The 54,986-nt window shown below is 72.4% G+C and carries 58 protein-coding genes, 2 tRNA genes, 1 other RNA gene and 2 pseudogenes (1 of these 63 only partly in view); 20 read left to right on the forward strand and 43 right to left on the reverse strand.

The window, feature by feature from the left end; all coding sequences use genetic code 11:
• Positions 1-379: 379 nt before the first annotated feature.
• The gene (locus ACL02T_RS21925) at positions 380-574 is read left to right on the forward strand and encodes a hypothetical protein (RefSeq protein WP_412832606.1); all 195 of its coding nucleotides are present in this window, start codon (positions 380-382) and stop codon (positions 572-574) included.
• 160 nt (positions 575-734) lie between these two features.
• Positions 735-1,580 (forward strand): alpha/beta fold hydrolase, encoded by an 846-nt coding sequence (locus tag ACL02T_RS21930; protein ID WP_412832607.1) that lies wholly within the window; start codon positions 735-737, stop codon positions 1,578-1,580.
• Here the strand turns inward: ACL02T_RS21930 and recR are convergent, their stop codons facing one another.
• Positions 1,581-2,201: a recombination mediator RecR gene (recR, locus tag ACL02T_RS21935; protein ID WP_412832608.1), complete on the reverse strand. Its 621-nt coding sequence runs from the start codon at positions 2,199-2,201 to the stop codon at positions 1,581-1,583.
• A 1-nt stretch (position 2,202) separates the two neighbouring features.
• A complete protein-coding gene (locus ACL02T_RS21940; RefSeq protein WP_412832609.1) occupies positions 2,203-2,544 on the reverse strand; it encodes a YbaB/EbfC family nucleoid-associated protein in 342 nt (113 codons plus the stop codon).
• 72 nt (positions 2,545-2,616) lie between these two features.
• Here ACL02T_RS21940 and ACL02T_RS21945 point away from each other — a divergent pair, with 72 nt between their 5' ends.
• Together ACL02T_RS21945 and ACL02T_RS21950 are read left to right on the forward strand one after the other, a co-directional pair.
• The gene (locus ACL02T_RS21945) at positions 2,617-3,432 is read left to right on the forward strand and encodes an N-acetylmuramoyl-L-alanine amidase (RefSeq protein ID WP_412832610.1); all 816 of its coding nucleotides are present in this window, start codon (positions 2,617-2,619) and stop codon (positions 3,430-3,432) included.
• A 60-nt stretch (positions 3,433-3,492) separates the two neighbouring features.
• The gene (locus ACL02T_RS21950) at positions 3,493-3,984 is read left to right on the forward strand and encodes a DinB family protein (protein ID WP_412832611.1); all 492 of its coding nucleotides are present in this window, start codon (positions 3,493-3,495) and stop codon (positions 3,982-3,984) included.
• A 353-nt stretch (positions 3,985-4,337) separates the two neighbouring features.
• Here the strand turns inward: ACL02T_RS21950 and ACL02T_RS21955 are convergent, their stop codons facing one another.
• The gene (locus ACL02T_RS21955; protein ID WP_412832612.1) at positions 4,338-6,890 is read right to left on the reverse strand and encodes a DNA polymerase III subunit gamma and tau; all 2,553 of its coding nucleotides are present in this window, start codon (positions 6,888-6,890) and stop codon (positions 4,338-4,340) included.
• Positions 6,891-6,951: 61 nt separating this feature from the next.
• Positions 6,952-7,048, reverse strand: an RNA gene (gene ffs / locus ACL02T_RS21960) — signal recognition particle sRNA small type.
• A 73-nt stretch (positions 7,049-7,121) separates the two neighbouring features.
• Between ffs and ACL02T_RS21965 the strand changes: the two genes are divergently transcribed.
• A tRNA-Ser gene (locus tag ACL02T_RS21965) sits at positions 7,122-7,206 on the forward strand.
• Positions 7,207-7,284: 78 nt separating this feature from the next.
• Here the strand turns inward: ACL02T_RS21965 and ACL02T_RS21970 are convergent.
• The 9 genes from ACL02T_RS21970 to ACL02T_RS22010 form a co-directional block, all read right to left on the reverse strand.
• Positions 7,285-8,505 carry a tyrosine-type recombinase/integrase gene (locus ACL02T_RS21970; RefSeq protein ID WP_412832613.1) on the reverse strand — a complete coding sequence of 407 codons (1,221 nt, stop codon included), beginning with the start codon at positions 8,503-8,505 and terminating at the stop codon, positions 7,285-7,287.
• On the reverse strand, positions 8,502-8,702 hold the full coding sequence (locus ACL02T_RS21975; RefSeq protein WP_412832614.1) for an excisionase family DNA-binding protein: 201 nt from the start codon (positions 8,700-8,702) through the stop codon (positions 8,502-8,504). The genes ACL02T_RS21970 and ACL02T_RS21975 overlap by 4 nt, the downstream gene beginning before the upstream one ends.
• Complete coding sequence (locus ACL02T_RS21980) at positions 8,699-10,372, reverse strand: replication initiator (protein ID WP_412832615.1); 1,674 nt, start codon at positions 10,370-10,372, stop codon at positions 8,699-8,701. The genes ACL02T_RS21975 and ACL02T_RS21980 overlap by 4 nt, the downstream gene beginning before the upstream one ends.
• On the reverse strand, positions 10,369-10,665 hold the full coding sequence (locus ACL02T_RS21985; protein ID WP_412832616.1) for a hypothetical protein: 297 nt from the start codon (positions 10,663-10,665) through the stop codon (positions 10,369-10,371). The genes ACL02T_RS21980 and ACL02T_RS21985 overlap by 4 nt, the downstream gene beginning before the upstream one ends.
• A 37-nt stretch (positions 10,666-10,702) precedes the next feature.
• The gene (locus tag ACL02T_RS21990) at positions 10,703-12,175 is read right to left on the reverse strand and encodes an FtsK/SpoIIIE domain-containing protein (protein ID WP_412832617.1); all 1,473 of its coding nucleotides are present in this window, start codon (positions 12,173-12,175) and stop codon (positions 10,703-10,705) included.
• Positions 12,172-12,336, reverse strand: a complete 165-nt coding sequence (locus ACL02T_RS21995) for a hypothetical protein (RefSeq protein ID WP_412832618.1) — start codon at positions 12,334-12,336, stop codon at positions 12,172-12,174. Before ACL02T_RS21995 ends, ACL02T_RS21990 begins: the two co-directional genes overlap by 4 nt.
• Entirely contained in the window at positions 12,333-12,608 is a 276-nt protein-coding gene (locus ACL02T_RS22000) for a WhiB family transcriptional regulator (protein ID WP_412832619.1), read from the reverse strand. The genes ACL02T_RS21995 and ACL02T_RS22000 overlap by 4 nt, the downstream gene beginning before the upstream one ends.
• Before the next feature lies 1 nt (position 12,609).
• Entirely contained in the window at positions 12,610-13,017 is a 408-nt protein-coding gene (locus ACL02T_RS22005) for a hypothetical protein (RefSeq protein WP_232871902.1), read from the reverse strand.
• Positions 13,018-13,135: 118 nt separating this feature from the next.
• Positions 13,136-13,576, reverse strand: a complete 441-nt coding sequence (locus ACL02T_RS22010; protein ID WP_412832620.1) for a plasmid replication, integration and excision activator — start codon at positions 13,574-13,576, stop codon at positions 13,136-13,138.
• A 173-nt stretch (positions 13,577-13,749) separates the two neighbouring features.
• Here ACL02T_RS22010 and ACL02T_RS22015 point away from each other — a divergent pair, with 173 nt between their 5' ends.
• The gene (locus ACL02T_RS22015; protein WP_412832672.1) at positions 13,750-14,511 is read left to right on the forward strand and encodes a GntR family transcriptional regulator; all 762 of its coding nucleotides are present in this window, start codon (positions 13,750-13,752) and stop codon (positions 14,509-14,511) included.
• Between the two features lie 12 nt (positions 14,512-14,523).
• A complete protein-coding gene (locus ACL02T_RS22020) occupies positions 14,524-15,186 on the forward strand; it encodes a YdcF family protein (protein WP_412832621.1) in 663 nt (220 codons plus the stop codon).
• A 34-nt stretch (positions 15,187-15,220) separates the two neighbouring features.
• Here the strand turns inward: ACL02T_RS22020 and ACL02T_RS22025 are convergent, their stop codons facing one another.
• The 7 genes from ACL02T_RS22025 to ACL02T_RS22055 form a co-directional block, all read right to left on the reverse strand.
• Positions 15,221-16,195 (reverse strand): restriction endonuclease subunit S domain-containing protein, encoded by a 975-nt coding sequence (locus ACL02T_RS22025; RefSeq protein ID WP_412832622.1) that lies wholly within the window; start codon positions 16,193-16,195, stop codon positions 15,221-15,223.
• 428 nt (positions 16,196-16,623) lie between these two features.
• On the reverse strand, positions 16,624-18,630 hold the full coding sequence (locus tag ACL02T_RS22030; RefSeq protein ID WP_412832623.1) for a type I restriction-modification system subunit M: 2,007 nt from the start codon (positions 18,628-18,630) through the stop codon (positions 16,624-16,626).
• A 281-nt stretch (positions 18,631-18,911) separates the two neighbouring features.
• On the reverse strand, positions 18,912-19,841 hold the full coding sequence (locus ACL02T_RS22035; RefSeq protein WP_412832624.1) for an aminoglycoside phosphotransferase family protein: 930 nt from the start codon (positions 19,839-19,841) through the stop codon (positions 18,912-18,914).
• Between the two features lie 551 nt (positions 19,842-20,392).
• Positions 20,393-21,367 (reverse strand): ornithine cyclodeaminase family protein, encoded by a 975-nt coding sequence (locus ACL02T_RS22040; RefSeq protein WP_412832625.1) that lies wholly within the window; start codon positions 21,365-21,367, stop codon positions 20,393-20,395.
• 154 nt (positions 21,368-21,521) lie between these two features.
• Positions 21,522-21,609: transfer RNA gene (locus ACL02T_RS22045), tRNA-Ser, on the reverse strand.
• 60 nt (positions 21,610-21,669) lie between these two features.
• Positions 21,670-22,137: a nucleoside deaminase gene (locus tag ACL02T_RS22050; protein ID WP_412832626.1), complete on the reverse strand. Its 468-nt coding sequence runs from the start codon at positions 22,135-22,137 to the stop codon at positions 21,670-21,672.
• Positions 22,138-22,216: 79 nt separating this feature from the next.
• Positions 22,217-22,735, reverse strand: a complete 519-nt coding sequence (locus tag ACL02T_RS22055; RefSeq protein ID WP_412832627.1) for a tRNA adenosine deaminase-associated protein — start codon at positions 22,733-22,735, stop codon at positions 22,217-22,219.
• A gap of 79 nt (positions 22,736-22,814) precedes the next feature.
• Between ACL02T_RS22055 and ACL02T_RS22060 the strand changes: the two genes are divergently transcribed.
• The 3 genes from ACL02T_RS22060 to ACL02T_RS22070 are packed head-to-tail and all read left to right on the forward strand — an operon-like array spanning position 22,815 to position 26,336.
• Positions 22,815-24,020 (forward strand): M20 metallopeptidase family protein, encoded by a 1,206-nt coding sequence (locus tag ACL02T_RS22060; protein ID WP_412832628.1) that lies wholly within the window; start codon positions 22,815-22,817, stop codon positions 24,018-24,020.
• Positions 24,021-24,040: 20 nt separating this feature from the next.
• Entirely contained in the window at positions 24,041-25,354 is a 1,314-nt protein-coding gene (locus tag ACL02T_RS22065; RefSeq protein ID WP_412832629.1) for an amidase, read from the forward strand.
• A gap of 40 nt (positions 25,355-25,394) precedes the next feature.
• Positions 25,395-26,336: a prephenate dehydrogenase gene (locus ACL02T_RS22070; protein ID WP_412832630.1), complete on the forward strand. Its 942-nt coding sequence runs from the start codon at positions 25,395-25,397 to the stop codon at positions 26,334-26,336.
• 79 nt (positions 26,337-26,415) lie between these two features.
• On the opposite strand, the gene ACL02T_RS22075 is transcribed toward ACL02T_RS22070, so the two are convergent.
• Together ACL02T_RS22075 and ligD are read right to left on the reverse strand one after the other, a co-directional pair.
• Complete coding sequence (locus ACL02T_RS22075) at positions 26,416-27,027, reverse strand: putative glycolipid-binding domain-containing protein (protein ID WP_412832631.1); 612 nt, start codon at positions 27,025-27,027, stop codon at positions 26,416-26,418.
• Between the two features lie 246 nt (positions 27,028-27,273).
• Complete coding sequence (gene ligD / locus ACL02T_RS22080) at positions 27,274-28,194, reverse strand: non-homologous end-joining DNA ligase (protein ID WP_412832673.1); 921 nt, start codon at positions 28,192-28,194, stop codon at positions 27,274-27,276.
• A gap of 73 nt (positions 28,195-28,267) precedes the next feature.
• On the opposite strand from ligD, the gene ku reads away from it, so the two are divergent.
• Positions 28,268-29,221, forward strand: coding sequence for a non-homologous end joining protein Ku (gene ku, locus ACL02T_RS22085; RefSeq protein WP_412832632.1), 954 nt, complete (start codon positions 28,268-28,270; stop codon positions 29,219-29,221).
• A gap of 52 nt (positions 29,222-29,273) precedes the next feature.
• On the opposite strand, the gene ACL02T_RS22090 is transcribed toward ku, so the two are convergent.
• Together ACL02T_RS22090 and ACL02T_RS22095 are read right to left on the reverse strand one after the other, a co-directional pair.
• Entirely contained in the window at positions 29,274-30,293 is a 1,020-nt protein-coding gene (locus ACL02T_RS22090; RefSeq protein WP_412832633.1) for an LCP family protein, read from the reverse strand.
• A gap of 533 nt (positions 30,294-30,826) precedes the next feature.
• The gene (locus tag ACL02T_RS22095; RefSeq protein ID WP_412832634.1) at positions 30,827-31,345 is read right to left on the reverse strand and encodes a VOC family protein; all 519 of its coding nucleotides are present in this window, start codon (positions 31,343-31,345) and stop codon (positions 30,827-30,829) included.
• Between the two features lie 37 nt (positions 31,346-31,382).
• Here ACL02T_RS22095 and ACL02T_RS22100 point away from each other — a divergent pair, with 37 nt between their 5' ends.
• On the forward strand, positions 31,383-31,970 hold the full coding sequence (locus tag ACL02T_RS22100) for a phosphorylase family protein (protein WP_412832635.1): 588 nt from the start codon (positions 31,383-31,385) through the stop codon (positions 31,968-31,970).
• Here the strand turns inward: ACL02T_RS22100 and ACL02T_RS22105 are convergent.
• From ACL02T_RS22105 to ACL02T_RS22125, 5 genes and pseudogenes are all read right to left on the reverse strand, one after another.
• Positions 31,927-32,274, reverse strand: a pseudogene (locus ACL02T_RS22105) (bifunctional DNA primase/polymerase); the annotation flags it as partial. The gene ACL02T_RS22100 and the pseudogene ACL02T_RS22105 sit on opposite strands and share 44 nt — an antisense overlap.
• Entirely contained in the window at positions 32,271-32,453 is a 183-nt protein-coding gene (locus ACL02T_RS22110; RefSeq protein ID WP_412832636.1) for a hypothetical protein, read from the reverse strand. The gene ACL02T_RS22110 and the pseudogene ACL02T_RS22105, both read right to left, overlap by 4 nt.
• 259 nt (positions 32,454-32,712) lie before the next feature.
• Positions 32,713-32,937 (reverse strand): annotated as a pseudogene (locus ACL02T_RS22115) (ParB N-terminal domain-containing protein); the annotation flags it as partial.
• A gap of 187 nt (positions 32,938-33,124) precedes the next feature.
• Positions 33,125-33,379 carry a WhiB family transcriptional regulator gene (locus ACL02T_RS22120; protein ID WP_412832637.1) on the reverse strand — a complete coding sequence of 85 codons (255 nt, stop codon included), beginning with the start codon at positions 33,377-33,379 and terminating at the stop codon, positions 33,125-33,127.
• A 49-nt stretch (positions 33,380-33,428) separates the two neighbouring features.
• Positions 33,429-33,605, reverse strand: a complete 177-nt coding sequence (locus ACL02T_RS22125; protein WP_412832638.1) for a hypothetical protein — start codon at positions 33,603-33,605, stop codon at positions 33,429-33,431.
• A 432-nt stretch (positions 33,606-34,037) separates the two neighbouring features.
• Between ACL02T_RS22125 and ACL02T_RS22130 the strand changes: the two genes are divergently transcribed.
• Positions 34,038-34,829 carry a hypothetical protein gene (locus ACL02T_RS22130; protein WP_412832639.1) on the forward strand — a complete coding sequence of 264 codons (792 nt, stop codon included), beginning with the start codon at positions 34,038-34,040 and terminating at the stop codon, positions 34,827-34,829.
• Between the two features lie 114 nt (positions 34,830-34,943).
• Here ACL02T_RS22130 and ACL02T_RS22135 read toward each other — a convergent pair whose 3' ends face one another.
• The gene (locus tag ACL02T_RS22135) at positions 34,944-35,222 is read right to left on the reverse strand and encodes a single stranded DNA-binding domain-containing protein (protein WP_412832640.1); all 279 of its coding nucleotides are present in this window, start codon (positions 35,220-35,222) and stop codon (positions 34,944-34,946) included.
• A complete protein-coding gene (locus tag ACL02T_RS22140) occupies positions 35,152-35,391 on the reverse strand; it encodes a single-stranded DNA-binding protein (protein ID WP_412832641.1) in 240 nt (79 codons plus the stop codon). The genes ACL02T_RS22135 and ACL02T_RS22140 overlap by 71 nt, the downstream gene beginning before the upstream one ends.
• Before the next feature lie 797 nt (positions 35,392-36,188).
• Here ACL02T_RS22140 and ACL02T_RS22145 point away from each other — a divergent pair.
• The gene (locus tag ACL02T_RS22145; RefSeq protein WP_412832642.1) at positions 36,189-37,106 is read left to right on the forward strand and encodes a phosphotransferase; all 918 of its coding nucleotides are present in this window, start codon (positions 36,189-36,191) and stop codon (positions 37,104-37,106) included.
• 193 nt (positions 37,107-37,299) lie between these two features.
• Here the strand turns inward: ACL02T_RS22145 and ACL02T_RS22150 are convergent, their stop codons facing one another.
• Positions 37,300-37,554, reverse strand: a complete 255-nt coding sequence (locus ACL02T_RS22150; protein WP_412832674.1) for a DUF4192 family protein — start codon at positions 37,552-37,554, stop codon at positions 37,300-37,302.
• A gap of 41 nt (positions 37,555-37,595) precedes the next feature.
• Here ACL02T_RS22150 and ACL02T_RS22155 point away from each other — a divergent pair, with 41 nt between their 5' ends.
• Positions 37,596-37,844, forward strand: a complete 249-nt coding sequence (locus tag ACL02T_RS22155) for a hypothetical protein (RefSeq protein WP_412832643.1) — start codon at positions 37,596-37,598, stop codon at positions 37,842-37,844.
• 88 nt (positions 37,845-37,932) lie between these two features.
• Here the strand turns inward: ACL02T_RS22155 and ACL02T_RS22160 are convergent, their stop codons facing one another.
• From ACL02T_RS22160 to ACL02T_RS22185, 6 genes are all read right to left on the reverse strand, one after another.
• Positions 37,933-38,250 (reverse strand): Rieske (2Fe-2S) protein, encoded by a 318-nt coding sequence (locus ACL02T_RS22160; RefSeq protein WP_412832644.1) that lies wholly within the window; start codon positions 38,248-38,250, stop codon positions 37,933-37,935.
• Positions 38,247-40,775, reverse strand: coding sequence for a nitrite reductase large subunit NirB (gene nirB, locus ACL02T_RS22165; protein WP_412832645.1), 2,529 nt, complete (start codon positions 40,773-40,775; stop codon positions 38,247-38,249). Before nirB ends, ACL02T_RS22160 begins: the two co-directional genes overlap by 4 nt.
• Before the next feature lies 1 nt (position 40,776).
• Positions 40,777-41,124 (reverse strand): molybdopterin oxidoreductase, encoded by a 348-nt coding sequence (locus ACL02T_RS22170; protein ID WP_412832646.1) that lies wholly within the window; start codon positions 41,122-41,124, stop codon positions 40,777-40,779.
• 26 nt (positions 41,125-41,150) lie between these two features.
• Positions 41,151-43,271: a molybdopterin oxidoreductase family protein gene (locus ACL02T_RS22175; protein WP_412832647.1), complete on the reverse strand. Its 2,121-nt coding sequence runs from the start codon at positions 43,269-43,271 to the stop codon at positions 41,151-41,153.
• Positions 43,268-44,443, reverse strand: a complete 1,176-nt coding sequence (locus ACL02T_RS22180) for a uroporphyrinogen-III synthase (RefSeq protein WP_412832648.1) — start codon at positions 44,441-44,443, stop codon at positions 43,268-43,270. The genes ACL02T_RS22175 and ACL02T_RS22180 overlap by 4 nt, the downstream gene beginning before the upstream one ends.
• 91 nt (positions 44,444-44,534) lie before the next feature.
• On the reverse strand, positions 44,535-45,029 hold the full coding sequence (locus ACL02T_RS22185; protein ID WP_412832649.1) for a hypothetical protein: 495 nt from the start codon (positions 45,027-45,029) through the stop codon (positions 44,535-44,537).
• Positions 45,030-46,463: 1,434 nt separating this feature from the next.
• Here ACL02T_RS22185 and ACL02T_RS22190 point away from each other — a divergent pair.
• Together ACL02T_RS22190 and ACL02T_RS22195 are read left to right on the forward strand one after the other, a co-directional pair.
• The gene (locus ACL02T_RS22190; protein ID WP_412832650.1) at positions 46,464-46,871 is read left to right on the forward strand and encodes a phosphorylase family protein; all 408 of its coding nucleotides are present in this window, start codon (positions 46,464-46,466) and stop codon (positions 46,869-46,871) included.
• A gap of 264 nt (positions 46,872-47,135) precedes the next feature.
• Positions 47,136-47,411 (forward strand): hypothetical protein, encoded by a 276-nt coding sequence (locus ACL02T_RS22195; RefSeq protein WP_412832651.1) that lies wholly within the window; start codon positions 47,136-47,138, stop codon positions 47,409-47,411.
• Positions 47,412-47,564: 153 nt separating this feature from the next.
• Here ACL02T_RS22195 and ACL02T_RS22200 read toward each other — a convergent pair whose 3' ends face one another.
• From ACL02T_RS22200 to ACL02T_RS22210, 3 genes are all read right to left on the reverse strand, one after another.
• Positions 47,565-48,557 (reverse strand): Gfo/Idh/MocA family protein, encoded by a 993-nt coding sequence (locus ACL02T_RS22200; RefSeq protein ID WP_412832652.1) that lies wholly within the window; start codon positions 48,555-48,557, stop codon positions 47,565-47,567.
• Positions 48,554-50,020 carry a peptide MFS transporter gene (locus ACL02T_RS22205; RefSeq protein WP_412832653.1) on the reverse strand — a complete coding sequence of 489 codons (1,467 nt, stop codon included), beginning with the start codon at positions 50,018-50,020 and terminating at the stop codon, positions 48,554-48,556. The genes ACL02T_RS22200 and ACL02T_RS22205 overlap by 4 nt, the downstream gene beginning before the upstream one ends.
• A 64-nt stretch (positions 50,021-50,084) precedes the next feature.
• On the reverse strand, positions 50,085-50,537 hold the full coding sequence (locus ACL02T_RS22210; RefSeq protein WP_412832654.1) for a MarR family winged helix-turn-helix transcriptional regulator: 453 nt from the start codon (positions 50,535-50,537) through the stop codon (positions 50,085-50,087).
• A gap of 110 nt (positions 50,538-50,647) precedes the next feature.
• On the opposite strand from ACL02T_RS22210, the gene ACL02T_RS22215 reads away from it, so the two are divergent.
• Complete coding sequence (locus tag ACL02T_RS22215; protein WP_412832655.1) at positions 50,648-51,466, forward strand: LLM class flavin-dependent oxidoreductase; 819 nt, start codon at positions 50,648-50,650, stop codon at positions 51,464-51,466.
• Here the strand turns inward: ACL02T_RS22215 and thpR are convergent.
• Positions 51,453-52,190 carry an RNA 2',3'-cyclic phosphodiesterase gene (gene thpR / locus ACL02T_RS22220; protein WP_412832656.1) on the reverse strand — a complete coding sequence of 246 codons (738 nt, stop codon included), beginning with the start codon at positions 52,188-52,190 and terminating at the stop codon, positions 51,453-51,455. The genes ACL02T_RS22215 and thpR overlap by 14 nt on opposite strands.
• Before the next feature lie 74 nt (positions 52,191-52,264).
• On the opposite strand from thpR, the gene ACL02T_RS22225 reads away from it, so the two are divergent.
• The gene (locus ACL02T_RS22225; protein WP_412832657.1) at positions 52,265-53,098 is read left to right on the forward strand and encodes an MOSC domain-containing protein; all 834 of its coding nucleotides are present in this window, start codon (positions 52,265-52,267) and stop codon (positions 53,096-53,098) included.
• 82 nt (positions 53,099-53,180) lie between these two features.
• Entirely contained in the window at positions 53,181-54,845 is a 1,665-nt protein-coding gene (locus ACL02T_RS22230; RefSeq protein WP_412832658.1) for an alkaline phosphatase family protein, read from the forward strand.
• Between the two features lie 20 nt (positions 54,846-54,865).
• On the opposite strand, the gene ACL02T_RS22235 is transcribed toward ACL02T_RS22230, so the two are convergent.
• Positions 54,866-54,986, reverse strand: partial view of an SAM-dependent methyltransferase gene (locus ACL02T_RS22235; RefSeq protein ID WP_412832659.1) — the 3' portion only. The gene runs 713 nt beyond the window's last position; 121 of the gene's 834 nt are visible here — the last part of the coding sequence; the start codon falls outside the window, past its right edge; its stop codon occupies positions 54,866-54,868.

Below are 54,986 nucleotides of genomic sequence, written 5' to 3' on the forward strand. Positions count from 1 at the left end.
CCGGGCGGATGCTCCGAGCAGGTGATTCGCGCGCGGAGCCCTCCGTGCAATTGCACGGTGGGCTGTCGTCGGGCAATCTAAGCACAGCGGGACCCCGAGTGGTTCGCGTCACCTCCACCCGGGGTCCGCCCGAGGGAAGGAGGGCGCCCGTGCTCCCCACGACCGGCTCGCGCCCGCCCCTCGCGTCCCCCCCGGCCTCCACACCCGTCGCCCCGGTGCGACGGTCCCCGGCCCCGGGGACCCTCCGACTCCCGGCGTCCGCCGGGCAGGAAACCGAGTGGAAGGTGGCACCGACGATGATCCACATCCGAGCCGTTTGCACGCGTGCCGGATCTCCGTCCCGCAAGGTCGTCCGCCGTCGTTCCGGGAGGTGGTCACCGTGATCGTCCCCATCGCCGTCGTCCTGATCGGGTTGGGTGCGCTGGCCGTCATCGGCGTGGTCGTCGGCATCCTCGATGCCGCGCAGGCCGGCGCCTGGCGACGGGTCGCCGCCGAACGTCGTCGCAACTGGGAGATCCGTCAGGCCGCCACCGGCGGCCGGTCCGACTCCCGGGAGGACGACGACGGCGACTGAGCTGCGCAGTGCCGGGGGGTTCCTGCGCACATCGGTCCCGTTCCGCCGCGAGCGGGCCGGTGCCCTCACCCGCTCGGGGGCGGACGGGCCGCGCCTCCCGATGAGTTCCGGGGCCGGCCGGGGTCTTCCCACTGTCGGCCCCGGAAGCCCAGGAGGAACCGTGACAGAGGTCCACACGCTCGACGTCCCCGGCGCGCGCCTGCACTACGAGGTGCGCGGCTCAGGCCCGCTGCTGGTCGTCGTGGGGTCGCCGATGTCGGCGGCGCACTTCGCGCCGTTCGCCGACGCCCTCGCGGCGCACCACACCGTCGTCACCACCGACCCGCGCGGAATCGCGAACAGCCCGCTCGAGGACCCGGATCTGGACGTGCCGGTGGAGCAGCGGGCGGACGACGTCGTCGCGATCCTCGACGACCTCGGCGCCGGCACCGCGGACCTGTTCGGCTCCAGCGGCGGGGCGATCACCGGGCTCGCGGTCGTGGCCCGGCACCCGGACCGGCTCCGCACGCTCGTCGCGCACGAGCCGCCGCTGCTGGAACTGCTCCCCGACCGCGAGGAGCGGCGCGCCGCGACGGAGGACGTCATCGCGACCTTCCACGCCGAGGGACCCGGCCCCGCCTTCGCCAAGTTCATGGCTGCCGCGGGGTTCGTGGGCGACGACGCCGGGGCGCCGGCCGAGCCGCCGCCGGGCCCGCCGCCGTCGGAGCAGGACCTGCGCGACGCGGCCCGCTTCCTGGCCCACGACCTGCGCGTCACGACCCGCTACGTGCCGGAGGTCGAGGCGCTGCGGGCGGCGCCGACCCGGATCGTCGTCGGGATCGGTGAGGGCTCGACCCACCTGCTGACGTACCCGACGTCGACGGCCCTGGCCGAGTTGCTCGAGGTCGCGCCGACGTCCTTCCCGGGCGACCACGGTGGCTTCCTCGCCGCGCCGGCGGAGTTCGCCGAGGTGCTGACGAAGGTGCTGGCCGGCGAGGTCACCCGGCGCGCGCGGGCCGGCTCGTGATCAGGACAGCGCGCGCCGGCCGGCGAGGGCGCGGCCGAGGGTCATCTCGTCCGCGAACTCCAGGTCGCCGCCCATCGGCAGGCCCGAGGCCAGCCGGGTGACGCTGAGCCCGGGGAAGTCCTTCAGCAGCCGGACCAGGTAGGTCGCGGTCGCCTCGCCCTCGGTGTTCGGGTCCGTGGCGATGATCACCTCGCCGATGTCGCCCTCGTCGGTCGCCGGGCCGGTCCCGCCGAGCCGGGCGAGCAGCTCACGGATCCGCAGCGACTCGGGCCCGATCCCGCCGAGCGGGTCCAGCGCACCGCCGAGCACGTGGTAGCGACCCCTGAACTCCCGGGTGCGCTCCACCGCGAGGACGTCCTTGGGTTCCTCGACCACGCAGACGACGGTGGGGTCGCGGCGCGCGTCGGAGCAGAAGCGGCAGCGCTCCTTCTCGGAGACGTTGCCGCACACCTCGCAGAACTGCACGCCCTGCTTCACCTTCTGCAGGACCTCCTGCAGGCGCGTGACGTCCGCGGCGTCGGCGGCGAGCAGGTGGAACGCGATGCGCTGCGCGCTCTTCGGGCCGACACCGGGCAGCCGGCCCAGCTCGTCGATCAGGTCCTGGACCGGTCCCTCGAACATCTCAGGCGCCGGGGAGGCCGAACCCGCCGAGGTCGCCCAGGCCGCCGGTCAACGGGCCCATCTTCTCCGCCTGCAGCTCCTGTGCCGCGCGCGCGGCGTCCTGCATCGCGCCGACCAGCAGGTCCTGCAGGGTTTCGACGTCCTCGGGGTCCACGATCTTCGGGTCGATCTCGACACGTCGGATCTCGCCCGCCGCGGTCTGCGTGACGCGGACGAGCCCGTTCCCCGCCTGGCCGGTCACCTCGGCCTCGGCGAGCTCCTGCTGGGCCGTCATGAGCTGTTCCTGCATCTTCTGCGCCTGCTGCAGGATCATCGACATGTCCGGCTGGCCACCCGGTTGCACCAGAACACTCCTCGGGGTCTCGCCCGCGTGTGCGGTCTCGCGACCCAGGGTAGCCGTGACACGCTGCCTGCCGTGTCCGCCCCGCGTCGCGCCCTGGTCCTGACGCCGGCACTGGCCCTGCTCGTCGCGTGCACGGCGGCCGGACCCGTGGCGCCCGACCCCTCCGCGGTCGCCCCGACCAGCACGCCCGTCACCCCGAGCGGGACCCCGGCCGCCGATCCCACGCCGGCCCCGGAGCGGATCGTGGTCCTCGACCCGGGACACAACGGCGGCAACGGTCGCGCCGGCACGGAGATCACCCGGCAGGTCCCGGACGGCCGCGGCGGCGCCAAGGCCTGCAACACCACCGGCACCTCCACCGATGCCGGCTACCCCGAGCACGCCTTCGCCTGGGACCTCGCCTCCCGGGTCCGGGCACCCCTCGAGGCTGCCGGCGTGACCGTCGTCCTCACCCGGGGCTCCGACGACGGCGTGGGGCCCTGCGTCGACGAGCGCGGCCGGGCGGGTCAGGAGGCCGGCGCCGATCTCGTCGTGTCGCTGCACGCCGACGGCGCCGCGGCGCGCGGGCGAGGCTTCCACGTCGCCTACTCCTCGCCGCCGCTCGACGCAGCCCAGTCGGGTCCGGCCGTCGACCTCGCACGCGACCTGCGCGACGCCCTCCGCGCCGGTGGCTTCCCGCCCAGCGACTACACCGGCCGCGACGGCCTCTCCGCGCGCCCCGACCTCGCCGGCCTCAACTTCGCCACGGTGCCCGCGGCACTCGTGGAGTGCGGCAACATGCGCAACGCCGAGGAGGCCGCGGTCCTCTCCTCCGCGGAAGGCCGGGAGCGCTACGCCACCGCGATCGCCGAAGGGATCCGCACGTTCCTCACCGGCCTGTCGAGCTGAACCGGCGTAGGCTCGCACGCACCGCCGTCGCCCTCTGCGGCGTGAGGGAGGCCGGCGCTGATGGGCTCGTTCGATGTGCCGCTGGACGACGAGCGCACCCAGCTCGATGCGTTCGTCGAGGAGTACCGGAGCGCCCTCGAGGTCACCCTCGACCGCCTCACCGAGGAGCAGGCCCGCCGCCGGCTCGTCCCGTCGGCGACGACGCTGCTCGGGCTGCTCAAGCACGTCACGTGGATGCAGCGGGTGTGGTTCGAGGAGTGCGTCGGCGGCACGTCCCGCCGCGAGCTCGGCCTGGTGCAGAGCCCGGACGAGTCCTTCCGGCTCGCCGACGACGACACCGTCGCCTCCGTCACGACGGCCTACCGGGAGGCCTGCGCGACGGCCCGGGCCGCGGTCGCCGACCTGCGGCTGGAGACCGTCGTGACCGGCCACCGGGCCGGGCCGCGCACGCTGCGCTGGGTGTACCTCCAGGTCCTGCGCGAGCTGGCACACCACTGCGGGCACGCCGACATCCTGCGCGAACAGGTACGTGGTTCGGCACCACCTCGATGATCGGCTCCTGCGCGCGCAGCGCCGGGTGCATCCGGCCGGCGGGCTGCCGCCGCGCTGCCGACTGAGTTCGAAAGACCGGGCCCGGCGCCCCGGGCCGCTCGCCGCCGGTGCCCCGCGAGGCTCGACCCCGCGGAGCGCCACACCACCCGCGGAGCGGGACACCACCCGGGTAGCGCCACACCCGCGGAGCCCACAGTCCGCGGGGCCCGTGGTCCGCGGGGCATCACAGTCCGCGGGGCACCACAGTCCGCGGGGCACCACAGTCCGCGGAGCACCACAGTCCGCGGAGCGCGTCACCCCGAGCGCAGCACCCCGCCCCGGGGCAACCCCGGTCAGGGTGCCTCGGGCCCGAGTCAGCGTTGGTCGAATGCCCGGGCGCCGAGCTGGCTGGAGAGCAGCTCGATGGCCACCTCTTCGGGGTCGCGACGCACGCTCCGCTCGGCACGGGACGCGTCGGCCTCGGCGAACATCGCCTCCTCGTCGTCCGGCGGGGGTTCCTCCGAGGGCGGCTCGGGCGGGAGCGGGATGCCGTCGTCGGAGCCGTCGCCGCGGGGACGCTGCGGGGGCGCCGGACGTCGCGGCTCGGGGCGCTCCTGCCGCGCCCGCTCCGGGCGGCTCTCCGGTTCCGGGGTGACCTCGCGCCGCGACGGGCGCCGAGGTGCGGGCCGCTGGGCGGTCTGGCGGGGCGGCGGCTGGACGGGACCGCCACCGTCGCCCGTCTCGCAGCGCACGCGCCACTGCACGCCCAGCACGGCGTGCAGCGCGGCGACGATCACCTCCGTGTTCCGCTGGTCGGAGAGCCTGCGGGCCAGGGGCGGCGACGCGATGCCGAGGATGAGCGTGTCCTCCTGCACGGCGCGGACGGTCGCGTTGACCAGCAGTGCCTCCGTGCTGCGGCTGCGCTGGCGGGCCGCGGCCAGGATCTCGGACCACACGCGGCGGACCGCGCTCGCGTCGAGACCGTTGCCGGCCGGTGCCGAGGCACCTGCGGGATCGGGCCTGGGCTCGGCCGCCGGCGCCGGGCGGCTCGGGGTCTCCGGCTGCGGACGGGCCTCGGACCGCGCGGGAACCTGCTCCCGTCCCGGCGTCTCGTCCCGCGGCTCCTCGGGCCCGGAGGGGCCGCGAACAGTGGACTCAGCGGGATCGCGACCACCGGACCCGGCCGGACCGCGCCCGGCGGACTCGACGGCACCACGACCCACGGACTCGGTCGGAGCACCACCCGCGGACTCGACCGGAGCGCCGACCTCGCGACCACCGGTCGCTCGTCCGGGAGCACTCCCGCGCCCGGCGCCCTCGGCCTCACTCCCCCCGGGGCCCGCACCGCGAACAGCGGCGGCACGCCCGGCGGCCTCGTCCTCACCGCGCCCAGCACCCTCGCGGTCGCTCGCCTCGCCGGCTCCGGTTCGATCGGGCGCTTCCCCGCGGACGGGCAGATCCCCGCCCGCGCCCTCCTCGGTGCGGCGAGTCTCACCGGAGGCCGACGGATCAGAGGGTGGCGCGACACCCGCGGCCTGGGCAGCGGGGTCGGCCGCACCCTTCGTCCGCCGGGACGGGCGAACGAACCGCGGCGCGACCTCGGTCGCCCCGGCCCCGGCAGCCCCGGCCCCGCCCGACCCGATACCGCCGGCCCCCACCCCGCCTGACTCAACCGGGCCTGCCTCGACCGGGCCGGCCCCGGCCGACGCCACCGGAGCGGCCGCGGTGGACCCACCGGCGGACGCCGCCCCACCCGGCTCGGGCGCGATCGCCTGGCGCCGCTCCACCCGCTCGAGGCGCTCGAGCAACCCGGCGTCCGACGTCGTGGCCGCGGGCAGCAGCATGCGCGCACACAGCAGCTCGAGCAGCAGGCGTGGCGCGGTGGCCCCGCGCATCTCGGTGAGCCCCGCGTGGACGATCTCGCCGTAGCGGGCCAGCGTGGCCGGGCCCAGCCGGGCGGCCTGCTCGATCATGCGGGACAGCTCGTCGTCGGCCGCCTCCACCAGACCCTGCTCGGCGGCCTCCGGCACCGCCTGCAGCAGCATCAGGTCGCGGAGCCGCTGCAGCAGGTCGGCGGCAAAGCGGCGCGGGTCGTGACCGGCCTCGACGAGCCGGTCTACCGCCTGGTAGACCGCGGCGCCGTCGCCCGCGCCGAGGGCGTCGACCACGTCGTCGATCAGGGCGACGTCCGTGACGCCGAGCAGCGCCACCGCACGCTCGTAGGTGACGCCCTCCGGACCGGCGCCGGCCAGCAGCTGGTCCAGCACCGAGAGCGTGTCGCGCGCCGAGCCACCGCCCGCGCGGATCACCAGCGGGTACACGGCGGGCTCGACACGCACCCCCTCGTCGGCGCAGATCCGTTCGAGGAGGGAGCGGAGCGTGCCCGGCGGGATGAGCCGGAACGGGTAGTGGTGCGTCCGGGACCGGATCGTGGGCAGCACCTTGTCCGGCTCGGTGGTCGCGAAGACGAAGACGAGGTGCTCCGGGGGCTCCTCGACGATCTTCAGCAGGGCGTTGAAGCCCTGCGTGGTGACCATGTGCGCCTCGTCGACGATGAACACCCGGTACCGCGACTCCGCCGGCGCGTAGAAGGCGCGGTCCCGGAGCTCGCGCGCATCGTCCACACCACCGTGGGACGCGGCGTCGAGCTCGACGACGTCGATGTTCCCCGGCCCCTCGGGCGCGAGCGCGACGCACGAGGAGCACACGCCGCACGGATCCGGGGTGGGCCCCTCCACGCAGTTGAGCGAGCGGGCCAGGATCCGCGCCGACGACGTCTTCCCGCAGCCCCGCGGGCCGGAGAACAGGTAGGCGTGGTTGATCCGGCCGGCCGCGAGCGCCGTACCGAGCGGATCGGTGACGTGCTCCTGCCCCACCACCTCGGCGAACTTCGCCGGGCGGTACTTCCGGTAGAGAGCCAGCGCCACGCGAGCGAGGCTACCGACCACCCCCGACAAGTTCCGGGAGGGGCGGACCCGGAGGGGGAGAACGAAGGGGACCCCGCGCACCCGCCAGAGCCCGCTGACCCTTGCTGCCTTCCGGCCCTGGGGGAGTTCACAGGATGGACGCCGCGCGGGGTCCGGGGCCGAGTGTAGTCACATCCCCCGGGGAGGGTCCCGGGGTGGGGGTCGGGAATCGCGTCGCGTATCGTTCCCGCCGGAGGATTCGCCTAGTGGCCTAGGGCGCACGCTTGGAAAGCGTGTTGGGCGCAAGCCCTCAGGGGTTCGAATCCCCTATCCTCCGCTCCACTGAGCAGCAGCAACGCCGGGCGGCCCGTGCAGGGTTGACCCGGCGTTGCTGCGTTCAGTCTCAGTTCCAGTCTCATTTGCCGTCCGGCGGACCCCAGATCAGCCCGCCGACCCGCTCCGCAACGTCGCCCCGGATGGCACCGGTGATGTGCTGGTAGCGCGCGGCCATCGCCGAGGACGACCACCCCATGAGGCCCATCACCGCACGCTCAGGGACGCCGAGGATCAGGAGCACGGTCGCGGCGGTGTGCCGGGCGTCATGGAGCCGGGCATCCCGGAGACCGGCGTCGGCGAGCAGCCGCTTCCAGTGGTGGTAGTCGGTGTTCGGGTTGACCGGCTCACCGACCGGTGTGGTGAAGACGTACCCGGACTCACGCCAGAGCTGCCCGGCCGTCAACCGCTCGGCGGCCTGCTCCTCCCGGTGCCGTTCGAGCAGGACCACCAGTTCGGCGGGGAGCCCGACGGCGCGACGGCCGGCGCGAGACTTCGTGTCGTTCGTCTCCGCCCGAACCTGCACCCGACGTGGGCAGTAGCCAGGAGTCCGCCCACACGTTCCGTCGCAGCCGTGCTCGTACTTCGGCCGCAACCGCCCTCGCCGCACCCACATCGTGCCGGTCTCAAGGTCGATGTCCGTCCACATCAGACCCAGAACCTCACCCTGCCGCAGCCCGAGCGCGAGAGCGACCGCCCACCGAGCCGCGAGCCGACGCTTCCCCGCGACCCGCAGCAGCTCCTGGACCTCCTCGACCGAGTACGGGTGGACCTCATGCTCTTCGAGCCGTGGAGCCTTCGCGAGCTTGGCCGGGTTGCGGACGATTCGACCTCGACGTTCGGCCTCGCTGAGCGCGGTACGCAACGTCCGGTGCGCCTGGTGAGCCGTCCCCGGCGCGCTCCCCTGTTTGATCATCTTCGCGTAGAAGCGTTCCAGGTGCTCCGGCTCCAGCCGGTCGAGCTTGTGCGCGCCGAGGCCGGGGATCAGGTGAACGTTGATCGCCACTCGGTAGCCCGCAAGCGTGTTCTCCCGGACCGAAGGAGCGGCGATGTTCTCCACCCAGTAGGTCAGCCACTCCCCCAGCGTCCACGCCTTGCCGGTCGGCTTGACCTTGCCGTCGTCCCGGTCCCGTTCCAGTTGCCGAACGGCCTTGACCGCCGCCGCCTTCGTCTTGCGCATCACGTGGCGGCGGTCCGGGCGGCCGTCGTCCTTCACCCCGACGGTGACGCGGCCGTGCCAGAAGCCGTCCTTGCCCAGGTAGACGCTCGACGCGCCGTTGGGCTGCCGGGTCCGCTCGCTCATGCCGCCTCACCTCGGAGACCCCGGACGTACTCGACAAGGGCGTCCGCCGGGACGCGACGAAGCCGCCCGATCCTGACGGACTCGACTTCACCCGCGCTGACGAGCGCGTACATCAGGGTGCGGCCGATCCCGAGCCGATCGGCGGCCTCCTCGATCGTGAGCACAAGCCGGATCGGCGGCTGAGTCCCGTCGTTCATGCTGCCTCGCTCTCGGTTGCCGAACGGATGTCCTCGGGCGGGTCGCCTGCGGCCAGGAGCGCCGCGTCGTAGTCGGCGCGCCATCGCTGTCTCTGGTTGATCGCGTGCAGGAGCAGGACCTGTCGGGGTGGGACATCGGTGTCGCCGGGTGCGGTGCGCTCCCACGCGAACGGCCCGTCGTCGACCGGGTAGGAGGGTTTGACTCCAGCGCGGTCGAGCAGTTGCCGAACGAACTCGGCGCGCTCGGCGCGGTGGTCCTTCAAGCTCTTGTTGGACCACTTGCGGGAGACGAGGACGCGGCGGCCGGCGATGCCGAGGTATTCGGGCTTGTGGGCCTTGCTCCTGCACTGCCCCGGCTTGGTCGACAGTCGCGCGCCCTTCGGCTGGATTCCGTAGAGCAGCCACAGCCCGCACCGCGGCGAGCACGGCGTGACGGCGAGTTCGGCGGTGAGCCGGCGGTGGTGCTCCCGCAGTCGAGCCGAGGCATCGGCGGTGAGGCCGGCGGCCTGGGTGATCGATTTGGTGAGGTACTTGGTCAGGTAGCCGACGTGGCGCCCGGCTTCCTCGGTGCCGCCGAGGATGCCCTTCACGTGGACCTGCGCTCCGAAGGTGACGACATGGGTGGGTTCGGTGAGGACGTCGGGGTCGGTGGCTTCGTCGAAGGTCGGCAGCGGCTCGCGGGTGTGCGGGTCGACGAAGCCTTTGTCGCCGTCAGCCCAGCGGGGCAGCCGGTCCCCGCCGTGGGTGATCGTGTCGTGGGCGGGCCAGAACACCTGGTGGTAGGTCGCCGCCGCGATCGCCCTGAGTTCCGCGCGCGGGATGGTTCCGCGGATGGCGGCGTGGAAGTGCGGCGCCCCGCGCTTCTGCGGCTCGACCGTGCCGAAGTACTGCACCTCCCACCCGACACAGCGGCGGGTGTTCTGCCAGAAGCGGTCCACCAGGCGCGGGAAGTGGATCGCGTCCCGAGCCGCGCGGCGGTAGTCGTAGGAGTCCGGGTCGAGCGCAGCCCCGTCGGCGTCGACCCGCCCGTACGAGTCGAGGGTGAGCGTGAGGAAGGTGGAGGGCCGGTACTTGCCGCCGAACACCTCCCCGATGGTGCGATTCTCCACCGGTCGGCGCGGGAGGTCCGGGGCGTCCTGGCGCCTGCGCGTGGTCCTACGGACGGCCTTGGGCAGCGGGTCGAGCGGAGCGAGGCGGCCCCGGACGCCGGCAGCGCGGATCTCTTGGTCCAACTCGGCGACGGCTTCCCGGATCTCCTCGCAGTCCTCGTCCAGGCCGTCGGCGCGGGCGGTGGTGTAGGCGGCGTGCAGGTCGGCGCGGTAGGCCAGGAGCCGCTTCTGGTGCTCGGTCGGATCGGCCGGGCGCTCGAAGGGTTCCGCCTCGAGGTGCCATCCCTCGCGTGCCTGGACCATGCGTTCGCGGCGGGATTTCTCCGCGCATGGGCGGCACTGGTCCTCCCTCGTCGACTTGCACGGCGTGGCAACCACGTCCATGCGTCCGGTGGTCATGTCGATGCGGCGCATCGCGAGGGGGCGGACGCAGACGCCGTTGTCCTCAGCGAGCCGCTGGGCGACGTCGTCGGAGAGCGCCAGGAGTGCCTTCTGCGCGCGGGTGAGGTTGTCCTGGTCGACCCGGCCAGAGGAGTCGGTCGGAACGGTCGGCGTGTTCATGCGGCCCTCGTGTCGGTGGTCTCGCCGTGTGGGTCGGGGCGGGGGTCGCGCCAGTGCCGGACCTGTCCGGGCTGGTTGCTGATGGCGTCGAGTCGGCGGCGGATGCGCCGCTCCCGCCGGACGAGCGCCACGACCACCCACAAACCGCCGGCCGCGAGGACGGCGGCCAGGAACGCGTTGCCCCAGAACGCCGCGGTCGGACTCAGCGAGGTGGCGAACCCGGCGGCGAGCAGCAGGAACAGGCCCAGGTAGATCAGGCGGGTCTCGGTGGAGCGGCCACGGCTGAACGCCATCACGCCTCACCCGCTCTCGTCTGGCTGGCGGTGGTGTTCATGCGGCCACCTCCGGCCGAGTAGGAGCCGGGAGAACGGCCGGTCCGGACCCGTCGCGGACGTAGGCGTCCAGCTCGTCGAGGTGGGCATCGTCGAGGTGGAACGCGCGGACACGTTCGATCTGGCGGCGGCCCTCGGACAGCACCCAGCCGACGCCAGGGGTGTCCTCGCTGACCTCGTCGGCCGCGGCACCTCGGGCGCGGGCTCCGTCACCCAGGGCCAGGTTGACCTGGTCGGGCTCATCGAGCCGCATGGCGATCTTCGTCGGGAACAGGTGCCGGAAGTCCAGGACGGCCTTACGCGGGTCCTGCACCTGACCGACCACGCACACCCCAGGCGCACGGCCCTGCGAGGTGATCGACTGCAATGCGGCGTTCGCGCGCGCCTTCAACCCGCGGTCGGTCTGGTAGGCCACGACGTCGGCGAGCTCGTCGACCACCAGGAGCACGAACGGCTGCCCCGACTCCGGGGTCCACGCCGTCTTCTTCGACTCCCGGAAGTACGCGGCGCGTTGGCGGGTGAGGGTGGCGACGTGTTCGAGCAGATCGACCGCATCCGCCCCGTTGTCGTAGACGAGCCGGGTGAACAGGCCAGGGGCGCGGCCGAGTTCCATCCCGCCCTTCGGGTCGACCCCGAACACCTGCACGTGGCCGGAGCGGATGGCCGGGGCGAGCGCCCACAGCAGCGCCCACACCACAGAGGACTTCCCGGCCCCGGTGGAGCCGACGACGAGCAGATGGTTCCCGAGCAGCCGCAGCACGAACTCCCGCCCGGTCTCGACCATCCCCACGACGAGGCGCCCCAGGTCGACCACCGCATCAGCAGCAGCCAGGACAGGCGGCGCGACCGACGCGGCGAGGGTGTCGCTGTGGATCAGGTCGAGCCAGATCCGGCGCGGCTTGTCGACCCGGACGCGGCAGGAGGTGGCGCCGAAGGCGTGCGCCAGCTCCGCGGCCCGATCCTCGAAGTCCTTCGGGGCCTGGCCGTGCAGCAGCCCGACGAGCACGCGGTCACGCCAGCCGTCGGCGCGGACCCGACGGACGCGCGGGTAGTGCCAGGTCCGCCCGACCCGCGCCGCGATCCCGGAGACGCGCATGGTGCGCCGCCACACCGGGGCGTAGACGCGCAGCCGTCGGTACTCCGAAGCGAGCTGCACACCGACGAGGCGGGTGAACGAGTCCCGCCGCAGCCACCACCAGCCCGCGAGCAGCGCGACCAGGGCCAGGGCGACCCCGAGGGAGCACCACCAGCCGTGCCAGCACCCGAGCACAACAAGGCCGACGGACGTGGTGAGGGCGATCGGGTAGCGGTAAATCCGCCTGGCGGCGAAGTTCGCGACGACGGCGAGCACCCCGACCGCGATGACTGGGGACAACACGGTCAGGACGGGCTTGGGCAGCATGGTCCACCACGGCAACCGCGGGCGTTCGATCTCCAACGGAGCGGGCGAGGTCCAATCCTTGCGGCTCACGAGCGGGTCTCCTTCCTGCGCCGGGGCCGGGTGGTGACTGCGGTCAGTGGGAACAGCACGGCCTGGCCGAGGTGATCGGCGCAGCGCCGGCGGCGCGGGTCGGGCCGGTCGGACAGCGGGGTCCGGCACACCTCGCACCGGTCGGGCCGAGTAGCGCTCATGCCGCGTCCACCTGACCGGAGTGACCGGGGTCGGCGAGGGCGTCGCGCTCGTCAGGGGTCGTCCCGGCGACGACACCGAAGCGGGAACCTGTTGGCTCCCAGCGCATCCGATCGGCTAGGCAGGCCGCACGGACGGGGCAGTCGGCGCACACCCGACGAGCAGCGGCGACGCGGGCCGGGTAGTCCGGCGCGGTGTCGTCCGGGAAGAACAGCTCCGGGTCGGTGCCCGGACGGGCGCACAGCGCGCCAGCGGGGAAGGCGATGACGCGCATGTCAGGCCACCCCCAGCTCTGCCCAGTTCGACAGCGCCCCGGCCGCGTCCGAGGTTGGGCGGCGCTCGGCGCGGGCGCGCCAGTCCGCGGCGGTCTCCCGCCAGAATCGGGCCTCGTCGCGCTCGTGCAGCTCGGCGCGGCTCACCGCGGCGATGTAGAGGAACGGCACCCCGGTCGGGGTGTGCCGGTAGAGCACCCGCCACCACCGCGCGGAACGGTCATGCAGGACCGCGAGCCGATCCGCCCGAGCGGCCCGATCCAACGCGGAGACGGCGGGGGTGTCGCTGGCGGCGTCGAGCTGCACGCGGATGCGGTAGAACGCGGCATCCACGATGGCCGGGATCGAACCGGGCACGGCGCGGTGGTCGGGGACGAACGCGGGCGGGTGGGACTTGCCAGTGCGAGTCATCTAGCCTCGGTGTCCTTCCAAGTCTGGCGAACTGCCTGCTCAGGGCGTGATGTCGGGTGAAGGAGAACGGAGGGGAGTCCGCCGCAATCGGGCTCCCCTCCACCCTCGCTCGGTCGGGTCATCGGTGCTCAGGCGCCTCCGAGTTGCCCCCGGACCGCGGGGTCGGCTTGTGCCCGACGGTCGGGGCACGCATCGCCGTGGCGCGGAAGCTGTAAGCCACCCGCGGGCGACCGCCGTTCTCCTGCACGTACGGGGTCACGGTCAGACCCTCGAACTCCACCGGCCGGAACGGCATCCCCGCGAGGGTCTCCGGCGGCACCGGCTGATGTGTGGCCGCGAGCTTCACCACGACGGTCTTGTCCGCCCGCCGGGCGTCGGGGTCCGCGTCGAGCACGGACACCGACCACACCGGCAGTCCGGACTCCTTGTCGACCTGCTGGATCGGACGGCCCGCGCTGGACTTGTCGAAGTCGCGCACCGCCTCGACCTCCGACACCACGTAGGCGCCGTGCGGGAAGACGTCCCCCATCGAGACCGGGAACCTGTTCTTGATCGCCATCGCTGCTTCCTCCGCTCGTGGGCCGCGCTGAGAGCCAGCGCGTTAGGACCAGCTCTATAGAAGCAAGCGCGGCCGGCACTGTCAATAGAGGGGGTTCTATCAACCGCTTGGGTCGCCACCGAGGCGGTACAGCTACCGTTATCGGAGTCGACTAGGGAGGACCATTGAGCACGGTGGGGTACCGCGAGCTGGCCGCGATCCTGCGGGACGCGATCCAGCAGGGCACCTACGCGCCCGGCGACACCCTGCCCAAGCAGGACGAGCTGGCCGCCACGCACGGGGTCAACGTCAAGACCGTCCGCAACGCCGTGGCCATGCTCGAAGCCGAAGGGCTCGTGACCCCGATCCGGCGCCGCGGGACGGTTGTCCGGACTCCGCCGCCGATGCGCCGCCTGGGCGTCGAGCGCTACAGCAAGAAGAAGTGGAAGTACGGCGACGTCGTCGCGTTCGCCGCCGACCGCGAGGCCTCAGGCCGCGAGTGGAAGCCCAGCGACCAGACCCAGACCGTCTCCCTCGTCGACGCCGACGCCGAGATCGCCGAGGCCTACGACATCGAGCCCGGCACACCGGTCTACGCACGGGCGCGGCTCGTGAAGGACGGCGACCAGCCGACACACACGCTCACGAGCTACTACCTGCCCGCCCACGTGGAAGGCACCCCGCTCGTCGACCCCACACCAGGCCCGGCCGGGCGCGGGGGAGGGTTCGCCGTTCTCACCATGCAAGGCCTCGAACCCGACCACATGACCGAGTCGTTCCACGCGCGCATGCCCACCCCGGACGAGGTCGACCAGCTCGACCTCCCCGCCGGCGAGCCGGTGATGATCCTCAACCGCCGCACCTACACCGCCGACGGGACACTCGTCGAAGTCGCACGAGGCGTGCACGCTGCCTCACGCTTCTCCTGGACCTACTCCTTCGACATCCCCGACTAGAAGGACCCAGCGATGCCGAACACCACCATCCCCGCCGAGCTCCGCGCCGACGTGGAGACCCTGTGGGAGTTCAACCAGATGCACCACGAACTACGCCCCGTCGACCTCGGCATTGGACTCGGCAGCCACGACCTCGGCGTGGCCACCTACACCGCCGAGCTGTACCACCAGGGCTACTTCCCCCGCATCGTCTTCACCGGCGCCAACGCCCCCACCACCATCGAACGCTTCCCCCGCGGCGAAGCCGTCCACTACCGCGAACACGCCCTCGCCCTCGGCGTGCCCGATAGCGCAATAATTGTCGAACCTCATGCCACCAATACTGGGGAGAACATCGACCTAACTCGCGCGCTCGTCGAGAATCGAGAGGTTCCCGTGAGGTCGGTGATGCTAATCTCGCGGCCCTACCAGCAGCGTCGCGCCTACGCGATGTGCCGCCTCCGCTGGCCATCAGTGCGTGTAATCTGCGCCGCGCAACCCTACTCGCTTGATACATACATCGAGAAGGCGGGCGACGCGAACCGCGTCGTAAACATGATGGTCGGCGACACTCAGAGAATCTGGGTTTATGCAGAGAATGGCTGGGCCATTAAACAGCAAGTCCCTCATTTGGTCGTCCGCGCCTATGAACGGCTAGTGTCATTAGGGTACACGCAACGCCTCCTGAAGCAATAGAGCGGCATTACTCACAACATCCGGCAGTTGGAATCTAGCTCAGTCCCGTACTTGCGGCCATGCTTTCAAGGGCCGATTCGGTCAGTGCGGTCGCATCCTGAATCGCGCGCGTACTACGCGCGAACTTCTCCCATGCATCCTCGACTTCTGCGACGAGCTCGGCGCCAATATCGGGAACGATGACATCTTCCACGTCCCACGGATTCATATGGTCGACGACGCTTCCGAACGAGAGCGCCTTGATCTGCGCCTGAACTTGCGGTACCGCTACTGCAAGCCAAACAAGTCCTGGTGGCACATTGGGGCGCGGTACTAGACGCATAACATCATTACTGGCCAGCCATCCATGGCGATCGTCAGTAACAAGTGCAGGCCAAGCCTGTCGTCCCTCAGATCGCCCGACAGCTCCGAACACCACAGTTCCCTTTGAGACCTCGTAGTCCTCGGGGTTGCGGAACGAACGATCCGAAACGAAGCGAAGATTCACCGGCTCAGGCTGAAGTAGCTGACGACCGCTAAGGATTGGGCGACCGTGCTCTCGCTCCACATAATACCGCTTATACCGCAGCGGAAGGACTGCCTCGACGAGATCCCCAAGGCGATGAGACGGTTTCGAAGAAATCTGCTTTCGACTTTCCCGCACAAACGGGTGGTGGAACCCTGCATCGAAGCGCCCATTAAAGTCTCTGGCTCGCATCGTCCACGCCACGTGACCGGACAGGACTGTATTGGGGATCGGTAGATCCGTTCCAAGATCAGCCATTACCCTGTTGAGAGAACTGCGCCCTTCAAAGCGATCCTCGATCGCGCTTCCGACCAGGGCCGAGATTCTAGTCGCGACATCGTCGGCAAAGACAGGAACAGGTACCGCTTCGACATCAGCAACCGTCAGGTGGTCGATAACAGACCCACTCCGGCCTCGTCTGATGAGGGCTTGCCCTAACTCAGTTTTCAGGTAGGCGAGCAGAACATGTCGCTGATCCTCGTCAGGAATCTTGATCCGAATCATGTCGTCTGATAGGGCAAACTTGGCAAGCTCTCCGTCTGCGATCGTGCATGGTCCAAGGTTTCTCCCGGACCTTGTCTGCAAGATGTCACCCTCGCAGATTTGAAAGTATGACAATCCAGGATTACGCGCCTTCGATACATGATCAGCCGGGACGGGGAAGTAGTCGAAGACGTCATAAGGTCGCAGATAGGGCAAGGAGTCTTCACGGACCGCAGCGCGGACCAACGCGGTCCGTGGTGGCATTGAGGCTGCTCCCAGGGAGCCGATCGTCTCGATTGGAACACCAGAGGCCTCAAGAAGCGCAATCTGCTCTGTCGCCAGAATTGAGGCGCTTGAGTAGAAGCCAGCATCCAAACGGTCGTACGCCCGCAGAGATCGAGACCGTATCGAGACGCCGAAGCTACTAACGGCAGCCGCAGCTACCGAACTCACGACTGCTCTCCGAGCCACTGCAGGTACTCGCGAGCGACGTCAGGAAGCTCATCGTCAACCAAGCGCTCCGAGGTCTTCACTTGGCGAAGGACCTCGTTTCCTGTCACTGGATCAATCTCGGCAATCGTATCGATTATCTCAGCAACGACGTCATCGCCAGTTTCAGTTCTGCGATACAGCACATTCCCGCGCTTGTCGTGCCCAATTGAATTGGTAACTGCCATAAAGACCGGATAATCGAGAGACCCCGCCTCTGCCTCTGACTTTTCGCCATCCGAAAGTCTACGAACCAGGACCATACTGGTCTGCGTGTCATTCTTGGGCTGGAAAAGCTCCCTAGCCATATCGACGACTGCCAGAACCTGCGTATTCGTTAACAGCCAATGCCGGACATAGCCTAGCGCCGGGTTGTTCAGAATTCCATTCGGGATGACCATGGCCATGCGTCCAGTGCCCGGCTTAAGCAACTGTATGCACCGCTCGATGAACAAGATCTCGGGAGGCTGCGACTTTTGCAACTGTGGCTCGCCATTTGGCCGTAGGCGAATTGCCCAGCCACCATCCTCTGCACGATCCCATGTCGCAGCGAGTTCGTACTGACGCAGAACCTCTTCGTCATCAATTAGAATGTTTGCGCCGAACGGCGGATTCGCAACCACGACATCGAATGACCCAAGGCGGATCGCAGCCGTCGCCGATGGATCCCAGGAATGAGGGTTTCCCAAGCTGTTTGCCTGAAATAGTCCACCCGAGCCGTCATTATTCATTACCATGTTCATTTTCGCCGCGCGTACCAAACCAGGGTTCAGGTCGGCACCATGCACGCACGACGAGAGGTAGTCATTGCGACGAGTCCAAAGCTGCTGGCGTTCGGCGTCCGTACCGTTAGCGGGATCAGCCCACTCGGCACGCTCTTCCGCCTCGATATGTTCAAGAGCAGCATTCATCGCTGTAATCAAGAACCCGCCGGTGCCACACGCTGGGTCAATCAAACGTTCGTCCGGTTGGGGGTTAAGCATCGTCACTGCCATTCGGCAGGCGTTACGCGGAGTGAAGAACTCACCGCGATCACCCCGAAGGTTGCTCCCCACGACCTCCTCGTAGGCAACCCCCTTCACATCGACCGGAGACGCAAGCAGCGAGAACCCTTGGAGTTGCGACGCGACATAAGCAACCACCATCGGCTTAAGGTCGATCTCCATATCGGACCCTGGGAAGATGGTGGGATACTTCTTCACAACCTTATCCGTGAAGACGCGCTGAATCCGCTTCTTGGCACTAATGGCAGCGGTTGCAGAGCTACGTTCGGCGGCCGTGGCGTAAAATTCGAGTACCTTTGACCGTTCATCTTCGATTTTACAGAAGATGAGCTTGAGCAGCTCCCAGAATGCGTCTGCTTTTTGTTTGCCTTCAGTACCCGCGATGTAGTTGTGGCAACGACGAAAGGCGAAGAGAAGGTTGTCCGCAGTAGCAGGCTTCAAATCCTTGCGCTTGGGGCGCTGAGCGTCGGCTTCAGATTGCCCGGAGGCCGGGATCTCGATAATCTCTTCGATCGTGAACCCGGCCTGAGTCTGTCGCTTGGCATAAAAGAGCTGCTCATCACCGTTGGTCCACATGCCATATTCGGCATTCAAACACGCCGCCATGTAGGACTTCAGTTGCTCGACGCCGTCGTTCTTGTTCGTGAGACTCGTCCCGCGCTTTTTAGTCTCAACGAGGAGCCAGGCAGACTCTTGCTTGTGTTCAGCCCCGGGCCTGAACACTACAATGTCGACCCGCCTGCGGGATGATCCGACCTTGATAGGAAACTCCGGCACACAGTCACTCGGTGCGTACCGATAGCCACGAACCAGCGCCTTCTCGACGTTCTGCCGCACGTACTCCTCAGGTGTGTCCTTGACCAGCCGACCGGTCAGAAAATCGCTAACCTTGCCCTCGGGCACCGATGTGGTGCCAATGGTCACTGGCGCTGCGAAAGTCTGCGGCGTGCTCAGTTCAGTCACCCTCAGTAGTCGAATTGCTGGCAGATCGGTACAGCGTCAACCTAGTCGCTAGACCCTGCATCTACAGGTAGCGACCCGCTGACCGGTCGGCTTGCAACGGTGGGCTGCCGGGGTGTCTGGCGCGTCGTACGCGGCTACTCAAGCGTGTCGCTGCCGAGTCCGCCTGTAAGAGATCAAGGCGCCGCCTCCGGCGGCGCGGGCCGGCTATGCCGGCACCGCCCGGCTCGCTCGCTCCTGCCTCCGGCCCGCTCGCGGCCGGCGGCACCAGCTACCCGGCCCTCTCAGCCGAGGGACGCCTCATCCCACAGCGAGATCAGACAGCGCGCCCGTCGCTGCGCCGCGTCCGACCCAGCTCCCGCATGCGAGATCGCCAGCACAGGCGCCAGAGCCACGGCCCACGCAGTGATGCGCTCGGCGTCGAAGCCAGGGACGAGTTGGGCAAGTTCCTCAGCCGCTCGAAGAACACCAGCACGCGTCGGCGCCTCACCACGAAGGACCCAGTCGACCGCGTCGAAGTGCGAGTCCCCTAGGCACGCACGGGGGTCGATCGCCACGACCGAACCGTCGCGGCCACGAAGCACGTTGCCGGGGTGGAGATCCCCGTGGACCAGCCGAACAGGCGGCTCGGGGTCGCTCGCCAACGCGACCGCCAATCGCTCCGCCTCATCCAGGGTCTGCGGGCCCACGAGCGGATCAGCCCCTGCCCCGATGCGGCGCCGTGTCAGGCCGAACAGGAACTCCACGCGCTCGACGAGAGACGGGAACTGCACGGACGGCACTTCGAGTGAGCTGGCCAAGTCGCTCAGCAGCGGCGCGACCTCGACGAGCTGCCAGTCGTCGTCGACGAGGGACGTGCCCGGCGAGACACCCGCCAGCAGAAGGGCTCCGTCGGCCTCGTCCGCCAGCAACTCGACCACGTGCGGCAGGCCCGCCCAGCAGCGGAGAGCGTCAGCCTCCGAACGGCCGATCCCCGCGTCCGGACACAATTTCACCATCACCGGGGTACCCGCCCGCGAAGCCCGGACGACCACCGAGGTACCGCCCGCGGAGACCTCTTCGAAATCCAGATCCCACGCCTCTTCCAGCTCATGCAGTCTGCCGGGGAGGCCGTCCAGCCAACTTCCAACGCTGTCGCCGAATCGCGCCGCCAGCCGCATCTTCGCCGCCGGGTCCAACCGCAGCGACAGCCCGCGCGCAGCCTGGTCGTCCACGGCCACAGCATCCCCGACCGAGAAGAAGCGGGCTCCGCCCACACCCGACACCGCTCGGAGACCGGGGAACGTGCTGGCCTCCTCACGGCGCGCCGAGACGGCTACCGGACCGAGGGGCGGGCCACAAGGCGGGACAGCGTGCCTTGCAGCCCACCCCTCGCCCCGGCAGGGTGGAACCCGCGCCGCGAGGAGACCAGCACGACGGCAACCGTGACGTGGAGGAACCCACGCCGAAGTGGATCACCACGCAGTCTCAGTTCCAGTCTCATTCGCCCCCGTCCGGCCGGGTCCGCGGAGTCGGACAACACGAGCCAGGGCGCTGGTCGCGATCTCCACGACGCCCGCTGAACGATCAACAACAGACTTGGAAAGCGTGTTGGGAGCAATCCCTCAGGGGTTCGAATCCCCTATCCTCCGCGCCGCGCACCAGCAGCAACGCCGGGCAGGGCCGTCGCGGGCCGCCCGGCGTTGTGGCCTCCGGCCCCTCTTGCTTCGGGGCCGGATCGGGCCACGCGATCTGTCGCGGTGCCTCGGGAACGGCAGCGGCGGGCCTACAGGGCCACCTCGGCACCCGCCCCGGTCCGTTCCGCCGCGGCGAGGACCACCGCCGCGGCCGCCGCGTCGAGCACTCCCACACCCACCGACTTGAAGACGGTCGGCTGGTCGTCCCCGGCCCGGCCGGGCCGCAGGCCGCAGAGGACCTCCCCCAGCTCGACGACGACGTCGGGATGGATCTTCCCCCGCTCGACGAGCTCGGCGAGGTCGTTCGAGCCGACCGGGAACGGCGCGAGGGCGGTCGCGCGGTGCTCGACCACGAGTTGTGCCCGGGTCAGCACCGCCGCGTCCACCTCGCGGCCCTCGGGGACGTAGCCGACGGAGGCGACGTGCGCCCCGTCCGGCAGCCCGTCCGCCCCGACGAGCGGCCGCAGCGTGCTGGTGGCGGCGCAGATCACGTCGGCGTCGCGCAGGGCGGCGTCGATCGTGCAGCCGCGGGCGGCGAGCCCCTGCCCCGCGAGCTCGTCGACCAGCGCGGCGACCTTGTGGGGATCGCGGCCGCCGATCCGGACCTCCTCGAACGGCCGCGTCGGCGCGACGTACCGGGCGTGGGCGCGGGCCTGCGGCCCCGTGCCGAGCACGGCGAGGACCCGGGCGTCCGGCCGGGCGAGGGCCCGCACGGACAGGGCGGACGCGGCCGCGGTGCGGTCCGCCGTGATCAGGTCCCCGTCCATCAGCGCGCGCAGGGTGCCGTCCTCCGGCGCGAACACGGCGACGAGCGCCTGGTGCACCGGCAGGTCGACCGCGGCGTTCCCCGGGTAGACGGTCAAGAGCTTGGCGGTGGCCACGCCGAGCGTCTCGCTGTAGGCGGGCATGGCGGCGAGCAGCCCGACCTCGCCGATCCACGCGGCGACCCGCGGCGGCACCGACGCCCGCCCGGTGCTCAGGTCGACGAGGCCCTGCGAGACCGCCTCGACCAGCGCGTCCGGGTCCAGCAGGGCCCGGACGGCGGCTCGGTCGAGCAGACGCATCCGACGATGGTGCTGAGGCCTCGGGCGCGCGTCAACGGCTCGGGCGGAGCGGGCCCGGGGAGGCGGATCCGGACGAGGGGCCCGGAAACCCCCGGCACTCGGACGCCCGGGACGACGAACGCCGGGGGGCCCTTGCGGGCCCGCCCGGCGGGTCTGGCGGTAGCGGTGGGATTTGAACCCACGGAGGCGTGAACCTCACGCGCTTTCGAGGCGCGCTCCTTCGGCCGCTCGGACACGCTACCGCCCGCAAGGTTACAAGTGCGGCGGCCGCGGGCCCTCACCGGGTCCTCGCGGGCGTTCCGTCAGCTCCCCCGGTGCCCCGCGAAGAACGCCTCCAGGAGCGCCGCGGCCTCGCTGGCCCGGACCCCGCCCACCACCTCGGGACGGTGGGTGAGCCGACGGTCGCGCAGGACGTCCCACAGCGACCCGGCCGCGCCGGTCTTCGGCTCCCACGCCCCGAACACCACGCGCCCCACTCGGGCGAGCCCGATCGCCCCCGCGCACATCGTGCAGGGCTCGACGGTCACGGCGAGCGTGCAGCCCTCGAGCCGCCACTCGCCCCGGACCCGGGCGGCCTCCCGCAGCGCGAGGACCTCCGCGTGCGCGGTGGGATCGCCCAGGGCCTCCCGGGCGTTCGCGGCGGCGGCCAGCTCGCGTCCCGCCGCGTCCACGAGCACGGCGCCGATCGGCACGTCCCCGGTCCGCAGGGCACCGGCCGCGACCTCGAGGGCGCGGCCGAGCAGCACGTCGTCGGCCGGGGTGGGCAGCACCCGGTCATCGTGCCCGGTCGGCGCCGATGTCCGCTCCGCGAGCTCCGCTGAGCGCCGATGTCCGCTCCGCGAGCTCCGCTCAGGTGCCGACGAGCTTCGCCAGCTCCTCGCCGAACCCGCAGCGCCGCCCGATGACGGCCAGCTGCTCGTCCGGGTACAGCTCGAAGTCGCCGGCCAGCACGTTCAGCTCCTCGGGCGGCAGCCCGAGGTCGGCGAGGATGGCGAGGTCCCCCTCGGGCCAGGGGTCGTCGTCGAGCGCGTCCTCGTCCGGCGGGAGCTCCACCCGCAGGAGATCGAGCACGTCCGCGGCGACGTCGTAGTCCAGCGCCGCGGCCGCGTCGGACACCATCAGGGCCACCCCGCCCGGCACGGGACGGAGCAGGACGAAGAACTCGTCGTCGACGTCGAGCAGCCCGACGACCGCGCCGGTGGACCGCAGCCCGCGCAGCTCGGTGATCGCGGCGTCGAGATCGACCAGGGCGTCGGGATCCAGGCGCACGCACCGCCAGCGTCCCTCCTCCCGGATCGCGGCGACCGCGAACCCGGGCAGCGAGGAACCACGTGCCTCCGTGGGCTCCTCCACCGTCTGCACCGGCATGGTGGTCACGGTAGGCGGGTTTCGCCTGTGTCACAAACCACAATTCGGGTGGACGTCGCCGCGGTGCCAGGATCGCGGTGTGTCCGACCTCGCGACCGCCCCCGCCACCCTCCTGGGCGCCGCCCGGTCCCTGCAGCCGCGCGCCGTCGCGCTGCGCCGGGCCCTGCACCGCCGGCCCGAGACCGGGCTGGATCTGCCGCGCACCCGCGACGCCCTCCTCGCCGACCTCGCCGACCTCCCGCTGCGCCTGCACCTCGGGAACGGGCTGAGCTCGGTCGTCGGGGTGCTGGAGGGCGCCCGTCCCGGCCGCACCGTGCTGCTCCGCGCGGACATGGACGCGCTGCCGCTGCACGAGGACGTGGCCGTCCCGTTCCGCTCCGAGGTCGACGGCGTGATGCACGCCTGCGGCCACGACCTGCACGTCGCGATGCTGGCCGCCGCGACGCGGCTGCTGTGCGAGCGGCGCGACCAGCTCGCCGGGCGCGCCGTCCTGGTGTTCCAGCCGGGCGAGGAGGGCTTCCACGGCGCCCGGCGGATGATCGAGGAGGGGCTGCTGGAGCGCCGGGGCCCCGGCGGCCGGCCCGACGCCGCGTACGCCCTGCACGTCAGCGCCACCATGTCCAGCGGCGAGGTGTACACCCGGCCCGGCCCGATCATGGCGGCGGCCGACGTCGTCCGGGTCACGGTGACCGGCCGCGGCGGGCACGCGTCGGCCCCGCACCACGCCGTCGACCCCGTGCCGGCGGCCGCGGCGATGGTCGGCGCCCTCCAGACGATGGTCACCCGGAAGGTGGACACGCACGACCCCACCGTGCTGACGGTCAGCCGGATCAGCGCCGGGACCACGGACAACGTCATCCCGGAGACCGCCGAGCTCGAGGGCACGCTGCGGACGATGTCGGAGAGCGTGCGGCGGGCGGTGCGGACCGAGATCGAGCGGGTCTGCACGCACACCGCGCTGGCGCACGACTGCACCGCCCGGGTCGAGATCGAGCCCGGCTACCCCGTGACCGTCAACGACCCGGCCGGCACCGCCCGGTTGTCCGACGTCGCGCGCCGGCTGCTCGGCGACGCCCGCGTCGGCACCCTGGCCACACCGATCATGGGTGCCGAGGACTTCGCCTACGTGCTGGAGCGGGTACCGGGCGCGCTCGCCTTCCTGGGCGCCTGCCCGCCCGGCGCCTCGCCGCAGGACACCCCGCCCAACCACTCGAACCGGGTGCGGTTCGACGAGTCGGTGCTGCCCGTCGGCGCCGCCCTCTACGCCGCGCTGGCCCTGCTGTGACCGGATGGCAGGCTGGGCCGGTGACCAGCCTGCGCGACCTCTCCCTCGCCCTGCGCTCCGGCGGGCTCTCGCCCGTCGAGCACGTCCGGGACGTCCTGGACCGGCTCGCCGCGGACGACCACGCGGCCGTCGTCGCCCTCGACGCCGAGCGTGCGCTGGCCACCGCCGACGAGCGCGCTGCGGAGCTGGCCCGGCACGAGTGGCGCGGCCCGCTGCACGGCGTGGCGGTCGGGGTGAAGGACCTGTTCGACGTCGTCGGGCTGCCCACGCGGGCGGGCTCGGCGGTGCTCGCCGACGCCCCCGCCGCGACGACCGAGGGCCCGGTCGTGACGCGGCTGCGCGAGGCGGGCGCGGTGATCGTCGGGAAGCTCGCCACGCACGAGTTCGCCTACGGCCCCACGGGCGACGTCTCCGCGACCGGCCCGGCCCGCAACCCGCACGACCCCACGCGGATCACCGGCGGGTCGTCCTCCGGCTCGGCGGCGGCGGTCGCGGCCGGGCACCTGCCGCTGGCCCTCGGCACCGACACCGGGGCGAGCGTGCGCACGCCCGCCGCGCTGTGCGGGGTGGTCGGGCTCAAGCCGGCGTACGGCGCCCTCTCGACCGAGGGTGTGTTCCCGCTGGCCGAGACCCTCGACACCGTCGGGATCCTGGCCGGCGACGTGCACTCGGCCTCCGTCGCGTGGGACGTCCTGGCCCGCCCGGACGGGACGGGCGGCGGCATCCAGCCGCCCGGGATCGGGGGAACGCACGTCGGAGTGCTGGTCGACGACTACTGGCAGGCCGCCGACCCCGTGCTGGACGAGGCGGTGCGCGAGTCCGTGCGGCTGCTGGAGAAGGCGGGCGCGGAGATCGTCGAGATCCGGACCCCGTTCGTCGACGAGCTGGCCGCCGCGTACGCCGAGATCGTCGGGGCCGAGGCCTACGCGACGCACCGGGAGTGGCTCGCCACGCGGCGGTCGGACTACCAGCCGGAGACCGTCGAGCGGCTGGAGATGGTCGCGGACCGGCCGGCCCACGCCTACGTCACGGCGCAGCGGACCCGCACCCGGCTGACCGCGGAGTTCCGGACCGCCGTCGCCGACATGGACGTGCTGGTCAGCGCCACGACCCGGCTCCGCGCCACCCCGATCGGCGAGCGGACGGTCGACGGCGTGTCGGTGCGCTCGGCCATGCTCGCGCTGACCAGCCCGTTCAACCTCACGACGTGGCCCTCGGTATCGGTGCCCGCGCCGGTCCCGCCGGGTGCGCTGCCCGGAGGCGTGCAGATCACCGGGGTCCGCCTCGAGGAGCGGGGCGTCCTGCGGGTGGCGGCAGCGCTCGAGCGGGACTGACGACGGGCCCTCGGTCCGCGGTCGGCTAGCCTGCTCGCCCATGCGAGCGCTGTGCGTGGTGGGGACCGGGCTGATCGGCGGGTCGCTGCTCCGCGCCGCGCGGGCGGCGGGTCGGGACTGCTGGGGCGTCGACGCCCACGACGGGACCGCGGAGGCGGCCCGGGCCGACGGCTTCGACGTGACCACCGATCTCGACGCCGCCCTGCACCGCGCCGCCGTGGCCGACGCGCTGGTCGTGGTCGCGGTGCCGCTGCCCGCGGTCGAGGGCGTGCTGGAGCGGGTCGACGCGGTCGCCCCGACCGTCCGGCTGACCGACGCGGTGAGCGTGAAGGTCGCCGTGGCCGGCGCCGTCGCCACCCACGCCCCACGGGCCCGGTACGTGGGCGGGCACCCGATGGCCGGCACCGCCGAGTCGGGCTGGGCCGTCGGCGACGCGGCGCTCTTCCGCGGGGCGGCGTGGGTGGTGATCGCCGACGAGGGCGCGGACCTCGACGTGTGGCGGGACGTGGCCGAGCTGGCCTGGGCCTGTGGCTCGCGGGTGGTGCCGGCGGCCGCGGACGAGCACGACCTCGCCGTCGCCCGGATCTCCCACCTCCCGCACCTGCTCGCCGCGGTACTGGCCACGGTCGGTGCCGGCGAGCCCGACGACGACCTGGCCCTCGCCCTGTCCGCGAGCTCCTTCGCCGACGGCACCCGGGTCGCCGGCACCCGCCCCGAGCTGACCCTGGCGATGTGCGAGGGCAACCGCTCGGCGCTGCTCGCGGCGGTCGACGAGGCGCTCGGCCGGCTCGGCGCGATGCGCGGGGCGCTCGCCTCGACCGGCGGGCTCGCGGCGACCGTCGAGTCCGGGTACCTCGCCCGGCAGCGCTGGGCGTCGACCCGCGAGCCGCTGGCCCTGGCGGTCTCGCTCGACGGTCCCGACCCGCTGGCCGAGCTGCGCGAGCTGGGGCGGCGCGGCGACGTCGTCGGCGGCTGGAAGTAGCCGCTCACCACCCCGGAACCCGGCCCGCGGGGCGGGCCGGGGCGCCACGGGGCCCGGCCGCGCCCGCCGACGGGACCGGTCAGCTCTGCCCGGCCGGCTCCGCCCGCTCGTTGGACACCAGGGCGGCGAGGCCGGGGTAGGAGAGCACGAACCCGTCGGCGTCGACCTCGAGCTCGGCCCGGAAGCCCGCCCAGGAGAACTCGACCACCGCCGGCGAGTGCCCCTCCCCCACCCGCACCGTGCGGTACCGCTGCGCCGACAGCGACACCTCGAGATGGGGCAGCGACACGAACACCACGGGGACCTCGCGGTCGACGGCCTCGCGGTGCGCGCCGAGCCGCCGGATCGGCAGTGCGTTGAACAGCGGGCTGAAGGCGAGGTCCACGTCGACGGCGCCGTCGAAGTCCTGGCGCTCGCTGCCCGAGCCGTCGTCGAGGAGCCAGAAGCCGTCCTCGGTCCGGTTGATCGTCAGGTGCTTCTCGGACCCGGTCGTCGCGGAGCTGAGCGAGAGCCGTCCGAGAGTGCCGTCCTCGCGGACGAGCAGGCTGTACGACGCCGTGAAGTCGCCCTCCGGATCCGGCCGGACGATCCGGCCGAGCGCGCGGAACCCGGCGGGACCGGGGCCGAAGTGCACGCGGGTGCCCTCGAGGCCCGGGCGGCCCTCGGCCTGCCAGGTGAGCATGGTCGTCATGGACACCACCGTAGGGAGCGGGGACGGGCGCCTCGCAGCGCGCCCGTCGGCGAGCAGGTGATCAGCGGGGCAGCGGCCGTGCGCGGCCCCCGGCGGGCCCGGCGGCGGGTCTCGTCCGCCGCGCGTCGCGTCCCGCCGGTACCCGGTCGGCCGGTTCGTGCACGTCCACGGTGGGTGCCCCCTTCTCGAGCATCGCCGTCCGCGTCATCCAACACCCCCGGCGCGCGGGATTCCAGATGTGTCGCATCAGCCCTCCCTCCGCACCTCCGACGGGTCGACGTCGGCGCGGACCCCGCGGAACACCGGCCGGCGCAGGCGGCCCTCGGCCGTCCAGCCGTGGTGGGCCACCTCGACCGCGACGACCGGCTCGCACCAGTGCGCGCCGGCGGCCTCCGCGCGGGGTGGGCGCCCCGTGAAGGGCGAGGCGTCCGCCTCCAGGTCCGTCACCAGTTCGCCGAGCACCCGGTGGACCGCCGCCGCGGCGAGCCCGACGGGGACCCGGCCCGCGTAGAGCAGGTCGCCGCCGTCGGGCACGCCGAGCAGCAGGGCCGCGATCCGCGTTCCCGACCCGGTCCGCTCCGGGCGCCAGCCGCCGACCAGGCAGGTCTGGGTGTACCGGTGGGTCACCTTCACCCAGGCCGCGCTGCGCCGGCCCGGCCGGTACTCGGACTCGCGCCGCTTGGCGAGGATGCCCTCCATCCCCCGCCGCCCGGCGGCCTCGAACAGCGCGCGCCCGTCCGTGTAGAGCGGGGAGAGCTGCACCGTCGGGACCGAGGCGGTGTCGAGCCGCTCGAGGGTGGCGCGGCGCTCGTGCAGCGGGCGCTCGAGCAGCGCGACGCCGTAGAGCCGCAGGACGTCGAACACCATGAACGTGACGGGCCGGGCCAGGGCGCGGGTGCGGGACACCGGACGATGCACCCGGTCGGCCAGCGCCGCGAAGCTCGGCACCCCCTCCTCCAGCAGGACGACCTCGCCGTCGAGCACGACGTCGGGGGCGATCGCGGCCAGCCCGGCCAGCTCGGGGAAGGTCGCGGTGACGTCCCGGCCCGCCCGCGTGACCAGGCGTACCTCACCGTCGGTGACCTCGGCCAGCACCCGCATGCCGTCCCACTTCACCTCGTAGACCCACTCCTCCCCCGTCGGGAGCGGTCCGGGAGTGGCGAGCATGGGCTGCACACCGTCATGCTGTCACCCGACGGGCCGTCACGGACGGCAACCGGCGCGGAAGGGACGGGCGACCATGCGCGCGATGTGGAGCGGCGCGGTGTCCTTCGGGCTGGTCAGCGTGCCGATCAAGCTCTACTCGGCCACGACCAACCACGACATCCGCTTCCACCAGGTGCACGGCGCCGACGGCGGCCGCATCCGGTACAAGCGGACCTGCACGGTGTGCGGCGAGGTCGTGGAGTACGCGGACATCGTGAAGGGCTACGAGACCGAGGACGGCGAGCTGATCACGCTCGACGAGGCGGACCTCGACTCGCTGCCGGTGGCCAGCGGGCACGAGATCGACGTGATCGAGTTCGTGCCCGCCGACCAGATCGACCCGCTGCTGTTCGACAAGAGCTACTACCTCGAGCCGGAGACGAAGGCGGCCAAGCCCTACGCCCTGCTGCGCGAGGCGCTGGCCGAGACCGACCGGATGGCGATCGTGCGGTTCGCGCTGCGGCAGCGGGAGAGCCTGGCGCTGCTGCGGGTGCGGGACAGGACGATCGTGCTCCAGACCATGCTGTGGCCGGACGAGGTCCGCGAGCCGGACTTCGACGTCCTCGAGCAGGACATCGAGCTGCGGCCGCAGGAGAAGCAGATGGCCGCGTCGCTGATCGAGAGCATGGGCGCGGACTTCGACCCCGCGGAGTTCCACGACGAGTACCGCGACGCCGTCGTCGAGCTGATCGAGTCGAAGAAGGAGCACGGCGACACGAAGCCGGCACCGGTCGAGCAGAAGCGCGACGACGAGGGCGACTCGATGACCGACCTGCTGTCGGCCCTGCAGGCCAGCGTGGAGGCCGCCCGGGGCCCGTCGGGGAAGAAGGCCGCGACGAGAGCGGGCGCGGACGCGCAGGAGACCGAGGAGCCGGTGGAGGAGGAGAAGCCGGCCCGCCGCAAGACGGCCGGCCGTCGCAAGAAGGCCGACGAGGGCGAGGACGGGGCCGAGAAGAAGCCCACGACCCGCAAGCGCCGCACCGCCTGAGCCCCGGGAGTGGCGATGGTCGCGGGAGCGACCGTCGCCGCCTCACCGGGCATCACGGACCGAGCGAGCTCTCCGCCGGCGTCTCGTCCTTCTGCAGCGAGCCGAACAACGCGCTCGCCCGGCTCCTGTCCCACCGGACGACCGACTGCCCGCCGATGGTCGGGGTGCTGCCCACCGGGGTGGTGGTCGCGACACCGCCGTTGGTGACCCCGCGCATGGCCAGGCCGAGCTGGGCGATGTTCCAGATGTGATCGTTGTCGTCGACCGTGACCAGGGCGGTCATCGCGTCGGCGAGCGGGATCACGCGGAACGGGTTGACCAGCGTGGCCGGGCTGGTGGCCTTCGCGATCAGCGCGGAGAGGAACTCCCGCTGCCGCTGCACCCGGTCGAAGTCCGAGCCCGCGGTGGCGCGGGTGCGGACGTACCCGAGGGCGGTCTGCCCGTCGAGCTCCTGGCAGCCGGCCTGGATGTCCAGGTTCGCCTTCGGGTCCGTGATCGCCGTCGGCACGCAGAGCTCCACGCCGCCCACGGCGTCGACCGCGTCGACGAACCCGCCGAACCCGATCTCCGCGTAGTGGTCGATGTGCAGGCCCGTGGCCGCCTCGACCGAGCTGATCAACAGTTGCGGGCCGCCGAAGGCGTATGCGGCGTTGAGCTTGTTGGAGCCGTGCCCCGGGATCGGCACGTAGGAGTCCCGCGGGAGGCTGACCAGCACCGACCCCGAGCTGCCGGAGTGCAGCAGCATGATCGTGTCGGTGCGCTGGCCGGCGGCGTCGCCCGTGCCGAGCCGCTGCTCGTCCTCCGCGGAGAGGTCGGCGCGGCTGTCCGACCCGACGATCAGCCAGTTGGTTCCCGACGACTCCGCGGTGCTGCCGGGAGGCAACGCGGAAACCCGGTTGAGGTTCTGGTCGAGGTACACGCCCCACCCGACGAGCGCGACGAGGATCAGGGCGAGCGCGATCTTGATGCGGCGTCCCCGGCGCCCGGGCCGGCGGGGGCGCGGCGGCCTCGGCGGCCGGGTGCGGACCGGCGGCCGGTACGTCTCCGGTCCGCGGGCCGACGACGGCACCATCCGTGTGCTCTGCCGTGGACCCTGCTGCGGTGGACCCTGCGGCGGTGGACCCTGGGGCGGTGGTCCCGTCGGGCGTCCGGGCGGCGGCACCGGACGGCCCTGTCCCGGACCCTGCCGCGAACCGCCCAGCCCCGGCGGGCCGGAGCGGCGCTGCGGCTGGGCGGTCCAGCCCGGCCCGCCCCCGCGCCGCGGGGGCGGACCGCCCCTGCCCGGCGGCGGCCCGGCCGGACCGCGTCGGTCACCGTTCATCCGTCCCTGCACCGTCCCGTCGGTGTCGATGCTCGCTCCGCACGCTCCGCTCGAGGCGATGCTCGCTCCGCTCGAGGCGATGCTCGCTCCGCTCGAGGCGATGCTCGCTCCGCCCGCCCCGCTCGAAGCGAGTCGCCGGTCCGCTCCTGCCGCGGACCACGGTAGCGAGGGGCCGTACCGGTCCCTCACCCCTGGGACGTGTGGCGGCGGCCGAGGTTGCGCGCCGGTCCGGGACCCGCGCCGGCCGGTGCCGGCGGCGGGCCGGATGGAGCGCCGGACGGGGTCTACCTCAGGAGCTCCTCGCCCTCGAACCTCCCGAGCTCCTCGCGGTAGAACTCGAGGCCGACGCCGTTGGGGTCCCGGATGTACAGGCTGTTCTCGACGCCGCGGTCGGGCCCGAGGTAGTCGATGCCGGCCTCGTCGAGCCGGACCTTCGCCCTGTCGAACTCCTCCGTCGAGGTGGAGAGCGCGAGGTGCTGCACCGCGCCGATCGTCTCGCTGAAGTCCGGGTGGTCGTGGCCCGGGAAGTCGAAGAAGCCGAGCAGGTTGCCGTGGCCGATGTCGAAGAAGAAGTGGCTGGAGCCGCGGTAGTCGCGGTTCTCCACGAGCTCGACGAGCGGGAAGCCCAGCAGCTCCTGGTAGAAGCGGATGGTCTCCTCGACGTCCTTGCAGATCAGCGCGAGGTGGTGAACACCCCGCACCGTGGTCGGCTTCCGGTCGGCGGGCGCCTGCAGGTACTTCCCGCGCAGGTCGGCGCGTCGGGCGCGGATGGCCTCGAGCTCGGCTCCCTCGGGCTGCGGCATCGGACTCCCCTTCCGTCGGTGGTGCCCCGTCCGAACGATGGTTGAGCGCACAACATCCGTGCCCGCTCCCGGAAACGGTAGCGCCGCGCGGCATGATCGGCCCGGGGATCCGCTGCCCCTCTGCGAGGACGACCTGGCCGACTCGGGAGTCCTCGAACCGCACCGCGTGGTGCCGCGCCGCCTGCGCCTCCCGGAGGCCGCGGTGCTGTGCTTCTTCCCCGAGGTCGTGTCCGCCGTTCCCGCGGTCCGCACGGTTCACCTGTCCTCGGAGCTCGGGCCGTGGCCCGTGCACGAGATCGAGCGGGGCGGGCGGCGGCTGGCGATGATCCAGCCCGGTATCGGCGCGCCCTTGTCGGCGATCTTCCTCGAGGAGCTGATCGCGCTCGGCGTCCGGGCCGCGGTGGCGGTGGGCGGGGCGGGCTCGCTCGTGCCCGAGTTGACCGTCGGACACGCCGTGGTGGTGGACAGCGCCCTGCGCGACGAGGGCACCTCCTTCCACTACCTGCCCGCGGGCCGGGTCGCACGTTCGACCGGCCGACGGCCAGCCCCAGATTCCACGGCCGCGCGCTCCACCACTCCTCGATCAACTGCGGGTCGCGGGTGGCGGCGTCCTCCCACTCCTTGATCGCGGGCAGCTTGCCCTTGGGCGACACCGGGAACACGTAGAGTCCGGCGGCCGCGGCGTCGAGGGCGGCCTGCATCAGCCTGGTCGGGCGCGGCGGGCGCACCGCGCGTCGCCGCGGCTGCTCGTGCGGTGGCCGCTGGTGCGGTGGCTGCTGGTGTGGTGGCTGCGGTCGCCCCGGATCCGCCATGACGTCCCCCCGAAGGTGATCGTCTGCAGCCTGCCAGGTCGGCCCGACAGAACCGGGCAGCTCACGGCCCTGGGCGGGCCGCCCCGCGGCCGCGGGGATCGTGGTCGGGGTGGTCATGGCTGAGCCTCCGTGCTGGTCGGGCCGGTGGGATCGGTCGGGGTGCGGCTGATCGGGCTGCGGGTGGTCGGGGTGGTCTTCGCGTTGTGCACCGTGGTGGCCAGGGCGGGGTGCCAGTCCCCGAGCAGCGCGCGCAGCTGCTCGACGACCTGCGCGGCGGTGAAGCTCGCGGCGGTCAAACCGGGCGCACATCTCGTGCACGGCGGAGGGCTTGATCCTCGGCGCCCGGGTGCCTGCGTTGCCCTGACGGGTGGAGCGCGGCCTCGCCGCCCGCGGCCGGTCTTGGCTCCAGGTCAGGACGGTGTTGAGGGGCAGTTGGAGGCGGGCGGCGATCTCGGGCCAGGTGTAGTCGAACTCCTCATGCAGCGCGGTCACCGCCTTGGCCTTGTCCCGGTCCTCGACGTCGGCCTTCAGCGCGGCGCCGAGCATCGCGAACAGCGCGTCGTCGGTGACTCGTGGGCGCACGATCACCGGTACCCGGCGCAGCCCGGCGATCTCCGCGGCGGCGAGGCGCCGGTGCCCGTCGATGACCTCGAGGTCGACCCCGGGGCGGCGCTCGAACCGGGCGTGCGCCAGCAGCGGCTGCAGCACGCCTTCGGCGCGGATCGACGCGGCGAGCTCGTCGAGATCGGTGAGCGTCGTGCGGATGTTGCGTGGGTGCATGGCCAGCCGGGCGCAGGACACCAGCGCGGACTTGCGGGGGAAGTCCCGTGGCTCGCTCACCAGCGGGATCGTGGTCGTGCTCCTGTTCGTGCTCACGGGGTGTTCTCCCTGGTCGGGTACGGTGCCGGTGAGACGGGCCAGCTACCTTCTGGCCCGTCTCACCAGCCCGTGATCGGGTGGGTGATGGTCATGCGGCTCGGAACGAGCGGCGGCTGCGGCGGTGCTGGTCGCGGGCCTCGCGGCGCTCGTACTCGTCCTCGCCGCCCCAGACACCGCTGTCCTCGTGCGCCCGGCCCCAGTCCCGGCACTGCCGGCGCACCGGGCAGCGGGCGCACACCGCTTTGGCCTTCGCGGTCTGCTCCAGCGCGGGCCCGGCGTTGCCGACGGGGAAGAACAGCTCGGGCTCCTGGCCGCGGCATGCGGCCTTGTTCCGCCAGTCCATCTCGGTCTCCTCTTCTGGATCGTGTTGGTCTCGGGTCGGGGGGCGCCGGTCAGGCGAGGCGGTGCTCGGTGCGGGCCAGGACGATCGCCTGGCAGCGGGGCTTCGAGCAGACCTCCTGGTAGCCCCATCTCGTCGCGAACAGCTGGTGGCCGCAGCCGCGGCAGAACCGCTTCTCCGCGCCGCCGTCACGGGTGCTCTGACGCTTGCTGCTCCTGCTGAGCTTCATCCGCTTTCTCCTTCCGTTTCCGCTGGTCGCCGCCCTGCACGACGTACCTGGTGCTCTCTGAGCGAGGGCCGGTCCGGACACCCCACGGCTGCCGGTCGGGCGGCGCGGGCGGCGCCCGTCCGGGGATCGGGTGTGGCCTGTCCTCGCTTCGGCGCGAACCGGAAGGCTCGGGGTCCCGGAAGCCGGGCCGGGCTCGCCGCAGGCGACCGCGCGCGGCCGCAGCGCAGCGCAGGGCCTGGACCGGGCGAACGGGTTCTCGGGCAGGATCGCGACGTCGACCAGCGAGGAGAGCACCCACGACCCCGCGAGGCGCCCTCCGCGACCCCCGCATCCCGACCGCCGCACCCCGACAGCCGCACCCCGACCAGCCGCATCCCGACCAGCGCGGCAAACCAGTGGCACGCCTCCGGCCCCACGGTGACCATGGCCGACATGGGACGCCCGGAGTGGCTCCCGGACGTCGGTGCCGGGAACTGGATCGCTGCGCACCTGGAGCGGCTCGACGGCACGGTGGGCCAGCACGTTCCGGCGGTGTTCGACGCCTACGCCCGTGTCCTGCACCCGCCGCACACCATGACCGGCGAGCCGGGCACCTGGGCGCTGGTCTGCACCACCACCGCCACGATCGCCCACCCGTTGATGCAGTGGCGGACGATCTCGCGCACCCGTGATGTCCCCGCTACCGGCGGCAGCGGGGTGACCCTGCACTCGGCCTGGTCGGGGTCCCCGCCGGAGGAGGGGACCCTCCCGGCGCGGTCCCTGACCGCGTTGCTCGACGTGCTCGCTGGGCCGACCGGTGACCAGCGGTGCGTGTTCGCGCTCTGGGAGGGCCTGGGCTGGGTCGACGGCCGCGGCGCCTGGTTCACCCGCGCCGCGGCCGACGGCACCGTGATCGAGGAGGGCGAGCCCCCGTCGGCGTTCCCGCTCGAGGTCCTCGACGGGCCGCGCCTGGCACTGCCTGGGCGGAACTACCTGCTGTTCACCGGCCCCCTGGCCGACGCGACCGGTCTCGGCGCCCCGCAGGCGATCTGGCCACAGTCCCCGAACCTGTTCTGGCCGCAGGACCAGTCATGGTGTGTGGCCACCGAGATCGACTTCGACTCGACCCTGATCGGAGGTTCCCGCAGGCTGATCGATGCCGTGCTGGCCTGCCCCGGCCTCGAGGCGTGGCCGGTCTCTCCGGGTGACTCGCTGGCCTGGGACGCCGACGTCGTGAACCGATGACGTCCTCATACCGATGACGCCCGGCGCCGCACCCAGCCGGCCGTGCGGGTGCTCGGGCGGGGGTGAGCACACCGGCCGGGCGGCCCGCGGGGTGCGGGCCGCCCGGGCGGGCGGTCAGCCGACCGGCTGCGGCGCGGTGGCCGCCCGGCCGTTGCTCTGCTGGTCGCCGGCCTGCTCGCGGGAGCGCTGCACCTTCTCCACCGTCGCCTTCTGCAAGCGCAGGCTCACCGCGACGTCGCGGGCCTCGATCTTGGTGCGGCGGATGACCACGTCGTCGCGGCCGGGCTCGTCGAGCTCCTTGGTGTAGGAGTCGTCGACCTCCTCACCGGTGACCGCGACGTGCATGCCGGTCGTGAGGGTGTCGTAGACGTTCTCGGCGAACTGCCCGAACACGACCACGTCCTTCCAGACCGTGGGGGCGCTCCACCCACTGGCCCTTGGACTTGTCGAAGCGCCGGGAGTTGATGGCGATGGAGAAGTTGACCACCGCGACGCCGCTGCGCTGGCTGTGGTTGATCCGGATCTCGCGGCCGACGGTGCCGTGGAAGGTGTTCTCGTTCATGGCGGGGCTCCTGTCTGGAGGTCGGTGTGTTGGGGTGACGCGGCTTGCCTCAGTGCGCGCCCCGGGTCTGGGGCGGGGGTTCCGGCTCGTCCATCCCGGTCGTGACCGCCTCCGACCGCCCGGCGGCCGAGCTCGCGGACTGCAGCGGCGGTCTCACCGGGATGGATGGGCGCGGGTTCATCGCGTCATGGCCCGGGGTGTGTGCTGACCTTCGGGCGTCTCCATCAACCACACCGGCCTCACCGGCGGGGCGTTCGCGGTGAGCGTGCCGTGGTCGTCCGAGACACCGGTTCAGCCCGTTCGCAGGTCGAGACACGCAGCGAATCGCCTCGTCATCAGGCGGACGATCGTCTGAGGCCCGTCGTTCTGGACACCCCGCACGTCCTTCGTGCGACAAGTCGTCGGTGGCGCGACTCGTCCTCTCCGTGACACTGCCCGGTGGCCGAGCGGTTCGGGACTACGAGGCCCAATCCTGCCCGTCGGGATTCACGGTGGACGGGACCACCGCCAGGGACGCCGCTTGCACGCGAGTCCTTGACAGCTACCAGGGCGTCTGCGCGGACGTATGGCGGATGGCCGAGGGGACGATGATGGGACGCGCGGAGACCCGGACACCGTTATTGATGTGGATCTCGACGTGGACCGGTCGGACGCCGGATCCGCTGGCTCAGCGGCGACGCGCGACAGGGCGCATCTCGCCACCGAGGTCACCGTGCCCGTCTGGCGATATGACACCCGGAACATGACACCCGGAACCCGAGCGCGCGAGACGGACGGATCGGGCACCATGCCTCGGCATGAGGACGCCTGAGGAGATCGCGGCCCGCGCGCAGCGGGCGGCTGCGGCTGCCGCCGGCGCGGGCCGCGCCGTGGGGCTTCCCGTCGAGGAGCCGACGGTGCTGTACGACGTGTTCTCCGTCGTCGTCCGGCTCGACCCGGCTCCGGTCGTCGCGCGGGTGCCCACGGTGCTTCCGCCCGTCCGGCCGCCCGACGTGTACGCCCAACAGCAGCGTGAGCTCGCCGTGGCCGGATGGCTGGCCAGCGCCGGGCATCCCGTCGCATGCCCGAGCCCGCTCGTCCCTGCAGTGCCCATGGCGCACGACGGGCACTCGGTCACCTTCTGGGAACGCCTCGAGGTGCTGCCATCGGGCGAGCCGTCCCCGGCCGACCTCGGCACCGGACTGGCCCGGCTGCACTCCGCATTGCGGGACTGCCCGGTATCGCTGCCGGTGATGGCCCCGCTCGACGCCTCGATCCCCGCCATGCTCGAGTGGCTCAAGGGCCGTCCCGACCTCCTCGACCCCGCCGACCTCGCCCGCGCACGTCGAGAATGGGCCGTCCTCGGCCCGTTCCTCACCTCGCCAGGACGACTGGCCGCGCGTGGCACCCCGGTCCAGCCGATCCACGGCGACGCCCCGACCTACAACGTCCTGCGCACGCCGACCGGCTCGCTCGACTCCGACTTCGAGCACGCCTGCCTCGGCGCTGTCGAATGGGACCTCGCCTTCGTCGGCACCGAGGTACTCGACGCCTACGACGCAGCCGCTCCGCGCCCCGCCGACCGCGAACTGGTCCGGCTCATGGAGGCCGGGCGGATGATCCAGTTGGTCGCCTGCCACGCCATGGGACCGGAGCTGCCGTCGCTCGTGGAGGGGCTGCGACCGGTCCTCGCGTCCTGGCGCGCGACCCCGGAGGTGACCGACGTCGACGACTGAATGGCTCCATGACCGAGCCGCGGCGCGTCGTCACGCGGGACACCCTGCCCGTCCAGCTCCCCGCACTGTCTCATGGGTGCGGCCCGCCACCACTATGCCGCTACGGCGCCGCCGCCCCGGTGCCCGGCGTCTTTCCGCCCGCGGCGCGGGCGGTGGGCCCAACGCTCGGTCACCGCACGCCGTCGCGGATCAACTAACGCAGAGCGGTGGGCGTGATGCCGCGGGCGGTGATCTGGCCGATCAGCCTGACCAGGGTCAGGCTCGGGCGCAGTTCCTCGGCCAGGTCGAGGGCGACGTTGGCGGTGGCGCCGTCGCCCTCGAGGAGCGCGGCGATCGCGCAGAGCGTCGCGGCGTAGGCGCGGGCCTCGCCGGGCAGCTGCTGCACCATCCGCAGCCACGCGGACCGCATGGCCCCGGGCTCGGTGATCTCGGCGGTCCACCCGATCAGCGCGTCGCGGCGCGCGGGCGGTGGAGTGGACGCCTGCCGGCGTGACCGGCTTCATCGACGGCCAGGTGTGGTTCACCGACTTCGACACCACCCACCTGCCGCCGGGACCGATGCACCATCCAGCTCGACTGGTTCCCGGCGGGCAACTCGCCGACGACGCCGTCGCAGATGGACGTGGCCTGGATGCGCTACTACCCGCCGACCTGAGCGATGACCGAGCGAGTCAGCCGCCGAGATCGCTCGTCTCGAGCAGCGTGAGGCAGTCTCGCCGAGTCAGCTCGGCGAGCTGAGTCACCGGCTGTGCGTCTCAGGACACCCCTGTCTCCTCCTTCTCGTTCTTCTCCGGGATCTCGTGATGTGCCGGGCCTCTCTCCTCCGTCAGAGCTCGACGACCACGTCGCCGTCCTCCTCGGAGACGGCGAAGACCGTCAGGGCGAAGTCCCCGTTGAGGCAACGGCCGTCCTCGAAGGCAAACGAGAAGTTGTGCAGCGGGCAGACGACCTTCTCCGCGTCCACGGTCCCGTCGGCCAGCGGGCCGCCCGAATGCGGGCAGACCGCCGACACCGCCCGCAGAGCCCCGTCCCGCAGCCGGTACACCGCGACCTGCTCGGTCCCGACCGCGAAGGTGCGGCCCTCGCCCACGGGCAGCGCCGACACCGGCCCCAGCCGGTGGCGCACGAGCTCCCCGGAGCTCACGACTCCTCCTGCCGACCGGCCCCGGACGGGACACCGCCGCGTACCGGGACCTGGGGCAGTGGCAACAGCGGCAGCGCGTCCCCGAACTGGCCCGGTGTGGTGGGCTCACGGCCCTCCTGCCACGGGTCCCGGTAGGCGTCCACGGCCTGCTGGACCCTCTCGTCGAGTCCCTCTGCGAGCCCGTCCCGGTCCTCGACCAGGATCGCCCGGAGTTCCTCGATGCCGACCCGCGGCACGAAGTCGTAGGTCCGCTCGAGCCAGCGCCCGTGCTCGCGGTAGTACTGGATGAACCGGCCGGTCAGCCGGGTCGCCTCGGCGTGGCCGTCCACCGTGGCGAGCACGTCCCCCTTGCGGACCGACGCACCGGCGGCACCGCCGACCAGCACGTCCCACCGGTCCTCACCGACGGCGACCAGCCCGACGTCCTTGACCAGCGCCTCCGAGCAGTTCCGCGGGCAACCGGCGACGGCGAGCTTGAGCTTCGCCGGGCTCTCCAGTCCCTGGTAGCGCTGCTCGATCGCGACGCCGAGGCCCGTCGAGTCGCCGAGGCCGAAGCGGCAGTAGTCGGTACCGACGCAGGTCTTCACCGTGCGGAAGGACTTGCCGTAGGCGTAGCCCGAGGGCATGTCCAGGTCCGCCCAGACGGCGGGCAGGTCCTGCTTGCGCACGCCGAGCAGGTCGATCCGCTGCCCACCGGTGATCTTGACCATCGGCACCCGGTACTTGTCGGCGACGTCCGCGATCCGGCGCAGCTGGTCCGGCGTGGTCACCCCGCCCTTGATCTGCGGCACCACCGAGAACGTGCCGTCCCGCTGGATGTTGGCGTGGACCCGGTCGTTGATGAAGCGGGCGTCCCGCTCGTCGACGAACTCCCCGGGCCAGACCGTGCGCAGCAGCGAGGTCAGGGCCATCTTGCTGCCCGCATCCTCCCCGTCCGGCGCGAGTGCGGCGAACACCGCGGACACCGAGCGCAGCCCCTGCTCGCGGATCGCCTCGACCAGCTCGGGCTTACGCAGCGGGATGGCCGGCACGTACCACTCGGCGCTCTCGTCCACCTCGACGGCGCCGCCCTCCTGTCCCACGGCCCACTCGACGACATCGCAGACCAGGTCCTTGCAGGACCCGCAGCCCTTGCCGGCCCGGGTGGCCGCCATGACGCCCGTGACGCTGTGGGTGCCGCTGCGCACGCACGCCACCAGCGCCCCCTTGGACACGCCGTTGCAGTTGCAGACCTGCACCGAGTCGTCCATCTCCGCCGCGCCCTGCTCCCCCGACGGGCCGGCGAGCTCGAACAGCAGCTCGACGCGCTCCTCGGGCAGCGGCAGACCGCGGTCGAAGCTCTGCGTCAGGAACGCGACCTTGCCGACGTCCCCGAGCAGGGTCGCGCCGACCAGCCGTCCGTCCCGGATCACCACGGACTTGTAGACGCCGCGGCCTGGCTCGGAGAAGCGGACGAACTCGTCGTCCTCCCGCTCGGGGCCCTTGAGCCCCATCGCCGCCACGTCCACGCCGGCGACCTTGAGCTTCGTCGCGGTCTTCGAGCCGTGGTAGGCGGCCTTCGGGTTCGCGCCGGCGAGGTGGTCGGCGAGCACGACCGCCTGCTCCCACAGCGGCGCGACCAGGCCGTAGACCTCGCCGCGGTGCTGGGCGCACTCGCCGACGGCGTAGATGTCCGGGTCGTCCACCGAACGCATCTGGTCGTCGGTGACGATGGCCCGCTCCACGGTGATCCCGGAGATCACGGCTAGGCCGACGTTGGGCCGAATGCCCGCGGTCACCACGACCATGTCCGCGTCCAGGGCCGTGCCGTCCGCGAACACGACACCGGTGACGGAACCCGCGCTCCGGACGGCCGTCGTGCGGCCGCCGAGGTGCACCTGGATGCCGAGTCTCTCGACGATCCTGCGCAGGATCGCCCCGGCCTCGGCGTCGAGCTGTTGGTTCATCAGCACCGGGCCGGACTGCACCACGTGCACATCCAGGCCCTGCTGCTGCAGCCCGTGGGCGGCCTCCAGGCCGAGCAGTCCACCGCCGATGACGACGGCGGTGCGATGGTCCGCGGCGTAGTCCAGCATCGAGGTCGTGTCGTCGAGCGTCCGGAACCCGAACACGCCCGGGGTCAGGGTGCGATCGTCCACCCACATGCCGTCCATAGGCGGGAAGAAGGTCCGGCTGCCGGTCGCCAGGATCAGCTTGTCGTAGGAGCAGATGGTGCCGTCGTCCGCGAACACCTTGCGGGCGAACCGGTCGATGCGGACCACGCGGACGCCTGAGTGCAGGGTGATGTCGTTGTCGGCGTACCAGTCCAGCGGGTTGAGGTAGATCTCCTCGACCCCGGCGGGGTCGCCGCCGTCTGCCAGCACGTGGCTGAGCATGATGCGGTTGTAGTTGCCGTAGGGCTCGTCACCGAACATGGTGATGTCGAACCGGCCCGGGGCCCGGACGAGGATCTCCTCCACCGCACGGGCGCCCGCCATCCCGTTGCCGACGACCACCAGCCGGGTTCGCTCGCTCGCCTGGGTCATCTCAGACCTCCACCAGCCCGAGGTCGACGACCACGGTGCCGGTCAACCCGGCGGGCGCGGCCACGTGCAGCTCCAGCACGGTCCCCATCTCCAGGTCCTCGACGACGGCGAGGCTGACGTGGGTGTCCGCCTTGGCCCCCACCGGGAACAGACGCATGGGTGCTCCGTCGCGGACCAGCACGATGGTGACGAGCTCGTCCGTCGCGTTGCCGCCCCGGAAGTAGATCGGCTGGGTGGTGACGCCCGCGGGCACGGTGTAGGCCAGCGCGGGATCGAGGAGTGCGGGCTTGTCCAGCCCGGCGCCGGTGAACTCGTAGACGCCCTGCAAGAAACGCGGCGTGCTGTGCATTGGGGGTGTCCTCCGTCGTGGTGGGATCAGGCGGGGCGGCGCGCGGTGTCGGGTGCGACGTCGTCGGCGGTGGCGGCGAGGGCCTCCACCGCGACCGGGCAGGTCTTGAACTCGGGCATCCGTGACGTGGGGTCGAGCGCGTCGCTGGTCAGCGCGTTGACGCAGGCCTCGCCGCCCCAGTGGAAGGGGACGAACACGGTGTCGCGGCGGATCGCCGCGGTGACCCAGGCGCGCACGGTCGTGGATCCGCGGGGCGAGCGGAGCCGGACGAGATCCCCGTCTGCGACACCGATCCGGCGGGCCAGCTCCGGGTGCAGCTCGGCGTAGGCCTCCGGGGCGGCGGCGTTCAGCGTGGGCGAGCGCCGGGTCTGCGTCCCGGACTGGTACTGGGCCCGGGACCGGCCGGTCGTCAGCAGGTAGGGGTAGGTCTCGTCGGGTCGTTCCTGCGCGATCCGGGAGCGCACGGGGACGAAGCGCGCGAGACCGTCCGGGGTGGCGAAGCGATCCAGGAACATCCGGGGGGTGCCCGGGTGCTGCTCGTCCGGGCAGGGCCAGAACAGCTCCTCCCCCGCCTCCAGCCGGGCCCGGGTGATCCCGCCGTAGTCCGCGAGACCACCCGCGCTGGCCCGGCGCAGCTCGTCCGCCACCACCCAGGGATCGGTCGCAAAGTGATCGCCGCGCCCGAGCCGGGCGGCCATCTGGTGCCAGATCTCCAGGTCGCTCCGCACCCCGGCGGGCGGGGCCACCGCCCGCCTCCGGACCAGCACCCTGCCCTCGACGTTGGTCATGGTGCCCTCCTCCTCGGCCCACTGGGTCGTCGGGAGCACCACGTCGGCGAGCCGGGCGGACTCGGACAGGAAGAAGTCCGTGACGCACAGGAAGTCCAGGGACTGCAGCCGTCGGGTCACGTGCCGGGCGTTCGGTGCCGACACCACCGGATTCGACGCCGCCAGCAGCAGGCAGCGCACCCCACCGGGCTCGCCCAGTCCGTCGAGCAGCTCGTAGGCGGACACCCCGGGGCCCGGCAACTCGTCCGGGTCGACACCCCACACCGCCGCGACGTGCGCACGGGCCGCGGGTTCGGCGAGCTTGCGGTAGCCCGGCAGCTGGTCGGCCTTCTGCCCGTGCTCGCGACCGCCCTGTCCGTTGCCCTGCCCGGTGATGGTGCCCCACCCGGAGCCGGGTCCGCGGCCGGGTAGCCCCAGGGCCAGAGCCAGGTTGATCCAGGCCTGAGCCGTGTCCGTGCCATCCGCGTGCTGCTCGACCCCGCGGGCGGTCAAGATCATGGCTGCCTTGGAGCGGGCCAGGTCGTGGACGGTCGCGCGCATGTCCTCGACCGACACACCGGTGGTGCGCTCGACCCGGTCCGGCCAGTACGCGCGCACCGCGCGGCGGACCGCGTCGAACCCGCTCGTGCGGGTGGCGACGTAGTGCTCGTCGATCAGTCCCTCGGTCACGGCGATGTGCAGCAGGCCGCTGGCCAGGGACAGGTCCGTCCCGGGGACCGGCTGCAGGTGCCGGTGGGCGTGCTCCGCCGTGACCGTCCTGCGCGGGTCCACCACGATGTGCCGGGCCCCGTTGGTGCGGGCCTCCTCGAAGAACCGCATTGCGGGCGGCATCGTGTCCGCCGGGTTGCTGCCGACCAGCAGCACGGTCTCGGCCAGCGGGATGTCCGCGAGCGGGAACGGCAGGCCGCGGTCCAGCCCGAACGCGCGGGTGCCCGCTGCGGCCGCCGAGGACATGCAGAAGCGGCCGTTGTAGTCGATGGACGCACTGCGCAGCGCCACCCGGGCGAACTTTCCCAGCTGGTAGGCCTTCTCGTTGGTCAGCCCGCCGCCGCCGAAGCAACCGACGGCGTCCCGGCCGTACCGGGCCCGGGTCTGCAGGATCGCGGCGGCCACCCGGTCGAGAGCCTCCTCCCAGGTCGCGTCCCGGAAGGGCTCGTCGCGGGATTCCCGGACCAGCGGGACGGTCAGCCGCTCCGGGTGGTCGAGCAGCTCGGCGGCGTGCGCGCCCTTCATGCACAGCCCGCCACGGTTGACCGGGAAGTCCTCGCGGCCGGCGAGCTCGACCCCCGCCTCGGTGGGGGTCAGGGTGATCCCGCACTGCAGGGAGCAGTAGGGGCAGTGGGTCGCCACCGCGCTCACCAGCGTCCCTCCTCCGCGCACCGGGCACCGACCTGACCGAACTCGGGTTCGAGCGCGAGCCGGTAGCCCCGCTTGACCACGGTCTGCACCGGTTCCGGGGCGCCCAGCGCGTGGCGGAGCCGGTTGATCGCCATGTCCACGGCGTGCTCGCCCCCACCGCGTCGGGGCAGCGCCCCGAGCAGCTGCGACCGCGACACCACCCGGCCCGGGCGCTCCGCGAGCACCCGCAACAGTGCTATCGGCGCCGCGGGGACGGCCTGCAGCACGCCGTCGACCACGGCGGCGTGCCCGCGGACCTCCAGCTGGTGACCGGCCACGGGCAGGGCCACCGCCCGGCCCGGCGCCCCGTCCTCGAGGACCCGGACCAATGCGCCGAGCCGGGACCGGGCCGGCTGCACGGTCTCGATGCCCAGGCCCTCCAGCCGGGCCGAGGTCACCGGTCCCACGCAGAGCGCAGTCACCGGCCCCCGCAGGGCCTCGACCAGCTTGTCGTGCACCCCGCGCCCGTCCGCCCGGGACAGCGTGCTCGCCACCGCGGGCGCGCTGGTGAAGCTGAGCACGTCCACCCCGCCTCCGACCACGGCGTCGAGCAGCCGGTCCAGCGGGGCGAGGTCCTGCGGCGGCATCCACCGGTACACCGGCAGCTCGACGACCTCGGCCCCGGCCGGCCGGAGGGTGTCGACGACGTCCGGGAGTGGCTCGCCGTGCAGCTGGATTGCGATCCGCAGCCCTTCGACACCCCGGGAGAGCAGGTGGCTGAGCACCCCCGCCGAGGACTCCGACTTCGGGAACCAGGGATCCGGCAGCTCCGCCGCCCGGATCGCGCCCCGCGCCTTCGGGCCCCGCGCCGCGAGCTCGCACCGCCCGAGGACGTCGAGCAGTGTGTCGCCGAGACCCCACCCGTCCGCGGCCTCGCGCCACCCGCGGAACCCGATGGCGGTCGTCGCCACGACGATGTCCGGCGGGGTGTCGAGCACTGCGCGGGTCGCCTCGTGCAGCCGAACGTCGTCGTGCACGGGAACGATCCGGATCGCGGGTCCGTGCTGTACCCGGGCTCCCCGCCGCTCCAGCATCGCCCCGAGCTCGTCCGCCCGCCGCGCCGCCGTCACCCCCGCGGTGAACCCCGCCAGCGGGAGCGGCGCCGTACCGGAGGACGGGAGGGGTGCAGCCATCCGGCCATTCTCCGGCAGCGGAGAGTTCCGTCAGTCTTCCGAACCATCAACGTAACCCACCCTGTACGCAGCGCTTACGTGAACGATCTCGTCACACCCGGACGGGAGCAGCCTGCGTCGACTCGCTCTGCACGGAGGCGGACTGTCGGGTGTACGCGAGGTAGGTCACCACGGAACACACCGCGTAGAAGGCGAGGAAGGCCCAGAAGGCGGGGATCCCGCTCTGCGTCGTCGCGAACGACTGCCGGAAGGCCAGGTTGATGAGCAGCCCGCCGAGGGCACCGACCGCGGAGATCAGCCCGATAGCCGCGCCGGAGGCCCGCCGCGCCCACGCCAGTGGGTCCGGGTGTCCCTCGGTGATCGCGGTCCGACCGAAGATCGCCGGGATCATCTTGAGGAGCACGATCTCGTGTCTCTCGCCCCGGACGAACCCAAGTTGCTCGACCAGAACCCGTACATGCGGCCACTGCTCGGCGAGGGCGGCCACGGACCCGCGAATGGCCTTGGCCTCGAATCCACGGTCCCGCAGTCGTGCGGTGAACTCCCCAAGTGTGGTCCGCTGCGCCGTCTTGCCGAAGGCCGGCAAGAGGTCAACGGTACGGTGGCTGATACACGGGCTACGCGCCCTACGACAGCCCGTCAGTTGCGGCCGGCGGTGCAGTCCCTCGACGCTGGTCACCGGCTCACAGCGCCGCGCATGCTTGGTCGACTGCGCGGCCCCTGGCCCGCGTCCGGTAGCGGTTCATCCGCCGTCCGGGAATCTGCGCTTTCCGGCCTAATCAGCCCATCTACCCGGCTACGTTATGACAGTAACGGGTGGCGGGGAGGGACTCTGCCTGGGTATGCCCCGCGAGCACGCCGCCACCGGGCCCGGCCTCGACCGCACGTCCCCTGCGGCGCAATTCACGACCGGGAGGAGCTCCGCGGCCGTCCCCTCCCCGCGCTGCCGGCCGGTCCTGCCACCTCACTGACCGAGGTCGGCAGCTACGCCACGGCTGCCTGCGCCGCCAACACCTACCGCCTGAGCCCATAGCACGACCCACCCGCCACCCGAGCAGTAGAGGTGTCGATCAAGCCCTGGCCAGGTCACGCGACGTCGGGCCCCTACTCCCGCCCAGCCTGCTCGACCGGTGAGCGAGCAGCCGGATCGGACGCCGCTCATGGCTCGAACAAATGTTCGACGCCGTGTCGGAGCGGAAACGAGAACGGGACAGCCCCTGCCAGGGCTGTCCCGTGTGGTTCTCGCGTCACGCGGCCCAGCACGCTATGTCACGCCGGTGCTCCGGCGGACCGGAGCGAGTTTCCCAACCTGCCAAGAAGGGGCGCCTTACGGGGACTTGGATACCTCGCCGGTAGGGGTGGCGCGACTCATCGAGGCGGCCGACACGCCGTGTCATGCACCCGATCGGGATGTAGCGGCACACGTAAACGGCGTTTATCGCTGGTTCTGGTTGCGAGTGCTCGCGGCTTGGTTGCGACGCAGCGCCAGGGCGCGTGGCTATTCCTCGATACAAGGGCGCTGTCGCCCGGCGCACTAAACGGCGTTTACTATCGATGGCGCCCGGCCAGCGTACGGTATCTGACGATCACGACTCGGCCCGGTAGTTGTAGTGGCCGGCAGCGAGGGGCGCCATGTCGGCTTCGGGGCGTTGCGAGCACGGTCGGCCGGAGGAACGGTGGTGAACCTAACCTCTTCCCGCTGCTCTGCAAGCGCCGACTGGACGCTGTTCCCTGGCGGGTACCCGGCATGTTTCGCGACATGCTGGCGCCGTGACCGCGTCGGGTCTGTGCCTTGTGCTCTACTCAGGGCATGGCGGTCAGCACGATCCGCGAGGGGCACGCGGGTTCTGCGTGCCTCGACATCGGGCGGTTGTCGCGGGTGGTGCGACGAGCGATAAACGTCGTCTATTCCCGCGCCCACCCGAGGCCCGCCGAGGTTGGCAATGGCGTAGTTGAGGGCGGCCCGGCCGGGTTGGTATATGGAGCCCGCGTCTTGGCCCTTCGGAGGTGGGGACCGTAGGTGTGCTCGGTTCTCAGCTCGGGACTCGGCGACGCCGAGCCGGACCTTCGCGTGGAGGCCGACCCCGCGGGCGTCGCGGCCCTGTCCGGCACGCTCGACGGGGCCGACGTCCCCTACGTCACGGCCCGGGCCTGGACCACGCACGGCCTGTTCCGCGAGACGCGCGGCCGGGTGGCGCGGCGGGTGGCCGAGGGCTGCGCCGTGGTCGACATGGAGGCGTCGGCGCTCATCGCGGTCGCCCGGTTCCGCGGGATCCGGCTGGCACACCTGCTCTTCGCCGGCGACTCGCTCGCGGGCGAGGAGTGGGACCACCGGGGCTGGACGACGGCCGCGGGCATCCGCGCCGCCCTCTTCGACCTCGCCGCCGACGCGGCCCTGCGCCTCGACGACGGCGTTGTGGATCCATGACGCCGGAGCCCGCGCCCGGAGAACGCGTTGTGGAGCCACAACGCCGGCTATCGCGCCCGGTGAACGCGTTATGGAGCCATGACACCGGATCCCGCGCTCGGAGAACGCGTTATGGAGCCGTCACGCACACGGTGCCCGGCAGAGGAGTGCTGCTCGTGGTGTGACCGGGCGGGGGATGGCCCGGAGCGGGCGGACGGGGCAGAGTGGGCCCCGGTCCGCTTCCCCCGGGCCCGTCCTTGTTCGGCACGACCCTCGGGGGAACCGGTGCATCCGTACGAGCGCCGCCGTCACGCCGCCCTGCGCGCGGACCAGGAGATCATCGGCCGGGCCGCGGCCTGGCTGCGGCACGACGCCGTCCATGCCCAGTACGCAGGCCTCACGCATCCGGAGTACGCCTTCGGCCTCGCCTCGCTGCTCGACGAGATCGCCCTGCGGGCGGGCGACGACGAGCACCTGCGCACCCACGCCGTCCGGGTGTGCCGGACCATGCTCGGCGACCGCATGGACCTGCCGGCCACCCGCCGCACCCGCCGGCGTTGACCGTCGGGGGACGAGCGAGCGGCGGTGTCGCCCGGGAGCTGAACGGGAACGCCGGTCCCTCGCCCGGGACGGGAACGGTTGTGCACAGGCCCCGGAGTTGTCCACAGGTCCGTCCACACCTGTGGATCGAACTGGTGTTCGAGGTCCGTCGGCTCAGTCCAGGTCGGCGGGGCCCTCGGCGACGGACATGCCGAGCTGGTCGGCGACGCGACCCATGATGTCCTGCACCGCCACGGTGTCGGCCAGCGGCATCACCGCGCTCTCGGCGTGGCCCGCCGCCACGCACTCCGTGACCTCGACGATCTCGTGGGAGTAACCGGCCCCGGTGGCCGGCAGGTCGAGCTCCTCGGGCTCGTGGCCGTTGCGGTGCACGAGCAGGCGCGAGGGGTGGTGGAAGCGCGGCGGCACGTCGATCCAGCCGCCGGTGCCCACCACCCGCGCCGCGCCCGGGGACTGGCAGCGCAGCGAGGCGAACAGCGTGGCGCTGCGACCCTCCGGGTAGCCGAGCAGGATCGCCTCCTCGACGTCGACGCCCTGGTCGACCGTGTGGCCGTGCACGGTGACGGTCTCGGGGTCGCCGAGCACCATCTGCGCGAACGAGATCGGGTAGACGGACAGGTCGAACAGCGCGCCGCCGCCGAGTGCGGGGTTGTAGTAGCGGTCCTCGGGGCTGGTGGGCTGCTGCGCGCCGAGGTCGGCCTGCACGGCCATCACCTCGCCGACGGCGCCGTCGGCGATCAGCTCGCGCATCCGGACGATCGCGGGCTGGAAGCGGGTCCACATCGCCTCCATCACGAACACGCCGCGCTCGGCCGCGAGGGCCGCGATCTCCCGGGTCGCCTCCGGGGTCACCGTGAAGGCCTTCTCGACCAGCAGGTGCTTGCCCGCCCGGATGCCGGCCAGGGCCACCGCGCGGTGCAGCGGGTGCGGGGTGGCGATGTAGAGGACGTCGACCTCGGGGTCGTCGACGATCCCGCGGTAGGAGTCGTGCACCGTCCGCGCCCCGACGTCGGCGGCGAAGGCCTCCGCCCGCTCCGTGGACCGCGACGCGACCGCCACCACCTCGGCGTCGGGCACGTGGACGAAGTCCGCCGCCACCTTCCGCGCGATGCGTCCCGGTCCGACGATTCCCCAGCGGACGGTCACCTGACCCCCTCCATGAGCCGCTTCAGCAGCGGTGTCGACAACATCACCAGCAGCCCGACCGCGATCGCGACGGCCCCGAGCACCCCGAAGTAGGCGCGTTCGGAGTCCTCGCTGTAGAAGCCTGCCAGGGTCCCCGAGAGCACACTGCCCAGCGCCACCGAGAGGAAGAACAGCCCGACCATCTGCGCCCGGAACGCCTCCGGGGCGAGCTTGGTCGACGCCGACAGCCCGACCGGCGAGATCATCAGCTCGGCGATCGTGAACACGAACAGGATGCCGATCAGGCCGAGCAGCGGTGCGCTGTTCGGGCCACCGCCGGTCATGGGCAGGAACAGCAGGAACGCCACACCCATGATCGCCGTGCCCAGCCCGAACTTGATCGGGGTGGCCGGCTGGCGCGGGCCGAGCTTCGTCCACAGCGCGGCGAACGCGCCGGAGAGCACGATGATGAAGATCGGGTTGATCGACTGCACCCACGAGACCGGGAACTCCCAGCCGAACAGGGTGCGGTCCAGCCGCTGGTCGGAGTAGATCGTCACGACGGTGAACTGCTGCTGGTAGAGCGACCAGAAGGCCGCGCTGGCGATCCACAGCGGGATGAACGCGAGGACCCGGTGCCGCTCGACGGGGGTCACCCGCCGGCTGGCGAGCATGACCGTGAAGTAGCCGACGGCGGCCGCAGAGGTCACCAGGATCACCGCGAGGTCGAGCCGGTCGGCGCTCAGCACGCCGGTCAGGGCCAGGACGAGGACCGCGACGACGATCGCCGCCGCGGCCACGACCGCGCGGCGGCGCTCCCGGTCGCCGAGGGGCGACGGGACCTCGTGCGCCTTCGCCGGCAGGTTCTTGCGCCGGATCGCGTACTGGATCAGCCCGGCGGCCATGCCGACGGCGGCGAGGCCGAAGCCGAAGTGGAAGCCCGCGGTGGACTGCAGCAGGCCGGTGAGCAGCGGGCCGACCAGCGCGCCGAGGTTGATGCCCAGGTAGAACAGCGAGAAACCGGCGTCGCGTCGCTCGTCGCCGGGCTCGTAGAGGGTGCCGACGAGGGAGGTCGCGTTGCCCTTCACCCCGCCGCTGCCCAGCGCGACGAGCACCAGGCCCACCCCGACGCCGGTCAGGCCCGGGATCACCGCGAGCGCGATGTGCCCGGCCATGACGACGATCGCGGAGTAGAAGAGCGTCCGCTCCGCGCCCAGCACCCGGTCCGCGAGCCAGGTGCCGACGATGGTGGAGAGGTAGACCAGGCCGCCGTAGGCCCCGACGATGCCGGCGGCGGTCGTCTCCGGGATCCCCAGTCCGCCCTGCGCCGCGCTGTAGTACAGGTAGATCAGCAGGATGCCCTGCATGCCGTAGAAGGAGAACCTCTCCCACATCTCCACCCCGAACAGGGCCGACAGCAGGGACGGCTGGCCGAAGAAGCCGCGATCGGCGCGCTCGCGGGCCAGCTGTGATGCGTCGCTCATGCCGGACAGCCTGTCACCGCAGGTCGTCGCCCGTCGCGCTGGAGCGGTCGCGACCAGCGCCCGGTCAGATCCTCCGGTAGCCCGGGTGCACTCCGGGGGTGAGCCCGTGCGCCGCGGCCAGCCCGGCGAGCAGCTCGCGCAGCCGGGCGCGGTCCGCCTCGTCGAGGGGTCCGCAGATCGCGTCCTCGTGCGCCCGGGCGACCTCCGCGACGCGCCGCAACAGCGCCTCCCCGGCCTCGGTGAGGTGCAGGGCGTGCAGGCGCCGGTCGTCCGGGTTGCGGCGGCGCTCGACCAGGCCGCGCTCGTCGAGCCCGTCGACCAGCGCGACGAGCCGGCTCGGCGGCGTGCCGACCAGCCGGGCGAGCGCCTGCTGCGACTGCCCGGGCCCCGCGCCGATGACGCGCAGCAGTCCCGTCTGCGGCGGGGTGAGGTCGAGCTCGGCGACCCGCTCGGCGAACCGGCCCGCGGCGTAGGCACCCAACTGGGCCAGCAGGAAGGCGGAGCCGGGCTCGATCACGAGCAGACCGTAACCCTTGACAAACCGTATACACAAGTAAACTATTAATCTGTGTAACGAGTTGAAGGAGGAACGACGACCATGCACGCCACCCGACGGGCCGCCGCCCGATGAGCCGCCCCTTCCGCTTCGGGGTCGTCGCGGCGCCCCAGGGCCCGGGCGGCGCCTGGGCCGCCCGCGCCCGTCGCGTCGCCGACCTGGGCTATTCGACCCTGCTCGCCCCCGACAACCTGCACCTGCACGCCCCGTTGCCCGCGCTGGCCGCGGCCGCGGCCGCCGCTCCCGGGCTCCGCGTCTGCCCGTTCGTGCTGGCCGCGCCGCTGCGCACCGCCCGCGCCACGGCCTGGGAGGCGCACACGATGACCGCGCTGACCGATGGCCGGTTCGACCTGGGCCTGGGCACCGGGCGGCCCGCGGCCCGCGCCGAGGCCGAGGCGCTCGGCATGCCCTGGGGCACCGCGACCGAGCGGCTCGAGCAGGTCCGGGCGGCGGTCGCCGCGCTGCGCGAGCTCGACGGCGAGACCCGCACCCCGGTGCTGATGGCCGCGTCCGGCCCGAAGGCCCTCGCGCTCGCGGCGGAGGTGGCCGACGTCGTGACCCTCGCGGCCCGGCCGACCACCTCCCGGACCGAGGTGGCCCGCATGGCCGGGGACCTCCGCGCCCGCGCCGGGGACCGCGACCCCGAGATCGCCATGAACCTGTTCGTGGTGGGCGACGAGATCCCGGACCAGGCGATCCGCTGGGCCGGCCCGGGCGCGGCGGAGGCACTGCGGGACCCGGACACCCTCGCGGTGCTGCGCGGTACGCCGGAGGAGATGGTCGCCGAGCTCGAACGGCGGCGGGCGGAGCTGGGCGTGAGCTACCTGGCGGTGAGCGAACCGTTCGCGGAGGCGTTGGCGCCCGTGGTGGAGAGGATCAGCGGCCGGTGAGGTCCGCGGGCCGGCCGGTGGCACCGGCCAGAGGCCAGGTGGCCAGGTCCTCGTAGACCGGGCCGGGCCTGCTGCGGACCAGGTGCAGCGTGCCGGCCCGCCACGTCCGGCCGGTGAAGCCCGCGAGCGACCGGACGGCCGGCGCGAGCCCACGCACACCACCCCGGCCGCGGGCCAGGGTGAGGTGGGCGCGGAAGGCCCGGTCCTCCAGCGGGACACCGGCGGTGCGGGCGGAGGCCGCGACGCCCGCCGCGAGGGCGGCGAGCCCGTCCCGGTCGCCCTCGAGCCCGACCCAGAGCACCCGCTCCCCGAACCGGCCGGCGCCGGCCAGCGCGAGCTCGACGGGGGCGGTCCGGGCGGCGACGGCGGACAGGCCGACCTGCACCGCCTCGAGCGTCGGCTCGTCGATCTCGCCCAGGAAGGCGAGGGTCAGGTGCCACTGCTCCGGCCGGGTCCAGCGGGTTCCGCGGTGGTCCCGGCGCACCGGCGCCACCGCGGCGGCCAGCTCCTCGATCGCCTCGGCCGGTGGGACGAGGGCCACGAACGCGCGCACGCGTCCGATCCTGCCCGGTCCCGCCCGGTCCGGAGCCGGGATCCGCACAAAGGTGCCGTTCGTGCGGTAGGTCCGCACAAAAGTGCCGTTCGTGCGGTAGAGCCGCACAAAAGTGCCGTTCGTGCGGTAGAGCCGCACAAAAGTGCCGTTCGTGCGGTGGTAGGTGCGCACAAGAGTGCCGTTCGTGCGGTGGGTGCGAACGAGAGCCCCGCAGGGGCCGCCCGGCGGCCGGTTAGGCTCGGACGGTGACGCTCGTCGTGGCCCGGCTGGCCCGGTATCCCGTGAAGTCCTGCCGGGGCGTCGAGGTCGGGGAGGCCCGGGTGGAGCCGTGGGGGCTCGCCGGCGACCGTCGCTGGATGGTCACCGAGCCCGACGGGACCTTCGTCACGGCCCGCGCGCTCCCCCGGCTGCTGCTGGTCCACCCCGAACCGGACGACCGGGGGGTGGTCCTGCGCGCCCCGGGCGTCGCGCCACTGCCCGTGCCGACGCCGGACGGCGGCCCGCTGGTCGACGTCGTCGTGTGGCGCGACCGGGTCAAGGCCATCCACGCCGGGGAGGCGGCGGCCGCGTGGCTCACCGAGGTCCTCGGCCGACCGCTGCAGCTCGTCCACCTCGACGACCCGCGCAAACGCCCCGTGGACCCGGAGTTCGGCGCGGTGGGCGACACCGTCTCCTTCGCCGACGGCTTCCCCCTGCTGCTCACCGCGGACGGCTCGCTCGGCGCCCTGAACGAGCTGATCACCGCGGGGCCGGACGCGGGCGAGGGCCCCGTCCCGATGGTCCGCTTCCGGCCGAACGTCGTCGTCGCCGGATCGGCGCCCTGGGCGGAGGACGGCTGGTCCGCGCTGCGGATCGGTGCGGCCCGGTTCCGGGTGGTGAAGCCCTGCGGCCGGTGCGTGGTCACCACCATCGACCCGCGGACCGCGGGGAAGGGCCGTGAGCCGCTCGCGACGCTGGCCCGGCACCGGCGGATCGGCGGGAAGGCCGTGTTCGGCGTGAACCTCGTGCCGGACACCCCGGGCGTCGCGGTCCGCGTGGGGGACGAGGTCGAGCCGCTCGGCCGACCGGGATCGGGGTGAACCGCGGCGAGCCACGGGCCGTGTCCCCTCATGCCGGCGCCCGCAGTGGGTACCGGTGCACCGTGCCGAGGAGAACCGCCCCATGACCGTGTCCACCCCGCTCGGGACCGCGCCGTCGGCCGCCGACGACCGCCCGCGCCGGACCCGCCGGATCGGCTCGGCAGTGCTCACGGGGCTCGCGGCGATGCTGGTGCTGGTCGCGCTGACCGCGCCGGCGGAGGTCGCGCAGGTGGAGCCGCTCGCCTTCCTCCGGCTCCCGGTGGAGGGCCTCGCCGGGGTGGCGCTGCTGCTCCTGCTGCGCGGGGGCGCCCGCCGCGTCGTCGCGCTGGTCCTCGGTGGCCTGCTCGGCGTGCTGCTCCTGCTCCGGGTCGTCGACCTGGGCTTCCGCTCGGTGCTCGCCCGGCCCTTCGACCCGGTGCTCGACGGCGCACTGCTCGGCAACGCGGTGGACTTCCTGACCGGATCGTTCGGCCGGACCGGAGGGATCGCGGCCCTGGTCGCGGCGGGCCTGCTCGTCGTCGCGGTGCCGGTGCTCACGGCGCTGGCGGCACGCCGGCTGGCGCGGCTCCTCGGGGAGCACCGGCGGGTGAGCGCCCGGGTCGTCGCGGGCCTCACCGCGGTGTGGCTGGTGTGTGCGGTGCTCGGGGCACAGCTCGTGCCGCCGGTCCCGTTCGCCTCGCGCAGCGCCGCCTCGCTGACCTGGGCCGTCGGGAAGCAGGTCCCGGTCAGCCTGGCGGACGAACGCGCGTTCGCCGAACAGGCCACCGTCGACGCCTTCCGCGACACCCCGCCCGATCAGCTGCTCACCGCGCTGAAGGGCAAGGACGTCGTGGTCGCCTACGTGGAGAGCTACGGCCGCAGCGCCGTCGAGGACCCGCAGTACGCGGGCGGGGTCGGGGCCACGCTGGCGCGCGGGGACCGGGACCTGGCCGCCGCCGGTTTCGGCAGCCGCAGCGGCTGGCTGACCTCCCCCATCTCCGGCGGCGGCAGCTGGCTCGCGCACGCGACCTTCCTGTCCGGGCTGTGGATCGACAACCAGCAGCGCTACCGCAGCCTCACCTCCAGCGACCGGCTCACGCTCAGCAAGGCCTTCCAGCGCGCGGACTGGCGCACGGTCGGGGTGATGCCCGGGACCACCGCGGCGTGGCCCGAGGGCACCTTCTACGGCGTCGACCAGCACTACGACGTGCACGCCCTCGGCTACCGCGGGCTGAACTACAGCTGGTCCCCGATGCCGGACCAGTTCGCGCTGTCGAGGTTCCAGCAGTGGGAGTACGGCGTGCCGGGCCGCGGCCCGCTGCTGGGCGAGGTCACGCTGACCTCCAGCCACGTGCCCTGGACTCCCGTGCCGACCATGCGGGACTGGGACTCCCTGGGCGACGGGCACGTGTTCGACGAACAGGTGCGCGCGGCCGACCCGCCCGACGTCGTCTGGAGCGACCCGGCCCGGGTCCGCGACAGCTACGGGCGCACCATCCGGTACTCGCTCGACGCGCTGCTGTCCTGGGTGCAGAACTACGCGGACGACGATCTGGTGCTGATCGTGCTCGGTGACCACCAGCCCGCCCCGATCATCACCGGCGGGAGCACGAACCACGACGTCCCGATCTCGGTGGTCACGAAGGACCGGGCGGTGCTCGACAAGGTCGCCGGATGGGAGTGGCAGCCGGGGTTGAAGCCCGCTCCGGACGCGCCGGTCTGGCGGATGGACGCCTTCCGCGACCGCTTCCTCGACACCTTCGGGTAGGCCTCGGTCGATCGGCCGGCTCAGCAGGGGCCGGTGCGGCGAGCAGGGCCGGTTCGGGAGGGCAGGACCAGCAGGTCGACGTGCCCGACCTCCGCACGCAGCTCCCCCGCGGCCAGGGCGTCGAGGCGGCGCCGCAGGTAG

Source organism: Pseudonocardia oceanicola (assembly GCF_047200735.1).
Taxonomy (GTDB): domain Bacteria; phylum Actinomycetota; class Actinomycetes; order Mycobacteriales; family Pseudonocardiaceae; genus Pseudonocardia.

Excerpts from the sequence above, each read along its gene's own strand:
- recR (WP_412832608.1), bottom strand. The coding sequence starts at position 2,201 with ATGTTCGAGGGACCGGTCCAGGACCTGATCGACGAGCTGGGCCGGCTG.
- ACL02T_RS21950 (WP_412832611.1), top strand. The coding sequence starts at position 3,493 with ATGGGCTCGTTCGATGTGCCGCTGGACGACGAGCGCACCCAGCTCGAT.
- ACL02T_RS21970 (WP_412832613.1), bottom strand. The coding sequence starts at position 8,505 with ATGAGCGAGCGGACCCGGCAGCCCAACGGCGCGTCGAGCGTCTACCTG.
- ACL02T_RS21975 (WP_412832614.1), bottom strand. The coding sequence starts at position 8,702 with ATGAACGACGGGACTCAGCCGCCGATCCGGCTTGTGCTCACGATCGAG.
- ACL02T_RS21980 (WP_412832615.1), bottom strand. The coding sequence starts at position 10,372 with ATGAACACGCCGACCGTTCCGACCGACTCCTCTGGCCGGGTCGACCAG.
- ACL02T_RS21985 (WP_412832616.1), bottom strand. The coding sequence starts at position 10,665 with ATGGCGTTCAGCCGTGGCCGCTCCACCGAGACCCGCCTGATCTACCTG.
- ACL02T_RS21995 (WP_412832618.1), bottom strand. The coding sequence starts at position 12,336 with ATGAGCGCTACTCGGCCCGACCGGTGCGAGGTGTGCCGGACCCCGCTG.
- ACL02T_RS22000 (WP_412832619.1), bottom strand. The coding sequence starts at position 12,608 with ATGCGCGTCATCGCCTTCCCCGCTGGCGCGCTGTGCGCCCGTCCGGGC.
- ACL02T_RS22005 (WP_232871902.1), bottom strand. The coding sequence starts at position 13,017 with ATGACTCGCACTGGCAAGTCCCACCCGCCCGCGTTCGTCCCCGACCAC.
- ACL02T_RS22010 (WP_412832620.1), bottom strand. The coding sequence starts at position 13,576 with ATGGCGATCAAGAACAGGTTCCCGGTCTCGATGGGGGACGTCTTCCCG.
- ACL02T_RS22020 (WP_412832621.1), top strand. The coding sequence starts at position 14,524 with ATGCCGAACACCACCATCCCCGCCGAGCTCCGCGCCGACGTGGAGACC.
- ACL02T_RS22025 (WP_412832622.1), bottom strand. The coding sequence starts at position 16,195 with ATGATTCGGATCAAGATTCCTGACGAGGATCAGCGACATGTTCTGCTC.
- ACL02T_RS22040 (WP_412832625.1), bottom strand. The coding sequence starts at position 21,367 with ATGCGTCTGCTCGACCGAGCCGCCGTCCGGGCCCTGCTGGACCCGGAC.
- ACL02T_RS22055 (WP_412832627.1), bottom strand. The coding sequence starts at position 22,735 with ATGCCGGTGCAGACGGTGGAGGAGCCCACGGAGGCACGTGGTTCCTCG.
- ACL02T_RS22070 (WP_412832630.1), top strand. The coding sequence starts at position 25,395 with ATGCGAGCGCTGTGCGTGGTGGGGACCGGGCTGATCGGCGGGTCGCTG.
- ACL02T_RS22075 (WP_412832631.1), bottom strand. The coding sequence starts at position 27,027 with ATGACGACCATGCTCACCTGGCAGGCCGAGGGCCGCCCGGGCCTCGAG.
- ligD (WP_412832673.1), bottom strand. The coding sequence starts at position 28,194 with ATGCTCGCCACTCCCGGACCGCTCCCGACGGGGGAGGAGTGGGTCTAC.
- ku (WP_412832632.1), top strand. The coding sequence starts at position 28,268 with ATGCGCGCGATGTGGAGCGGCGCGGTGTCCTTCGGGCTGGTCAGCGTG.
- ACL02T_RS22090 (WP_412832633.1), bottom strand. The coding sequence starts at position 30,293 with ATGGTGCCGTCGTCGGCCCGCGGACCGGAGACGTACCGGCCGCCGGTC.
- ACL02T_RS22095 (WP_412832634.1), bottom strand. The coding sequence starts at position 31,345 with ATGCCGCAGCCCGAGGGAGCCGAGCTCGAGGCCATCCGCGCCCGACGC.
- ACL02T_RS22100 (WP_412832635.1), top strand. The coding sequence starts at position 31,383 with ATGGTTGAGCGCACAACATCCGTGCCCGCTCCCGGAAACGGTAGCGCC.
- ACL02T_RS22120 (WP_412832637.1), bottom strand. The coding sequence starts at position 33,379 with ATGGACTGGCGGAACAAGGCCGCATGCCGCGGCCAGGAGCCCGAGCTG.
- ACL02T_RS22125 (WP_412832638.1), bottom strand. The coding sequence starts at position 33,605 with ATGAAGCTCAGCAGGAGCAGCAAGCGTCAGAGCACCCGTGACGGCGGC.
- ACL02T_RS22130 (WP_412832639.1), top strand. The coding sequence starts at position 34,038 with ATGGGACGCCCGGAGTGGCTCCCGGACGTCGGTGCCGGGAACTGGATC.
- ACL02T_RS22140 (WP_412832641.1), bottom strand. The coding sequence starts at position 35,391 with ATGAACGAGAACACCTTCCACGGCACCGTCGGCCGCGAGATCCGGATC.
- ACL02T_RS22145 (WP_412832642.1), top strand. The coding sequence starts at position 36,189 with ATGAGGACGCCTGAGGAGATCGCGGCCCGCGCGCAGCGGGCGGCTGCG.
- nirB (WP_412832645.1), bottom strand. The coding sequence starts at position 40,775 with ATGACCCAGGCGAGCGAGCGAACCCGGCTGGTGGTCGTCGGCAACGGG.
- ACL02T_RS22170 (WP_412832646.1), bottom strand. The coding sequence starts at position 41,124 with ATGCACAGCACGCCGCGTTTCTTGCAGGGCGTCTACGAGTTCACCGGC.
- ACL02T_RS22180 (WP_412832648.1), bottom strand. The coding sequence starts at position 44,443 with ATGGCTGCACCCCTCCCGTCCTCCGGTACGGCGCCGCTCCCGCTGGCG.
- ACL02T_RS22205 (WP_412832653.1), bottom strand. The coding sequence starts at position 50,020 with ATGAGCGACGCATCACAGCTGGCCCGCGAGCGCGCCGATCGCGGCTTC.
- ACL02T_RS22215 (WP_412832655.1), top strand. The coding sequence starts at position 50,648 with ATGAGCCGCCCCTTCCGCTTCGGGGTCGTCGCGGCGCCCCAGGGCCCG.
- ACL02T_RS22230 (WP_412832658.1), top strand. The coding sequence starts at position 53,181 with ATGACCGTGTCCACCCCGCTCGGGACCGCGCCGTCGGCCGCCGACGAC.